The organism is Pseudomonas sp. SJZ074 (assembly GCF_007828215.1).
Classification (GTDB): Bacteria; Pseudomonadota; Gammaproteobacteria; order Pseudomonadales; family Pseudomonadaceae; genus Aquipseudomonas.
Genome location: NZ_VIUE01000027.1, coordinates 1 through 53,668, shown reverse-complemented (window position 1 = coordinate 53,668; position 53,668 = coordinate 1). Strand labels below are relative to the sequence as shown.

Sequence of the window (53,668 nt, the reverse complement as noted above, 5' to 3'; positions counted from 1 at the left end):
AAACCATTGGACGAAGCCCTGGTCCGCGAAATGGCCGCCGGCCATGAGCTGCTGGTGACCATCGAAGAAAACGCCATCATGGGCGGTGCCGGTGCGGCAGTCAGTGAGTTCCTGGCCCGGGAAAACATCCTCAAGCCGGTGCTTCACCTGGGACTGCCGGACATCTACGTCGAACACGCCAAGCCGGCGCAGATGCTGGCCGAGTGCGGCCTGGACGAGGCTGGGATCGAAGCCTCCGTGCGCCAGCGGTTGCAGCTGCTGGGTCTCTGACCTTCAAACACCACAGACTCCTTGTGGGAGCGGGCTTGCTCGCGAAGGCGGAGTGTTACTCGACATCAGCGTCGACTGACACTCCGCCTTCGCGAGCAAGCCCACTCCCACAGGGGCGTGCGTAACAGACATGGCGAGGGCATCGCTGACGGCCGGCAGCAGACGCGCCAGCCAACAGCCTATCAGCCGAGCTGACGCGGAAGGCGATACAGGTAGAACAACACCGCCGAGGACAAGGCCAGCAACATCAGCGGCACCGCTTCCAGGCCCACGAACACCGCCAGGGCACCAATCCAGGCCGGCAACCCGGCAGCCAGGAAGGCAGCACGTCGACGGGCCGCCAACGTGATCCAGGCCTGAGGCTCTTCGGGGGTATCGAGGGCATTCTGGGTGGCGATCAAGGCGTGCTTGTATGCGCCGAAGAATCGCAGGCTGACGAACATCGAGGCCACGCCGGCGATGAACAGCGGCATCGCCAGCACCGGCAGGATCGCTTCGCCCTGGCCGAAAACCAGATTGATCACGAACAGCGGCAGCAACGCCAACGCCAGGTACTTCCACCAACCGATGGACAGCCGTCGCCGGACCTGACCCCGCGTCACGCCCGGTCGACCTCGCCCTGGTGCTCGTTGCCCATCATGTGGTCGAGCTTGCTGGCCTTGGTCGCCAGGTAGAGCTTGTTGTGGGGATTATGGCCGGTGTGCAGCGGCACCCGCTCCGCCACCACGATGCCCATGTCGGTCAACGCCTTGACCTTGCGCGGGTTGTTGGTCATCAAACGCAGGGACTTGACGCCCAGGTGTTCGAGCATGGGCAGGCAGATGCTGTAGTCGCGCAGGTCGGCGGCAAAACCTAGGCGCTCGTTGGCCTCCACGGTATCGGCACCGCCATCCTGCAATTCATAGGCACGGATCTTGTTCAACAGACCGATGCCACGCCCTTCCTGGCGCAAGTACAGCAACACGCCTCGACCTTCGCGAGCAATGGCCTGCAAGGCGGCTTCGAGTTGCGAACCGCAGTCGCAGCGCTGGCTGAACAGGGCATCGCCCGTCAGGCATTCGGAGTGCAAGCGGCCCAGTACCGGAGCGCCATCGGCAATATCACCCAGGCTCAGCACAACGTGCTCGCGGCCAGTGGCCTCATCCAGAAAACCATGCATGGTGAATTGCGCAAAGGGCGTTGGCAGCTTGGAAGCGGCAACAAAAACGACAGGCACCGGTGTGCTCCTGATCTAGTACTGGAGATTCGCAGAGAAGGGCATTGTAACAGCAGGTCCCGGCAGACGCTTAAGCTGAATTGTCGACTATTACTATCGACAAGATTGATTACGCCTTCGGTGGCTTACCGTGCTCGTCGAAAGGATAAGGTTGCTTCCAGCGCTCGAAAATCGGTTTCAACTTGCCACTTTTCACCAATACCTCCATGCGCCGGTCGAACAGCGCACGCAGCGCCCGTCCATTTTCAGTGTTGGCGAAGCCCAGGTACAGCGGCAGGTTGATCAACGGCGAGAGCTTGTACTGCTGGGGATTGTCGGCCTTGGCGAGCACGCCCTGGATCTCCATCAGGGCATCGATGTAGAAATCGGCCCGATCATGCAGCAGCATCGGCAGGATCCCCACCGCCCGGTGGATTTCGTTGAAACGGCGGATGTTGGGCAGGTAGGCGTTGTATTCGTACCCGCGCATCCATACCAGTCGATAATTGCCGACTGTCTCCAGGGTAGGTGACGGCTTGGAGGCCAGTCCCAAGGCATAGATATGATCGACGTCGTAGTGCCATTGGGGATAAAGCAGCCCTTCGGTTTCATTGCGATAGGCACCGACCTGTGCATCGGCCTCGCCGCGCTGCACCAAGCCGATCGAACGGGTATAGGGGACGCTGCGGATCTCCAGCTTCACGCCTTCGGGTTCGAACACCTCGCGCAGGATGTCCCATGCCATGCCCCGGCCATCAGCGCCGGTATAGTCGCTCCACTCCTCGCTGGCCGCGCGGATCTTGCCGGGCAGCGGCGTCGGCTCGGCCGCCAGAACGCCGAAGCAAGCCCCTAGACACAGCAACAGCGCTCGGCTTACGCCCATGCCTGGATCCCTCAGGTAAAACACCACACCAGTCCTTGCATTGCCAGCCAGGCAAACACCCCGGCCAGGATATCGTCGAGCATGATGCCGACGCCTCCGTGGACATGCCGGTCGATCCAGCGGATCGGCCATGGCTTGAGAATATCGAAGAAGCGGAACACCAGGAAACCCGCCAAGAGCCAGTACCAGCCTTCCGGCACCAGCCACAGGGTAATCCACATCCCGACCATTTCATCCCAGACGATCCCCTCATGATCGTGCACACGCAGGTCGTCCGCCACCTTGCCACACAACCAGAAGCCAAACAGCATGGTGATGCCGAGCATCAGCCAGTAACCCCAGTCCGGCAACATCTGCCACAACGGTATGAAGGGTAGCGCAACCAGCGAACCCCAGGTACCTGGCGCCTTGGGTAAAGTGCCTGAACCGAAGCCAAATGCCAGGAAATGCCAGGGATTACGCCAGACCGAGGGAGGTACGAACTCGGCTGGAACCTGGTTGGGATGATCTGTCACGGTGTCTCCCGAAAATGTTGATAACCCCGGACTTGCGGGGTGATGTCGCCTCCGTCGGCGTCCACCAGCATGACGCCCTGACCTGTCATGACACTGCCGATCACGTGGATCGGCCAGCCTTCGGCCTGCAATGTCGATAATCGGACCGGTGGCAAGCTGAACAGCAGCACGTAATCGTCGCCCCCGCTCAGCGCGGCCTGCTCCGCGCCCGCTTGGCCGAGCAAGGCCCGCAAAGCGTTGGACAGCGGTAGCCGGTCCCGTTCAACCTGGATTGCCACGCCGGACGCCAACGCGATATGCCCGCAATCGGCCAGCAGGCCATCGGAGATATCCATGGCCGCACTGGCCCTGCCCCGCAGCGCCAGCCCCAAGTCGACCTGCGGACGCGGTGACCAATAATGCGCCAGCAACGGCTCGGCGACGGTGGGCTCAGTGTGACGCTGGCCGAGCACGAGGGGCAATGCACCGGCGGCATTGCCCAGCTCTCCACCGACGCAGAGCAGGTCGCCGGGTTGCGCGCCGCTTCGAGTCAACGCCTGGCCGGACGGAAGGCGACCGAACACAGTCATGGTCAGGCTCAGGGGGCCGCGAGTGGTATCCCCGCCTACCAGCGCTACACCGCAGGCCTGGGCCATCTGGTTCAAGCCATGGGCATAGGCCTGCAGCCAATCGGCTGTCACCGTCGGCAAGGTCAGGGCAAGGGTAAAGGCCAGGGGCCTGGCGCCCATGGCGGCGAGATCACTGACCGCCACGGCCAGCGAGCGCTGGCCGAGCAGGGACGGATCGCAAGGATCTGGAAAATGCACACCGGCCACAAGCGTGTCGGTGGACACCGCCAACTGCTCCCCGGAAGGAACCGCCAGCAAGGCACAATCGTCACCGATCCCCAGCGCAACGCCGTCGCCGCCCTGCGCACAAGGCGCGGCGGCGAAGTAGCTGCGGATCAGCTCGAATTCACCCATTCAGCGCTTGAACGCCTTCACTTCAGCTTCCCGCAGGCGCGGAGCGAGCTTGTCGAGCACACCGTTGACGAACTTGTGTCCGTCGGTGGAACCGAAGATTTTCGCCAGTTCGATCCCTTCGTTGATCACCACGCGATACGGTACATCGACACGCTGCATCAATTCCCAGGTGGACAGGCGCAACACCGCCAGCTCGACCGGATCCAGCTCTTCGATGGTCAGGTCCAGGCAAGGCGCCAGGGCCTTGTCGATTTCGGTCTTGTGCGCCGGAACCCCATGAAGGATCTCGCGGAAATACGCGCCATCGACATCGCTGAAATCGTTATCGACCCGGAACTGCGCTTCGATCTCGTTCAGCGACTGCTTGGCCATATGCCATTGATACAGCGCCTGGGTCGCAAGCTGGCGGGCTTCGCGACGCTTGACGCTTTTCGAAGGCTTGCCGGCATCGGCAGGCTTGGGATCGCGCGGGTTGAAACGATCGCTTTCGTCGCTAATCACTTGGCCTCCAACTGCGCCAGCAGACTGACCATTTCCAGGGCGGACAGGGCGGCTTCGGCGCCTTTGTTACCGGCCTTGGTGCCGGAACGTTCGATGGCTTGCTCGATGGAGTCAACAGTCAGTACGCCGAAAGCGACCGGCACGCCGAACTCCATGGACACCTGGGCCAGGCCCTTGGTGCACTCGCCAGCCACGTATTCGAAATGCGGAGTACCGCCACGAATGACCGCGCCCAAGGCGATGATCGCTGCATATTCGCCCTTTTGAGCGACTTTCTGCGCAACCAGCGGAATTTCGAAGGCGCCAGGGGCACGGATGATGGTGATGTCGCTCTCGCTCACGCCATGGCGAACCAGGGCATCGACCGCACCGCCAACCAGGCTCTCGACCACGAAGCTGTTGAAACGGCCCACTACCAGAGCGTAGCGGCCTTTGGGGGCGATGAAGGTACCTTCGATGGTCTTCAGGGTCATTCGTCAATTCTCTTAAAGAGCCGGAACGCGCTCTATGCGCGCTCCTCAATGTTGTTGGGGCTGGAAACCCCTGTGGGAGCGGGCTTGCTCGCGAAGGCGATGTGTCAGCCAACATCAATGCTGGATGTGCTATCGCCTTCGCGAGCAAGCCCGCTCCCACAAGGGGGACCTCCTTAACTGAACGAGGTCATTATTCAGAGGGCACGTATTCTACAACTTCCAGATCGAAACCGGATATCGCATTAAATTTCATCGGCGCACTCATCAGGCGCATTTTGCGTACGCCCAGGTCGCGCAGGATCTGCGAACCGGCGCCGACCGTGCTGTAAGTGGTGGTTTTCTTCGCTGGCAATTGCTCGCCGGTTTCGCGGATATGCGCCAGCAGCACGTCGCCATCAAGGGGATGCCCGAGCAGCAGCACCACACCGCTGCCGGCCTCCGCCACCGCAGCCATCGCGGCCCGCAGGCTCCAGCGGCCAGGCTGCTTGACCATCAGCAGGTCCCGCAACGGGTCCATGTTGTGCACGCGGACCAGGGTCGGCTCTTCGGCGCAGACGGTGCCCAGGGTCAGGGCCATGTGCACGTCGCCCTCCACGGAATCGCGGTAGGTCACCAGGTTGAAATGGCCCAGTTCGCTGTCCAGCGGCTGCTCGGCAATCCGCTGAACGGTACGTTCGTGGATCATCCGGTAATGGATGAGGTCGGCGATGGTGCCGATCTTGATGTCGTGTTCGGCGGCGAAGGCCTCCAGTTCCGCGCGACGGGACATGGTGCCGTCGTCGTTCATCACTTCGCAGATCACGCCGCTGGGTTCGAAACCAGCCATGCGCGCCAGGTCGCACGCCGCTTCAGTGTGGCCGGCACGGGCCAGGGTGCCGCCGGCCTGGGCCATCAGCGGGAAGATGTGGCCGGGGCTGACGATGTCTTCGGCCTTGGCGTCCTTCGCGGCGGCGGCTTGCACGGTGCGCGCGCGGTCGGCGGCGGAAATGCCGGTGGTCACGCCCTCGGCGGCTTCAATGGACACGGTGAACTTGGTACCGAAGCCGGAACCGTTGCGCGGAGCCATCAGCGGCAACTTCAGCAGCTCGCAACGCTCACGGCTCATCGGCATGCAGATCAGGCCGCGGGCGTGCTTGGCCATGAAGTTGATGTGTTCGGCTTTGCAGCATTCGGCGGCCATGATCAGGTCGCCTTCGTTCTCGCGGTCTTCGTCATCCATGAGGATGACCATCTTGCCTTGGCGGATATCTTCAACCAGCTCTTCGATGCTATTGAGCGCCACGCGGCACCCCCTTGGGTCAGGATTTGAGGTAGCCGTTGGCGGCCAGAAAGCTTTCGGTGATGTTGCTGCCGGACGTCGGTTCTGCAGCCTTGTCACCGAGCAGCAGGCGCTCCAGGTAACGAGCCAGCAAGTCGACTTCCAGGTTGACCCGGCGTCCAGGCCGGTACGAGGCCATGATGGTTTCGCTTAAAGTGTGCGGGATGATCGTCAACAGAAATTCGGCGCCATCCACCGCGTTCACCGTCAGACTGGTGCCGTCGACGGTAATCGAGCCCTTGTGGGCGATGTACTTGGCCAGCTCCTTCGGCGCACGGATACGAAATTCCACGGCCCGGGCATTATCGGTACGGGAAACCACTTCGCCGACGCCGTCGACATGGCCGCTGACCAGGTGCCCGCCCAACCGGGTCGTGGGCGTCAAGGCTTTTTCCAGGTTGACCGGGCTGCCGCTCTTGAGATCGTTCATGGCGGTGCAGTCGAGGGTTTCGCGGCTGACGTCCGCCAGGAAACCATTGCCAGGCAGTTCGACGGCGGTCAGGCAGACACCGTTCACGGCGATGCTGTCGCCCAGTTTGACGTCGCTCAGGTCGAGCTTGCCGGTTTCGACATGGACCCGCACATCGCCGCCCTTGGGGGTGAGTGCGCGGATGCTGCCGATGGATTCGATGATGCCGGTAAACATGAGTCCTCCTCGAGAACAGGCCGCCGCTTGAGCGAAGGCCGGGAATTATACGCTGGCCGGCGGGATGGGAACGGCGATGACTCGCCAGTCATCACCCACGGCACGAATTTCGGTGATTTTCAGCGCCGGAGCGTCCTTCATGTGCGCCAGCGGCCAGTCCAGCAGCGGTCGCGCCGAAGATCCCAGGAACTTGCCGGCGATAAAAATCTGGAATTCGTCCACCAGGCCTTGCCGGGCGAATGCCCCTGCCAGGCGCGGACCGGCCTCCACCAGCACCTCGTTGACGCCACGGGCCGCCAGCTCCACCAGCAGGCGACGCAGGTCGACCTGACCATCATCGCCTGCCACGATCATGCATTCGGGGCCGTTGGCGTATTGTTCTTCCACCGCCATGCACGTGGCGACCAGCGCCGGGCCGGCCTTGAAGAAGGGCGCATCGAGCGGCACCCGCAGGCGACCGTCCACCAGCACCCGCAGCGGCGGACGACTCATGACCAATGCCGTCTGGTCGGCGTCCAGCCCGAGTTCATCGGCGCGCACGGTCAACCGGGCATTGTCCGCCAGCACCGTGTCGGCGCCGGTCAGCACCACACTGGCCTGGGCCCGCAAGCGCTGGACCGCCGAACGTGCCGCCGGGCCGGTGATCCACTGGCTTTCGCCACTTTCCATGGCGGTGCGGCCATCGAGGCTCATGGCGAGCTTGACCCGCACGAACGGCAGGCCGTGCTCCATGCGCTTGAGGAAACCCTGGTTGAGCTGGCGGGCCTCGCCTTCGAGCACGCCGCTTTCGGTGGCGATACCGGCCTGGGCCAGGCGCTGCAAACCGCGACCGGCAACTTCCGGGTTCGGGTCCTGCATCGCCGCCACGACCCGAGCGACACCGGCGTTGACCAGCGCATCGGCACAAGGCGGCGTACGGCCGTGATGGCTGCAAGGCTCGAGGGTCACGTAGGCCGTGGCGCCCCGGGCCAGTTCACCGGCGGCGCGCAAGGCATGGACCTCGGCGTGGGGCTCACCGGCGCGGATGTGCCAACCTTCGCCGACAATCTGCCCATCACGCACCATGACGCAGCCCACCCGGGGATTGGGATGGGTGGTGTAGTGACCGCGCCGCGCCAGCTCCAGCGCGCGGGCCATGTAATGGGCGTCGAGGACGGCCTGTTGCGCCGAGGCAGTCATTCTTTCACCGGTTCGCGGGCCAGGCGGTCGATTTCCTCGCGGAATTCGTTCAAGTCCTGGAAGCGTCGGTACACCGAAGCGAAACGGATGTAGGCGACTTCATCGAGCTTCTGCAGCTCGGCCATCACCAGCTCGCCAACCACCAGGGATTTGACCTCGCGCTCGCCGGTCGCCCGCAGCTTGTGCTTGATGTGCACCAGCGCAGCTTCCAGGCGTTCGACGCTCACCGGGCGTTTTTCCAGCGCGCGCTGCATGCCGGCGCGCAGTTTTTCTTCGTCGAACGGCTGGCGGCTGCCGTCGGTTTTGATCAGGCGCGGCAACACCAGCTCAGCGGTCTCGAACGTCGTGAAACGTTCGCCGCAGGCCAGGCACTCGCGCCGGCGGCGGACCTGTTCGCCCTCGGCGACCAGTCGCGAGTCGATGACTTTGGTGTCGTTGGCACCGCAGAATGGACAGTGCATGGTGGCAGGCAACAAAAAAAGGGAGGGCCATGGTAGCGCATCCCACTGGCAAGACAAGCCATAGGGTTTACGGTATACAGACGGGCTTACCGTCAGATCCATGGAATTCACCTTGCTGGAGCCGCACATGCCGTTACGATCGCTCTTTTTGCTCAGTCTTTTCAGCCTGCTGATGGCGTGCAGCAGTGACGCTCCCAAACCCACTGCTCCGGCACCGGCACCGGCGCCGAAACAGGCCCAGGAAAAAGCCCGCCAAGCCGCCGAGGTGGGACCATTGCCCGCGTACCAGCGGGAACTGAGCGGCACCCTCGAGGGCGTACCGACCGGGGCCGAGGTCGAACTGGCGCTGCTGGTGATCGATGACAAGGGCCGTCCGCAGCAATTGCTCGCCAGCTCCAGCCTGATCGGCACCAACCGCGCCCTGCCCTTCCGCCTGCGTTTCAACCCGGATGCCTTCCCGGTCGGCGGTCGCGTGGAACTGCGTGGCCGTGCCAGCCAGTCGGGCCAATTGATCCTGCACCTGCCGGAACAGCGCATCGCGCAACCGACCACCCAGGCGTTGGGCGCGCTGCAATTCGTCAAAGCACCATGAATGCACCGCAGGACTTGCAAGACGCGCTGAGCGAGTTGCTGGGAGACGCGCACCTGGTGGCCTGCCCATTACCCGGCACTGACTTGAAGCTGTGGCTGATCGACGGCGACAACATGGACCGCGCCTTCAGCCCGGAAGAAACCCGGCGCATCCTCCACGAACCGCCCTACTGGAGCTTCTGCTGGGCCAGCGGCTTGGCGATGGCCCGCTACCTCGCCGAGCAGCCGCAGTGGGTCGAAGGCAAGCGGGTGCTGGATTTTGGTGCCGGTTCCGGCGTGGCAGGCATCGCGGCGGTCAAGGCCGGGGCGCTGGAAGTGGTGGCGTGCGACCTCGACCCACTGGCAATCGCGGCATGCCGGGCCAACGCCCTGCTCAATGGCGTGGAGCTGGCTTATTCCACGGACTTCTTCGCCGAGGCGGATCGCTTCGACCTGATCCTGGTCGCCGATGTGCTTTACGACCGGGCCAACCTGCCGTTGCTGGACCAGTTTCTCAGTCGCGGCCGCGAGGCCCTGGTGGCCGATTCCCGGGTACGGAATTTCGAGCATCCGCTGTACCGGCGCATCGAAATGCTCCAGGCCATGACCCTGCCGGACCTGGCCGAGCCGGAAGAGTTTCGCCATGTGAGCCTGTACCACGCGCGGCGCGCCTGAAAAGCTTCGCGAGCAGGCCCGCTCCCACAGGGGATCCAGAGTGAACGCGAATGTTGTCTCCACTGCAGATCAACTGTGGGAGCGGGCTTGCCCGCGAAGGCGTCCTGTCAGACACCACAGGGCGAAAGACCAACCCGCTTTCAGCCACCCACCACCACGCCGTATAGTTGCCCCATTCAAGCGTTCTACGAGATTCCCATGACCCAGGACACCTCCTACATCTTCGACGCCACCACTGCCGATTTCGACCAATCGGTGATCGCAAACTCTTTCCACAAACCGGTACTGGTGGATTTCTGGGCCGAGTGGTGTGCACCGTGCAAGGCGCTGATGCCCATGTTGCAGGGCATTGCCGAAAGCTATCAGGGCGAACTGCTGCTGGCCAAGGTCAACTGCGATATCGAGCAGGACATCGTCGCCCGCTTCGGCATCCGCAGCCTGCCGACGGTGGTGCTGTTCAAGGACGGCCAACCCGTCGACGGGTTCGCCGGGGCCCAGCCGGAATCGGCGGTACGGGCGATGCTCGAACCCCATGTGCAGATGCCGCCTCCCGTCGCGGCCGATCCGTTCGAGCAGGCCCAGGCGCTGTTCGATGACGGGCGTTTCGCCGATGCTGAGGCGCTGCTCGCCGGGCTGCTGGGCGAAGACAATACCAACGCCAAGGCGTTGATCCTGTTTGCCCGTTGCCTGACCGAACGCGGCGAGCTGGGCGAAGCGCAGACCGTGCTGGACTCGGTGAAAAGCGACGAGCACAAGGCTGCCCTGGCCGGGGCCAAGGCGCAGATCCAGTTCCTCGGCCTGGCCAAAAACCTGCCAGACGCCGCTGACCTCAAGGCCCGCCTGGCAAAAGACCCGCAGGACGATGAAGCGGCGTATCAACTGGCGATCCAGCAACTGGCGCGCCAGCAGTATGAGCCGGCGCTCGAGGCACTGCTCAAGCTGTTCAGCCGCAACCGCAGCTACAGCGAAGGCCTGCCACACAAGACCCTGCTGCAAGTGTTCGAACTGTTGGGCAACGACCACCCGCTGGTGACCACCTATCGCCGCAAGCTGTTTGCCGCGTTGTACTAGGCGTCAGCCCCGACCCAGCTATAGAGCGGCGTATCGCCGCCGCTCAAGACCTTGACCTCGGCGCTGTGGCGCAAGCGCACCAGCAGGCGCTTGCCCGCCGGCGCACTGCCCGTCAGGCCTTCCAGTTGCTCCAGCAGGTCCGGGCCGCTCAACTGCCCGGCCTTGCGCAGCAATTCCCTGGCGATCTGCCACAACGCATCGTCCTGACTCGCCGGTCTGGCCGCCGCCATCGCCGCGCCCTCCGGCTTGACCGCCTGCAACTGCGCGCCGAGCTGCGCCCAGTCGCCCGCGTCCATTTCGATCGACAAGTCCACCGGCCAATCGCCGACGGTTCCGCGTATGCGCAACATCACCTTGCTCCTGAAGATTTAATCTTCCCATGCTCCCATGGGCCTTGCGCGACGCCAAGCAGACGGTCAAACTCTGCGCACATTCGTTATAAGATTACATAACAAAACATTCACTTTACCTGGAGACTCGTCATGCGTCGTCTGCTTCTCGCTTTGCCTTTCGCCCTGTTGCCATTGGCTGTCGCTCACGCCGCGGTCGAGCACGACCATGACCACGATCATGAACATGGCAGCCTGGGTGCCCATGAACACGGCGTTGGCCGCCTCAATGCCTCATTGGACGGCGAGACCCTGGAATTGGAACTGGAGAGCCCGGCCATGAATTTGGTGGGCTTCGAACACGCCGCCACCAGCGATGCCGACAAGGCTAAGGTGGCCGCTGTCCGCAAGCAGTTGGAGAAGCCGGCGGCGTTGATCATTCTGGCCGATGCCAAATGCTCCCTGGAGCAGCAGGAACTGGAAAGCCCGCTGTTCGGCGACGAGCCGGATCACGAAGATCACGCCGAAGATGCCGATGACGATGGCGACGAGCACCACGAACACAGCGAAATCCACGCTCGCTACCAGTTCCGCTGTGTCGCGCCTGGTTCCCTGACGCAACTGAACCTGGCACCGCTTTTCAAGACCTTCCCGGCCACCCATAAAATTCTGGTGCAGATGATCGGCCCGAAGGGCCAGCAAGGCGGGGAATTGACGCCTGAAGCGCCGGCACTCAAATTCTGAGTATTGCGAATCATCCCTGTGGGAGCGGGCTGGCTCGCAAAGAGACCGGCACATCCAACACAGAGGGTGTCTGACACACCGCTTTCGCGAGCCAGCCCGCTCCCACAGGGGCTACTCCATTTACCCTGACTTCGGCCAACATGACCCAAGCACTCATCGAATTGTCCGACCTGGTCTTCAGCTGGCCCGGGCAACCACCACTGCTGGATATCCCGGCCTTTCGCCTCGAAGCCGGCGAAACCCTGTTCCTCAAGGGCCCCAGCGGCAGTGGCAAGACCACCTTGCTGGGGCTGCTGGGCGGCGTGCAGACGCCGGATCGCGGCAGCGTCCATCTGCTCGGCCAGTCGCTCACCGAACTGGGTGCGGGCAGCCGCGACCGCTTTCGCGTGGACCACACCGGCTACATCTTCCAGCAGTTCAACCTGCTGCCGTTTCTCTCGGTGCGCGAGAATGTCGAACTGCCCTGCCACTTCTCCAAACTGCGAGCGCAGCGGGCCATCCAGCGTCACGGCAGCATCGACCAGGCTGCCGCCACGCTGTTGACCCATCTGGGGCTGACCGATGCGAATCTGCTGGAGCGCCGCGCCGACTCGCTGTCTATCGGCCAACAGCAGCGGGTCGCCGCCGCCCGGGCGTTGATCGGCCAACCGGAACTGGTAATCGCCGACGAACCGACCTCAGCCCTGGACTATGACGCCCGGGAAAACTTCCTGCGGTTGCTGTTTGCCGAATGCCGCGAGGCCGGTTCAAGCCTGCTGTTCGTCAGCCATGATCAGAGCCTGGCATCGCTGTTCGACCGCCACCTCTCGCTGGCCGATCTCAATCGTGCCGCCAAGCCACTCGAGGTCTGAGATGTATTTGCTCCGTCTAGCCATGGCCAGCCTGGCGAACCGCCGTTTCACTGCGATCCTCACTGCCTTCGCCATCGCCCTGTCGGTCTGCCTGCTGCTGGCGGTGGAGCGGGTGCGCACCGAGGCAAAAGCCAGTTTTGCCAGCACCATCAGCGGCACCGACCTGATCGTCGGCGCTCGCTCCGGCTCGGTGAACCTGCTGCTGTACTCGGTGTTTCGCATCGGCAACGCCACCAATAACATCCGCTGGGACAGCTTCGAACATTTCGCCAGCAACCCGAAAGTGAAGTGGGCGATCCCCATGTCCCTCGGTGACTCCCATCGTGGCTATCGGGTAATGGGCACCACCGAGGCCTATTTCGAGCATTACCAGTACGGCCGCCAGCAGCACCTGGAACTGGCCGATGGTCGAGCTTTTGCCACCGATCCGTTCGAAGTGGTGCTCGGTGCCGAAGTGGCCGAGGCGTTGCATTACAAGCTCGGCGACAAACTGGTGCTGGCCCACGGCGTGGCGGCGATCAGCCTGGTCAAGCATGACGACAAGCCTTTCACCGTGGTCGGCATCCTCAAGCGCACCGGCACCCCAGTAGACCGCACGCTACACATCAGCCTCGGCGGCATGGAAGCGATTCACATCGATTGGAAGAATGGCGTGCCGGCCCAGGGCAGCGGTCGCATCAGCGCCGACCAGGCCCGCAACATGGACCTGACACCCCAAGCCATCACCGCGTTCATGCTCGGCCTCAACAGCAAGATTTCCACCTTTACCTTGCAGCGCGAAATCAATGAATTCCGCGGCGAGCCGTTGCTGGCAATCCTGCCTGGCGTGGCCCTGCAAGAGTTGTGGAGCCTGATGGGCACGGCGGAAAAAGCCTTGTTCGTGATTTCGCTATTCGTGGTCCTGACCGGGTTGATCGGCATGCTCACGGCGATTCTCACCAGCCTCAACGAGCGCCGCCGGGAGATGGCGATCTTGCGTTCGGTGGGTGCGCGGCCGTGGCACATCGCGAGCCTGCTGGTGCTGGAAGCGTTTGCCCTGGCGTTGACCGGGGTGGCCGCCGGGCTGGCCTTGCTGTATATCGGCATCGGCGCCGCCCAGGGTTACGTACAATCGGCCTATGGCCTGTACCTGCCGCTGAGCTGGCCAAGCGAATATGAATGGACGCTCATGGCTGGCATCCTGATCGCCGCCCTGCTGATGGGCAGCGTGCCAGCCTGGCGCGCCTATCGCCAATCGTTGGCCGACGGCTTGTCGATCCGTTTATGAGGACATTGAAGATGCCCCGCGCCCTGCTTGCGCTGTTGATGATGGTCGCCCTGCCGCTGTGGGCGGCCGAGCCAAGGGACCTGGCCTGGTCAGAAATGATCCCGCCCGACGCGCCGCCGGAAGTACCAAACATGACCCCGCTGCATGACCTGTCGCAGATGGGCAATGCACTGTCCGCCGAATCCGCCCCGGCCGCCAAACAGGACTTGCCCAACGCTCCGGTGGTCAAGGCGCTCGACGGCCAGCAGATTCGCTTGCCGGGCTACATCGTGCCGCTGGAAGTCAGCGAGGAGGGCCGTACCACAGACTTTTTGCTGGTGCCGTATTTCGGCGCCTGCATCCATGTGCCGCCACCGCCTTCGAATCAGATCGTGCATGTGAAAAGCGAAGTCGGGGTGAAGCTCGATGAGCTGTACCAGCCGTACTGGGTCGAAGGGCCGATGCAGGTCAAGCCGTCCACCAGCGAACTGGCCGATGCCGGGTACCAGATGGAAGCTGAGAAGATTTATGTGTATGAGCTGCCGGAGTGAATCCGATGGTTCGTTATTGCCGGTGAGATAGCTTTCGCGAGCAAGCCCGCTCCCACAATTTGACTGCATTCCTCCTGAAGGAACTCGTTAAACTGTGGGAGCGGGCTTGCTCGCGAAGGGGCCTTAGAGGTGCTCATCACACTTTCATTGAGCTGAGTCAAAAGACCGGTCCAGAGCGCTCCGTACCATGGGACATCCTTTTCAAATGTCCGCTGGAGCCCCCATGCACAAGTCCTTGCTCAGCACTTCCCTCGTCGCCCTCGCACTCGCGGCCCCAATCGCCCAGGCCCATACAACCGGCGATATCATCGTTCGCGCCGGCGCCATCACCGTCAATCCGCAAGCCGACAGTTCCAGCGTCAAGGTCGACCGCGGCCCGTTGGCCGGTGCCGACCTGGGCGGCAAGGCGACCATGAGCAGTGATACGCAACTGGGCTTGAACTTCGCCTACATGATGACCGACCACCTGGGCATCGAGCTGCTGGCAGCCTCGCCGTTCGAGCACGACGTGAAGATCAAGGGCACCGCCCTGGGCGCGGCCAACGGCAAGCTCGGCAGCCTCAAGCATCTGCCGCCGACCCTGAGTCTGGTCTACTACCCACTCGACGCCAAATCGGCATTCCAACCGTATGTCGGCGCCGGCATCAACTACACCTGGATCTATGACGAACACGTCGGCAGCGACGCCAGCGCCAACGGCTTCAGCAATTTCCGGGCGAGCAACAGCTGGGGCATGGCATGGCAAGTGGGCGCCGACTACATGCTGACCGACAACATCATGGTCAATGGCCAGATCCGTTACATCGACATCGATACCACGGCGTATGTCGACAACAACGCAGTGGCCGGTGGCACCCGGGCCAAGGTGAATGTCGATGTGGACCCATGGATCTACATGGTGGGGTTGGGTTACAAGTTCTGAGCCAATTCGATAGCGACACAATCACTGTGGGAGCGGGCTTGCTCGCGAATGCGTTCTGTCAATCACCTGTTAAGTGACTGACCCACCGCATTCGCGAGCAAGCCCGCTCCCACAGTGGGTTTTGTGGCGACTGGAAACTCAGCGTCCGAGCAACCGCGCCAGCCCCACACTCATCGGCGTTTGCTGCGGGAAGCTGAAGCGCTGCAACAGCCGATGGTTGTCGGCCCGGGAATGGCGGATATCTCCCGAACGTGCCGGGCCGTAGCTGACCGGAGGCAGGTCACCGATGACCGTGGCCAGGGCCTGGAGCAGTTGTGTGAGCGTCGTGGCCTGGTTCCAGCCGACGTTCACCGCCCCGATTTCCACCTCAGGCTTCTCGATGGCCTGCACCAGCAAGTCCACCAGGTCTTCGACATAGACAAAGTCGCGGGTCTGCTCGCCGTCGCCGAATACGGTAATCGGCAAGCCCTTCTGTGCCCGCTCGCTGAAGATGCTGATGACCCCGGAATACGGCGAGGACGGATCCTGGCGCGGACCGTAGATGTTGAAGAAGCGGAACACCACCGGCTCCAGCGCATGCTGGCGACGATAGAAGTCGAGGTAGAACTCGCTGGCCAGCTTGTCCGAGGCGTAGGGTGTAAGCGGCGCCTTGGTGGTTTCTTCGTCGATGGACTGGCCTTCGCCGTTGTTGCCGTAGACCGCGGCGCTGGAGGCGAACAACACCCGCTTCACGCCGGCCTGGCGCATGGCTTCGCAGACATTCAGGGTGCCGATGAAATTGCTTTGGTGAGTGCGCACCGGGTCGTCCACCGAGGCTTGTACCGACGCCACCGCGGCCAGGTGCGCCACGGCGCTGCAGCCGGCCATCGCCCGAGCCACCAGGGCGGCATCGGCGACGTCGCCTTCGATCAGTTCGACGGCGGGGTTGTCCAACGGCAGGTTGCTGCGCTTGCCGGTGGACAGGTCATCGAGGATGCGCACCGAGTGTCCCTTGGCGAGCAAGGCGTCGGTCAGGTGCGAACCAATGAAGCCCGCACCGCCGGTGATAAGAACAGGACCGTCAGCCATGGCGATAAAACCTATCCAGTAAGCCCGGGAGCGCGGCGCGCCAGGCGCGGGGTTTGATCCCGAAAGTGTGCAGAATTTTCTTGCAGGCCAGTACCGCGTGCTGCGGTTCTTCCGCGGCATCCGGCCGTGCGGCGTGAGCCTGGGGCGTCGGCTCTTCGATTGCCAGCGGATGCAGAGCACGGGCTTCGGTGAGGATCGCCTGGCCCAGCGCCAGCGGTGTGGTCGCCTCATGCCCGGCGTAATGATAGGTGCCCCACAGCGGCGCGGCGCAATCGAGTTGCTTGAGCACGGAGATGATCACCCGGGCCGCGTCGTCCACCGGTGTCGGGTTGCCCCGACGGTCATCGGCCAGCAGCAGCTCTTCGGGCTGCTCGGCCCGGGCGAGAAAACGTCCGAGGATGCCGTCGGCGCTGTCGTCCAACAGCCAGCCGAAGCGCAGCAGCACATGTTGCGGGCACGTGGCGCGCACACTTTGCTCGATCCGCCACAAGGCCTGGCCGCGCAGGCCCAGGGGCACGGGCTCGTCCTTTTCGCTGTAGGCGGTGGCGCGAGAGCCGTCGAACACGCGATAGCTCGACGGTTGCAACAAGATGATGTTGTGGTGTTGGCACAATTCGGCCAGGCGCTCGACCGCACGCTCCTGGCTGGCCAGGCGCTGCTCGCTGACGACCTCGGCCTGAAACCAGTCGAAGTAGTACGCCAGGTTGATCAAGGCGTCCGGGCGGGTGTCGTCGAGCAACTGCGTCAGGCTCGCGGCATCCCAGCCATCTTCTGGGGGGCGGGGGGCGAGAAAACCGATGTCTTCTTCCGCACCGAGGCGAATCAGCGCCTGCCCAAGGGCATTTCCGCCGCCCAGTAACATAAGGCGCATTCGCATAAAGTCAGCAGGCCCAGTCTGTTGGCACAAGAATTTGGTCGACAACGCCCGCGGGCGTCGCCGGAATCGTTGCATTTTGCGGGTTTAGTGCGCAACCGTCACCCGTAAAGTGCAGATCCAGAATGTGTGCTGCCTTTTAAGGCCCCTCGCGAGCAAGCCCGCTCCCACAACTTACCGAGTTTCGTCAGACAAAATGCGGTCGACTTGGGGAGCGGGCTTGCTCGCGAAGAGGCCCTCATGGACAACAGAGATATCAGCCGGCACTTGCATCCTCCTCCTCCCACCCGCATAACTGCCTCTATGAATCTGCCCCTTGCAGCCGACCACGCCATGGCAGGCTTCCACCCCGCTGTCCGCGCCTGGTTCAGCCAGACTTTCCCGGCGGTCACGGCCGCCCAGGCCCGGGCGTGGCCGTTGATCGGCCAGCGTCGTTCGACCCTGGTGGCCGCGCCCACCGGCTCGGGCAAGACCCTCACGGCGTTTCTCGCCGTGCTCGACGAGCTGGTGCATCGAGGCCTGGAACAGGGTGGCCTGCCGGACCAGACTCTGGTGGTCTATGTCTCGCCGCTCAAGGCCCTGAGCAACGACATCCGGATCAACCTGCAAACACCGCTGGCCGGCATTACCGAACAATTGCGCCAGATGGGCCTGCCGCCCCTGCAAATCACCACCGCCGTGCGCACCGGCGACACCCCGCAGAAAGAACGCACGGCGATGCGCAAGGCCGCGCCGCACATTCTGGTGATCACGCCCGAATCGCTCTACGTGCTGCTCGGCTCCGATTCCGGCCGGCAGATGCTCGCCAGCACCCGCACGGTGATCGTCGATGAAATCCACGCCATCGCCGCCAGCAAGCGCGGCAGCCACCTGGCCCTGAGCCTGGAACGCCTGCAAGCGCTGTGCAGCGAGCCGCTGGTGCGCATCGGCCTGTCCGCCACGCAAAAGCCCATCGAAGCGGTATCACGCTTTCTGGTGGGCGAAGGCCGCTCGTGCGAAATCGTCGACATCGGCCATGCCCGCCCCCGCGACCTGGACATCGAGGTACCACCAGTGCCGCTCTCGGCAGTGATGGCCAATGACGTGTGGGAATTGGTCTACAACCGCCTCGCCGAGCTCGCCCGGGCACACCGCACCACCCTGGTGTTCGTCAATACCCGGCGCTTGGCCGAACGCTTGAGCCGCCATCTGAGCGAGCGCCTGGGCAAGGATGCCGTGGCCGCCCACCATGGCAGCCTGGCGAAAGAGTTTCGCCTCGATGCCGAGCAACGGCTCAAGCGCGGCGAATTGCAGGTGCTGATCGCCACCGCTTCCCTGGAGCTGGGCATCGACATCGGCGATGTCGATCTGGTGTGCCAGATCGCCTCGCCCCGTTCGATTTCGGCGTTTCTGCAACGGGTCGGCCGCTCCGGTCATCAGGTCGGCGGCACGCCCAAGGGGCGTCTGTTCGCCACCACCCGCGACGATCTGATCGAGTGCGCCGCCCTGCTCGATTGCGTACGCCGGGGTGAACTGGACATCCTGCACATCCCCAAGGCACCGCTGGACGTGCTGGCCCAGCAGATCGTCGCCGAGGTCAGTTGCCAGGAATGGCAGGAACAGGCACTGCTGGACACCTTTCGCCGCGCCGCGCCCTATGCCGAACTGGATGAAGGACATTACCAGGCGCTGTTGCAGATGCTCGCCGAAGGCCTCAACAGTCGCCAGGGCGTGCGCAGTGCCTACCTGCATCGCGACGCGGTCACCCGCACCCTGCGCGGGCGGCGGGGCAGCAAACTGACCGCCGTGACCAGCGGCGGCACCATCCCGGATAACGCCGACTACAGCGTGCTGCTCGAACCCCAGGGCCTGAACATCGGCAGCGTCAACGAAGACTTCGCGGTGGAGAGCATTGCCGGCGACGTGTTCCAGCTCGGCAATACCTCCTACCGCATCATTCGCGTCGAGACCGGCCGCGTGCGGGTCGAGGACGCCCAGGGCCAGCCGCCGACCATTCCGTTCTGGCTCGGTGAGGCCCCGGGACGCAGCGCCGAACTGTCCCTGGCCGTGGCCCGCCTGCAAGCACAGCTTGATCAACTGCTCGGTGCCACCCCCGGCAATCTGCAACCGGCCCTCGACTGGCTGACCGGCACCCTGCAACTGAACCTGGCCAGCGCCGAGCAATTGCTGGACTACCTGGCCCCGGCCCGCCTGGCCTTCGGCGCCCTGCCGTCCCAGGACACGCTGGTGATGGAGCGGTTCTTCGACGAGTCCGGCGGCACGCAACTGATCATCCATACGCCATTCGGCAGCCGCATCAACCGCGCCTGGGGCCTGGCCCTGCGCAAGCGTTTCTGCCGCACGTTCAATTTCGAATTGCAGGCCGCCGCCAGCGAAGACGCCATCGTGCTGTCGCTGTCCACCAGTCACAGCTTCGAGCTGGATGAGGTCTGGCACTACCTCAACAGTCACAGCGCCGAACAAATCCTGGTGCAGGCGGTGCTGGATGCGCCGCTGTTCGGCGTGCGCTGGCGCTGGAATGCCGGGGTGGCGCTGGCTTTGCCGCGCTACACCGGCGGACGCAAGGTCGCCCCGCAGATCCAGCGGATGAAGAGCGAAGACCTGATCGCCAGCGTGTTCCCCGACCAGATCGCCTGCCTGGAGAACCTCGCCGGCGAGCGGGAAATCCCCGACCACCCGCTGATAGAGCAGACCCTCGACGACTGCCTGCACGAAGCCATGGACAGCGAAGGCTGGCTGGCGCTGCTGCGGCGCATGGAGGCGGGCGAGGTTCGCCTGATCAGTCGCGACCTGCCTGCCCCGTCGCCCCTGGCGGCCGAAATCCTCAGCGCCCGGCCCTACACCTTCCTCGACGACGCGCCGCTGGAAGAGCGCCGAACCCATGCAGTTATCAACCGGCGCTGGAGCGATCCACAATCCACCGACGACCTCGGCGCGCTGGACGCCGAGGCCATCCAGTCGGTCAGGGAAGAAGCCTGGCCGACCCCGGCCAACCTCGATGAAATGCATGAAGCACTGATGAGCCTGGCCTGCATCGCCGACAGCGAAGCCCACGCCCACGCATCGTGGCCGGGCTGGCTGCAGGCACTGGCCGACCGCGGGCGCGCCAGCCATATGCAGATCAGCGCCGAGCGCGGCCTGTGGGTGCCACTGGAGCGGCTGACCTGCCTGCAAGGAGTTTATCCACAAGCCCAATGGCAACCCGCGCTGACACCCCTGGCCGGGTTCGATGAGCCCTGGGACAGTGACGAAGCGGTGGTCGAAGTACTCCGCGCCCGGCTCAGCGCCTTTGGCCCGCTGCCGCTGAGCGCTATCGCCTATCCGTTGGGGTTATCGACAGCGCAAGTCACTCAGGCCCTGGCGCACCTTGAACACCAAGGCTATGTGCTGCGCGGCCGCTTCACACCGGGCACCGGCCAGGAAGAATGGTGCGAACGGCATCTGCTGGCCCGCATCCACCGCTACACCGTCAAGCGCCTGCGCCGGGAAATCGAACCGGTGATGCTGCAGGACTTCATGCGGTTCCTGTTCGACTGGCAACACCTGTCGCCGTCGACCCAGGGCCGGGGCAGCGCCGTGCTGCCGTCGATCATCAGCCAGTTCGAAGGCTACCCGGCCGCTGCCTCGGCCTGGGACAGCGACTTGTTGCCCGCGCGGATCAAGGACTATTCCGCCAATTGGCTCGATGAATTGTGTCGCAGCGGCAAGCTGATCTGGACTCGCCTCAGCGCCCGGCAGAAAGCCTCCGCCACGGCCCTGCGCAGTACGCCGGTGGTGTTGCTGCCGCGTAGCCAGGTCGCGCTATGGAGCAGCCTGACAGAGCAGACGCCACTGAGCGAGCTCTCCCTCAAGACGCAGAAAGTCCACCAGGCCCTCAGCGAGGAGGGGGCACTGTTTTTCGACGAGTTGCTGCACGAAGCCCATCTGCTGCGCGCCGAACTGGAGATCGCCTTACAAGAGCTGGTGGGCGCCGGCCTGGTGAATGCCGACAGCTTCGCCGGGCTGCGGGCGCTGATCACGCCCGCCAGCAAACGCCAGGCCCGCAGCAGCCGACGCGGGCGCGGGGCGTTTGTCGGCGGCATGGACGATGCCGGCCGCTGGGCCTTGTTGCGCCGCAGTCAGCCCGCGCCAACCGAAGGCAACCGACCCACGCCGACACCGTCCGAAACCTTGGAACACATCGCCATGACCCTGCTGCGGCGTTACGGCGTAGTGTTCTGGCGCTTGCTGGAGCAGGAAGCGGATTGGCTGCCGAGCTGGCGTGAGTTGCTGCGCACCTTCCATCGCCTGGAGGCACGCGGCGAAATCCGTGGCGGGCGTTTCGTCAGCGGCCTGGCCGGCGAGCAATTCGCCCTGCCCGAAGCCATCCCGCTATTGCGCGAAGTCCGTCGCCGCCCCGCCGACGGCAGCGTAGTTGCGGTGTGCGGCGTCGACCCGCTGAACCTGGCCGGTACATTGCTGCCAGGGGCGAAAGTGCCGGCGCTGGCGAGCAATCGGCTGGTGTATCGCGATGGGTTGCCGGCGGCGGCGTTGATCGCTGGCAAGCCGGTTTTCTGGATGGAATTGGATCAGCAGGGGATGGCTGAGGTACGCAGTAGGCTGATTCAGAAAGGTTGAGGAAGGCAGGTCTGGCCTCTTCGCGAGCAAGCCCGCTCCCACAAGGGACCGCGTTTCCTCAGTCGGAATGCGATCACCTGTGGGAGCGGGCTTGCTCGCGAAAGGGCCGTCAGCCTCGCCACCCAACTCGGCGATTACTGAGGTTGACCAGGCACCTCATCCCCAACCTTCGCCCCCCCCACCAACCGCCTCGGTAACATCACCTGCTGTGGATAAGTCTGCGCGAAATGCACTGTTGGGCTGTTATCCACAAGCTTTTTCAAGCGCTGGTTGAACGCCCGGCTCACCGCATATTGCCCGCCCGATACGGTGCGGAACTGCGCCGTGAGCACCACGCCGTTGAGATCCATCCGGTCCACGCCGAACACGTCCAGCGGCCCTTGCAGGTTGAACTTGAGAAACGGGTCTTCCGAAATCGAACGGCCGGCTTCGCGGATCAGTTCGATGGCCTGGTCCACGTCGGTGTCGTAGGTGAACTGCACCGAGAAAAAGGCGAAGGCGAACTGCCGGGACTGATTGGTCACCGCCTTGATCTGGCCGAACGGCACCGAATGCACGAAACCCTTGCCGTCGCGCAGGCGCAGGGTGCGGATCGTCAGGCCTTCCACGGTGCCGGCGTGGCCGGAGTCGAGTACCACCCAATCACCAATGGACAGGGTGTCTTCGATGATAATGAACAACCCGGTAATCACGTCCTGCACCAGTTGCTGCGAACCGAAGCCGATCGCCAGCCCCACCACCCCGGCGCCCGCCAGCAACGGCGCGACATTGATACCCAGGTTGGCCATGGTGGTGATGGCGCAAATCACCACCAGGATGATTTTCGCCGCGTTGCGCAACAGCGGCAGGATGGTTTTGATCCGCGTGCTGGGCTGGCGTGCGCCGCGCTTGTTCAGCGGCGGTTTCAGGGCTTCCTGGATGGCCGTGTCAAGCACCACCCACATCAGCCAGGTCACCAGGAAAATCAGGCCGATGCGGCTCAGGGAATCGCTGATCGCCCTGCCCACGGCATTGCGCGAGGCGAACTCGAACAGCGAAATCCCCCAGATCCGGCCGAGGATTTCAATGAACGCCACCGCCATGACAATCCGCAACAACGCGTGCAGCAGGCTCAGCAACCGGCCTTTGTAGGCGCTGTTGCGCTGGATGGTTTCGGCCTTGGGCGACTTGAACACATGCTGGAGCACGGTGCTGAGGAACACCGTGGCAATCAGCAGGATGGTGGTGAACAGCGCGCAGCGCAGGGCTTTCTGGTTGTCTTCGCCGACGCCGATCAGGCTCACCGCCGACACTAGCACCATCAGCAGGATCGGCCAGTACCAGAGGCCGGAAAAGATCCGTAGCGACTCTTGCAGGGCCGGTTGCTTCAAACGTTGGGCCAGCGGCCGGTTGCGGATCAGGTGGGCCACCGGCCGGCGCATGCGAATCACCAGCCAGCCAAAGATCACCGAGGCCAGCAGCCCGGTGAACACCGCCACGCTGCTGGTGATGTTGCCACCCAGTTGCCGGGCAATCTGGGGACTGGTGAGCGCATCGCTCAAAGCCGCGAGGAAACCGATCAGGAACAGCGGTCGCGGGCTGAAATGGCGAATGATCGCCACCGCCCGGCGCTTGTGGCCGGCATTGAACATCACGATTACGCACAGCAGCACTGAGGTCGAGAAAACGCCGCTGCTGGTGGCATAGGCGAAGCACAGCGCCAGGGCGCGACCGACCGACACCTGCAGGAAGTGGCTGACATACAGGGTCAGCGGCAGGCCGACCAGCGCCGGCACGGTGTAGGGCAGCAGGTAACCGAGCAGGTCCACTACCCGCTGACGGGTGCGCAACCAACGACGCCGCCCCAGATGGCGTACCAGGAGCCGTGCGCCGGCCCAGATCAGCCCGAAGGCGCCCAGCCAGACGCCGGAGAGCAGCAGGAAATCCCCCGCCACACGCCAGGACGAGCGAGAAGTCTGGTCCACCAACCGGTCCACCTCGTCCGCCGCCCGATCCGCGCGCAAGCGCCAGGCATCGATCAGGCTCTGGTTGAGGTCGAGTTTTTCCTGGACGTCATCGATGCTCGAACTGATCGCCCCGAGCAAACCGCCCTGGACCAGGGGTTCGGGTTCGGCGGGCGCTTCACTGGGCGCGGGCGTGCCGGGAACGGCGGCGGCGCCATAGGCGATACCGCCGGTCAGCGCCAGCAAGACCAGCAGCAATACACGGCTCAATCGAGACAAAACGTGAGGCTCCTTGATGGGGATCGGTAAGGAACTGATCCATATCAAGCAGGCAAGTTCGCTCAAGGCCCATACAAACCCCTCGCCACAAGAACCCCACCGCTTTCACCACCGGGCACTTCGTCGAAACTTTCTGCGCTGCCCGACAGTCATCAGCAAGACACCGGCAGTACGAGGTCATCTGGCACGGGAGGGACACATGACGGCAATCCACATCGGCATTTCCGGTTGGCGATACACGCCTTGGCGGGGGGATTTCTACCCCAAGGGGCTGACCCAGAAGCGTGAATTGCAGTTCGCCTCACGAGCGGTCAATAGTATTGAAATCAACGGCTCGTTCTACGCCCTCCAACGTCCCGAACGCTATGCCCAGTGGTATGCCGAGACGCCACCGGGCTTCGTGTTCAGTGTCAAGGCGCCGCGTTTCATCACCCATATCAAGCGCCTGCGGGATATCCACAAGCCGTTGGCCAATTTCTTCGCGTCCGGAGTGCTGGAGCTCAAGGAAAAGCTCGGCGCCATCCTCTGGCAGTTTCCCCCAAGCTTCAAATTCGACCCCGAGCTGTTCGAGGACTTTCTCAAGCAGTTGCCCCATGACACCGTCAGTGCCGCCGCCCTGGCCCGGGAGCACGAGCCGCGCCTGGACGGCCACGCCAGCATCGAAACCGATAAGAAGCGCCCGCTGCGCCACGCGGTCGAGATCCGCCATGAAAGTTTCATCGACCCACATTTCGTCGCCCTGCTCAAGCGCTACGACATTGCGCTGGTGATCGCCGACACCGCCGGCAAGTGGCCTTATCGCGAAGACGTCACCAGCGATTTCGTCTATCTGCGCCTGCACGGTGCCGAAGAACTCTATGCCAGCGGCTACACCGACGAGGCGCTACAACGCTGGGGCGACCGGATCGAGGCCTGGAGCCACGGCAAGCAACCCGAAGACGCCCATCTGATTGACCCGAACAAGAAACCCAGAGCGCGCAAGAGCCGGGAAGTGTTCTGCTATTTCGACAACGACATCAAAGTCCGCGCGCCCTATGACGCACGGCACTTGCTGGAGCGCTTCGACCTGGACAAGGACCTCGCCACCACACCCGGCGAGCGTCCGGCCGAGGGAGTATTGCCATGAGCACGCCAGGCCCTACCGAAGCGACCCGCGACGCAACCACCGACGCCCCGCAGAACCTGGCGCACGACCTCGACCGGATCAGCCGCTTCACGGTCCTGACGGTCAATACCCATAAGGGTTTCACCGCCCTGAACCGGCGTTTCATCCTGCCGGAACTGCGCGAAGCGGTGCGCAGCGTGTCTGCCGACGTAGTGTTCCTGCAGGAAGTACACGGTGCCCACGAACATCACCCCCAGCGCTTCTCCAATTGGCCGAGCATGCCGCAGTACGAATTCCTCGCCGACAGTCTCTGGCCGCAATTCGCCTACGGGCGCAACGCCGTGTATCCGGCGGGCGACCACGGTAACGCGCTGCTGTCGAAGTTCCAGATCATTCGCCATGAGAACCTGGACGTCTCCATCAGCGGTCATGAGAACCGCGGCATGCTCCACAGCGTGTTGCGCCTGCCGGGTGGCGACGGTCCGCAGGTCCATGCCATTTGCGTGCACCTGGGATTGCGTGAGGGGCATCGTGTCGAGCAGCTGAAATTATTGTGCAAACGCTTGAGCGAACTGCCGCCCGAAGCGCCGGTGATTGTCGCCGGGGACTTCAATGATTGGCGTGGCAAGGCCAACGATCTGCTCGAACCCTGCGGCTTGCGAGAAGTCTTCGCCGAGCAATGGGGCAAGCCGGCCCGCAGCTTTCCGGCGCGCCTGCCGATCCTGCGCCTGGACCGTATCTATGTGCGCAATCTCAAGGCCCATCAGCCCAAGGTATTGAGCGTACGCCCCTGGTCGCACCTGTCCGACCATGCGCCGCTGTCGGTGGAGATCGAACTATGAGCGCGACGATGAACAAGGCGACGGTGGAGCAGGTCGAAACGCCGCCCACCGAGCGCGATCCGGCACTGGTGGACGTCGAATATGGTTGGCATGGCAATAACCGCGTCACCCTGCTGGAAAATGGCGAGGAATATTTCCCCCGGGTGTTCGAGGCTATCCGTCGAGCCGAAAATGAAATCCTCATCGAGACCTTCATCCTGTTCGAGGACAAGGTCGGCAACGAATTGCGCGACGTACTGGTGGATGCCGCCCAACGGGGCGTACGAGTCACCCTGAGCCTGGATGGCTTCGGTTGCGGGGAACTGACGCCGAACTTCCTGGCCTCGTTGAGCGATGCCGGTGTTCGCCTGCAGATGTTCGACCCCGCTCCCCTGCACCTGGGCATCCGCACCAACTGGTTCCGTCGGCTGCACCGTAAGGTGGTGGTGATTGATGGCGTGATCGCCTTCATCGGCGGGATCAATTTCTCCGCCGACCATCTGGGGGATTTCGGCCCCGAGGCCAAGCAGGACTATTCGGTGGAGATCAAGGGCCCGGCGGTGGTCGATATCCATCACTTCGCGTTGATGCAAAGCGGTCGTCCGGCCCGGGCCAAATATTGGTGGCAGCGGCGCCGCGGCCGGCGCAGCGAGCTGGCCTTCAGCGACCACGACGGCCAGGTGCGGCTGGTCTATCGCGATAACCACGAGCACCAGACCGACATCGAAGAGGTCTACCTGCAAGTACTGCGCAGCGCCAAACGGCGCGTGGTCATTGCCAATGCCTATTTCTTCCCTGGCTATCGGTTGCTGCGGGAAATCCGCAATGCGGCGCGGCGTGGCGTGGAGGTGCGGCTGATCCTGCAGGGCCAGCCGGACATGATGATCGCCAAGCTGGCGGCGCGGATGCTGTATGACTACCTGCTCAAGGCCGGCGTGACGATCTACGAATATTGCGAGCGGCCCCTGCATGGCAAGGTCACACTGGTGGACGAAGACTGGAGTACCGTGGGTTCGAGCAACCTCGATCCCCTGAGTCTGTCACTGAACCTGGAAGCCAACGTGCTGATCCGCGATCGGGCCTTCAACCGCGAACTGTTCCAGCGCCTCGATCACCTGAGCCGCGAGCACTGCACCGTCATGCGCGCCAACCACGCTCCACGGGGCCTGCTCTGGCGCATGACCATCGGTTTCATGGTGTTCCACTTCCTGCGTCACTTCCCGGCCTGGGCCGGATGGTTGCCGGCCCATAAACCGCGCCTGAAACCTTTTTCGCCGCCGACGGCGGTTCGGAGCGAACCCCATGAACCACTCTGAGGCGCATACCGCGCCGAGCGACGCCCGCGTCCGGGACGAGAGCAAGCCCAAGTCACGCTGGAGCCGCTGGAAAAAACCGCTGACCCTGGCGTTCTTCCTGCTGCTGATCGTGCTGTTCACCACCCTGGCCCGGCGCATCGACTGGTCAGAGGTGTTCGATACACTGGCGGATTTCAAGGTACGGACCCTGATCATCGCCGCCACGCTGACCCTCGTCAGTTTCATCACTTATGCCTGCTTTGACCTGATCGGGCGCACCTACATCCGCCAGAAACTGGGTTGGCGGCAAATCTTGCCCGTAGGGGTAATCAGCTACGCCTTCAACCTCAACCTGAGCGCCTGGGTCGGTGGCATTGCCATGCGTTATCGGTTGTATTCCCGCCTGGGAGTGAGCAACGGCAATATCGCCAAGATCCTGGGCCTGAGCCTGGCCACCAACTGGTTCGGCTACATGACCCTGGCCGGGGCGGTATTCAGCAGCGGCCTGGTGACGATGCCGCCGGGCTGGAAACTGAGCAGCGATGCCTTGCAGGGCGTGGGCGCGCTGTTGCTGCTGGCGAGTGCCGGGTACCTGCTGGCTTGCCGGTTTTCCAAGCGTCGTGCCTGGACGATCCGCGGCATGGAAATCAACCTGCCCTCGCTGCGCATGGCGGTGCTGCAACTGCTCCTGGGCGCGCTGAACTGGTCGTTGATGGCGGCGGTGATCTTCACCCTGTTGCCCAGCAAACTGGAATATCCGGTGGTGCTCGGCGTATTGCTGATCAGCAGCATCGCCGGGGTCATCACCCATATTCCGGCGGGGCTCGGCGTACTGGAAGCGGTGTTCATCGCGCTGCTGCAACACGATGCGTCACGGGGCAGCCTGCTGGCGGGGTTGATTGCCTATCGAGCGATCTACTTCATCCTGCCGTTGCTGGTCACGGTGGTGATGTACCTGGTGATAGAGGCAAAGGCCAAGGCGTTGCGGATCAAGCCTGGGCTCAAGAAGCCCGAGCATTGATCATCGTCTGCCCCGGCGCCATCGCGAGCAGGCTCGCTCCCACAGGGGGAACGCGAGCCCATGTGGGAGCGAGCCTGCTCGCGATGGCGCCCGCATAGACAACAAAGTCTACCGCTCCTGAATGATGCTCAACCGCTCTCCCACCACCATTTCCGTGATCCAGTCCACCAGGATCGAGGTGTAGGCCTGCTGTGAGATGGGGTCGCTCAAGGCATGGTCGGCGCCATCGATGATTCGATGGGTCAACGAATGGGTCTGCTGGCACGCGGCACGGTAGCTCATGATGGTGGCATGGGGCACGTGATCGTCGGTTTCCGACTCCACCAACAGCACATCGCCGGTGAACTGCGAACAGGCGTGCAGTGCGCGGTTGGTGCTGGCGTGCACCAGCGTACTGCGATAATCCAGCAGGTCGCTCTTGTCCAAGTCACGCTTGGGCGTATGCCATTGCTCGTCGCGGTACAGCGCCGGCACCCGCAACGCCAGCCAACGTACCGGACGCAGCGAGGTCAGAATCGAGGCGAGGTAACCGCCGTAGCTGGTGCCGACCACTGCAATCGCCGACGTATCCAAGGCGGGATGAGCAAGCAGTCGGTCGTAGGCCGCCAGCAGATCCCGCAAGTTGTCTTCCCGCGTCACCCGGGACAGCGGAATACCCGCCCCACCGGTATGGCCGCGCAAGTCGAAGGTCAGACAGACGCAACCCAGGCCGGCAATGCCCTTGGCCCGTTCCAGGTCACGTTCCTGGCTGCCGCCCCAACCATGTACGAACAACACGCCAGGGACTTTCGACTTGGGGCTCAGGAACGTGCCGTTCATGTGCTCGTCGTCGATCTCTATCTGAATGGTTTCACTTCTAGCCGTCATGGGAATGAACCGTTACATATTTGAGTAGGAAATCACCGTTATGTGCCGGGCCGCGGTATACCTCCATGGCGCCGGGGGGCAACGGCTGGTCAATGTAGGTTTCCACCGAGGAAACGCGGATTACGCCGGTCGACGGTTCCTGGACGAATACTTGCAACGCCGCCAGTTCCGCACTGCTGGCTCCGCCCATGCGCCAGGATTGTTCCAGCACACCCCCACGGGGCTGGCCGCCAGCGTCGATGCCTTGGGCAATGTCGTAATTGCGCCGGGAAGCAAAGAATCCGGGATACGCCTGGTTGGCCGCATCGTCGAAGACTTGCGCGAGCCGCACCGCTTCGCGCATCTCATCGGGTAGCTCAAGCCTGAGTAACTCGATGTAGCCGCCCTGCACCACCAGCAGATCCGAACCGCCATACACTTCCAGCCCTTGGCTGTCCCGGGTCAGGTGCTGCACGCCGCAATAACTCAGGTTATTGCCATGGATAGAGCTCTGGCCGACGCTCTGGGTCCTGACCTCATCGAGGTTCTGCTCCAGTACCACACCGTCGCGGAACACGGCCTGGGCACCGGGATCAGCGGCGATCTCATCGAACTGCGCAAGGTTCTGGATCACCCGCTGGTCGCGCCCGGCACAGGCATGAATCGGCTTGAAGCGGATCGGCCCGGTATACAACAGATGCTCGGCAGCCTGACGTGCGTCCTTGAGTGAAAAAACACTCACGCCATCGAGCACCACGCTACGGGCGAGCTTGGCAAACAGCGGCGACCAGCCGATGGGTGCGACAGCATCCTTATTCGATAGACCGTGGGTAATGGCCTTGGTGCAGATGAAATCATGCTCGACGTAACCGCCCCACAGATCATCCGGCCCGGAGACACCCAGTTGCCGCGCAGCTTGCGGGCCGATCAGGGTTTGCGTGGGCAGCAGATACAGATCGCTTCCGGCATGCTGCTGGCTGTCATAGCTGCCGCCATATTCAATTCCCAGGATCTGCGCCAACCAACGGGCCAAGGCACGATTGGTTTCCACTTCATGGAGCGGCGCGTGAGGATTGACCGAATGGGCCACCACGGTTTTGTTGCGATTGACTGGCGTCATGCGTTGCCCTTTTACCTGCGCTCATGGCTGTGGATAAATGGGTGCAGAGATCAGGCCAACAGGTAATGCTGGGGCGAACGCTCAAGGAAACGGGCTGATTCCGGAAAGTGGATCAAATCGAGCCTGTTTCATTCTGCACGATCCGTGGCGGGCATCTCGCAAATTGCACGATGCCTTGAGTCTGCCATCACCTTGCGGCGAGCAACTACTGTTTCGAAACGCCTGGCGGACTCACCCCGAACTTCGTCCGGTAATCACTCGGCGCCAAACCGGTAATTTTCTTGAATGTCGCCCGGAAAGCGCCCGGGTCCTGGTAACCCACCTTCCAGGCAATGTGATCGATGGTGCCATTGGTGAATTCCAACATCTCCCGAGCCTTGCCGACCCGCAGGTGCTGGCAGTACTCGGTGGGCTTGAGCCCGGTGGCGCTGCGGAACCTGCGCAGGAAAGTGCGCTCTTCCAGGCCCGCCTGTTCGGCCATCGCGGCCAGGGAGACATCCACCGCGCCGCTGCCTTGCAACCAGTGTTGCACCTTGAGAATCGCTCCGTCGCCATGCGCGAGAATCGGCGCAAAATTGCTGCCGCACTCGCTGACGCTGTCACTGTGCTCGATGACCAGGAACCGCGCCGTGCGCGTCGCGATGCTGGGCCCCAGCAAGCGACTCACCAGCCGCAGCCCCAGCTCGGCCCAGGCCATCAGTCCAGCGGTGGTGATCAGGTCGCCGTCATCGACAATCGGTTTGTCGGCTTCGAGTTTGATCTTCGGATAACGTTCGGCGAAGTTCTTCGCCGACGTCCAGTGGGTGGTGGCGCTCCGCCCATCGAGCAGGCCGCTTTCAGCCAGCAGGATTGATCCCACGCACACTCCGCCCAACACGGTGCCGCCGGCATGCTGCGCCCGTAGCCAATTCATCAGTGCCTGGCAGACAAGCCCGTCGCTGAAACCGGCGATGGAAGGTGGGATCAACAACGCAACCAACCGACCCGCAGTGCCGGTTTCACTGTCGAACACCCGCTGCGGCACCTCGCCTTGCGCCGCCCGCCAATGGCTCACTCGCAGCCGCGGCAATTGTGCGCCGACCTGCTCGGCCGCGATCCGCTCCGCCACCGCAAACAGATCGGTCAAACCGTGCACCGCCGCCAGTTGTGCACCGGGGTAAATCAATATCCCCAGCTCGGCGACCGCCCTTTCCTGCGCCATTGTCAGTTTTCCCTCGCTTATTGTCGTTGCGGCCAATCCTCGAACCGGCGGCAAGAGCTGATACTGGCCCCACACACCTTATCGAGGAAGTCACCATGTCCAAGCAAGCGCTCATCGTAGTCGATATCCAGAATGACTACTTCCCCCAGGGGAAATGGCCACTGAGCGGTGTCGAAGCCGCCGCGGACAACGCCGCCCGGATGATCGCGGCCTTTCGCCAGGCCGGAAACCAGGTCGTGCACATCCGCCACGAGTTCACGTCCGCCGATGCACCCTTCTTCGCACCGGGCTCCGATGGCGCGAAGCTGCATCCCAAGGTGCTCAACCAGGCCGATGAACCGGTGGTGCTCAAGCACTTCGTCAATTCATTCCGCGAAACCGAACTGCAATCCTTGCTCGACCATCACGGCATCACCCAACTGGTCATCGTCGGCAGCATGAGCCACATGTGCATCGACGGTGTCGCCCGGGCAGCGGCGGACCTGGGCTACGAGGTCACGGTGATCCACGACGCCTGCGCGACCCTCGACCTGGAATTCAACGGCGTCATGGTTCCGGCAGCCCAGGTCCATGCCGCCTTCATGTCGGCACTGGGGTTTGCTTATGCGGAGGTAGTGAGTACGGAGCAGTTTCTGGAGCAGGCGCAGCGTTAAGCTGCAAGCTGCAAACAAAAAACCGCGCTGGAAATCCAAGCGCGGTTTTTGTTTACAGCTGGTGGCTTGAAGCCCGAGGCTCCAAGCTGTTTTAGAACGGAATATCGTCATCAAAGCTGTCGAAATCCGGAGCCGGTTGCGGCGCGGCCTGTTGTGGGGCCGGGCGCTCGCGTTGTGGCTGTGGTGCCGATTGCGGGCGCGGTGCCTGCTGACGCGGAGCCGACTGCTGGTAATTGTTGCCACCCTGCTGCTGGTCACCCTGTGGACGACCGCCCAGCAGTTGCATGGTGCCCTGCATGTCGACCACGATTTCAGTGGTGTAACGCTTGATGCCGTCTTTTTCCCATTCACGCGTCTGCAGCTTGCCTTCGATGTACACCTGCGAACCCTTGCGCAGGTATTCGCCGGCGATCTCCGCCACTTTGCCGAACATCGACACGCGGTGCCATTCGGTCTTCTCGACTTTCTGGCCGGTCTGCTTGTCGGTCCACTGCTCGCTGGTCGCCAGACTCAGGTTGGTCACGGCGTTGCCGTTAGGCAGGTAGCGAACCTCGGGATCCTGGCCGCACGTGCCGACCAATATGACTTTGTTAACCCCACGGGCCATAACGTTCTCCTAGGCTTCGCACGCAGTCGGGGCCGGGTTGTTCACCAGGCGCTCGAGGCTCGCACGATCCAATAATTCGGTGTCCAGTTTGATATAAACGGCCGCTTCGTCGGCGACCACCACTGCATCGGTTACGCCAACGACGGCCCTGAGGCGCTCGACCAGGCCTGCTTCGCGAATGGCTTCGGGCGATAACGGCAAGCGCAGGCTCGTCACATACGGTGGTTCTCGCATGGTAACAGCAAAGACCAGCCAAAGTGCAGCCAGCGCGGCGCATCCCAGGAAGACAACCGACAAACCGCCATGCTGGAACAGCCAGCCACCGAGAATCCCGCCCAACGCCGAACCGAGGAACTGGCTGGTGGAATAAACCCCCATTGCCGTGCCCTTGCCGCCCGCCGGTGAAACCTTGCTGATCAGCGACGGCAGCGACGCCTCCAACAGATTGAACGCGGTGAAGAACACCACCGTGCCGATCACCAGGGCGCGCAGGCTGTCGCCGAACTGCCAGAAGAATAGCTCAGTGAGCATCAGCGTCACGACGGCGCCGAGCAGAACTCGTTTCATTTTGCGTCGCTTCTCGCCATAGATGATGAACGGGATCATGGCGAAGAACGAAATCAGCAGCGCAGTCAGGTAGACCCACCAGTGCTGCTCCTTGGGCAACCCGGCCTTTTCCACCAGGGCCAATGGCAAGGCGACGAAACTGGACATCAGCATGGCGTGGAGCACGAAGATCCCCAGGTCCAGGCGCAGCAGGTCCGGGTGCTTGAGCGTCGGGATCAGCGCCTGGCGCGCCACGCCGGATTCACGGTGCTGCAGCGGCCCAGTGGAACGGGGCACCATGAACGCCACGATCAGGATACCCACCAGCGCCATGCCACCGGTGGCCAGGAACAGGCCCGACAAGCCGAAGGCACGGGTCAGCAAGGGGCCGACGACCATGGCGACGGCGAACGACAGGCCGATGGTCATGCCGATCATGGCCATGGCCTTGGTCCGATGCTGTTCGCGGGTCAGGTCCGAGAGCAAAGCCATGACGGCAGCGGAAATCGCCCCCGCGCCTTGCAGGATCCGTCCGGCAATCACGCCCCAGATCGAGTCGGCGTTGGCCGCCAGCACACTGCCGAGGGCAAAGACGATCAGCCCCAGGTAGATCACGGGACGTCGGCCAATGCGGTCGGAAATGATCCCGAACGGGATCTGGAAAATGGCCTGGGTCAGGCCATAAGCGCCAATCGCCAACCCGATCAGGGCCGGCGTCGCGCCCGCCAGGTCCATGCCATAGGTCGCCAGCACCGGCAACACCATGAACATGCCCAGCATACGGAAGGCGAACACCAGGGCCAGACCGCTTGCCGCCCGGGTCTCGCCGCCACTCATGCGCTCGCTGTGGGGATCGTGCATGGAAAAACCTCATCTGAACCGGCGGCGATTCTACCAGTCCCATCGATTGAGGGGGTATATCGCGACTGTTTGACGCGCAGTCTTCATGTATGGCTGCCATCGCACGCTCAATAGTGTTTATCCATCCAGTATTTGCCCGTATACTCCTACGTTTTCGACGCCCGCCGAGCGAGGCCATTTTGGACAAGATCCTGATTCGTGGGGCCCGCACCCACAACCTGAAGAACATCGACCTGACCCTGCCCCGGGACAAGCTGATCGTCATCACCGGCCTGTCCGGATCCGGCAAATCATCGCTGGCCTTCGATACCCTGTACGCCGAAGGCCAGCGACGCTATGTCGAATCGTTGTCGGCCTACGCCCGGCAGTTCCTGTCAATGATGGAAAAACCGGACGTCGACACCATCGAAGGCCTGTCGCCGGCGATCTCCATCGAACAGAAGTCCACCTCCCATAACCCCCGATCGACGGTCGGCACCATCACCGAGATCTACGACTACCTGCGCCTGCTGTATGCGCGGGTCGGCATTCCCCGCTGCCCCGACCACGACATTCCCCTGGAAGCCCAGACCGTCAGCCAGATGGTCGACCTGGTGCTGGCCCAGCCGGAAGGCAGCAAGTTAATGCTGCTCGCGCCGGTCATTCGCGAGCGCAAGGGCGAGCACCTGCTGGTGTTCGAAGAATTGCGGGCCCAGGGCTTCGTGCGGGCCCGGGTCAATGGCAAGCTCTGCGAACTCGACGAACTGCCGAAGCTGGACAAACAGAAGAAGCATTCGATCGATGTGGTGGTCGACCGCTTCAAGGTCCGGGCCGATCTGCAGCAGCGGCTGGCCGAATCCTTCGAGACCGCGCTGAAACTGGCTGACGGCATCGCTCTGGTGGCGCCGATGGACGACGAGCCCGGCGAGGAAATCATTTTCTCGGCACGTTTCGCCTGCCCGGTCTGCGGCCACGCCATCAGCGAGCTGGAACCCAAGCTGTTTTCCTTCAACAACCCGGCCGGTGCCTGCCCGACCTGCGATGGCCTGGGGGTCAAGCAGTTCTTCGACACCAAGCGCCTGGTCAACGGCGAACTGACCCTGGCCGAAGGCGCGATTCGCGGCTGGGACAGGCGCAATGTCTATTACTTCCAGATGCTCGGATCGTTGGCGGCCCATTACAAGTTTAGTCTGGACAAGCCCTTCAACGAACTGCCCGCCGACCAGCAGAAATACATCCTGCATGGCAGCGGTTCGCAGAACGTCGACTTCAAATACCTGAACGACCGAGGCGATATCGTCAAGCGCTCCCACCCGTTCGAAGGCATCGTGCCAAACCTCGAGCGGCGCTACCGCGAGACTGAATCGGCCAGCGTGCGCGAAGAACTGGCCAAGTTCCTCAGCACCCAGCCCTGCCCTGATTGCCGCGGTACCCGCCTGCGTCGCGAAGCACGGCATGTATGGGTCGGCGAGAAGACATTGCCGGCAGTGACCAACCTGCCGATCGGCGATGCCACCGATTACTTCGCCGGCTTGAAGCTCACCGGCCGCCGGGGCGAAATCGCCGACAAGATCCTCAAGGAAATCAGCGAGCGTCTGCAATTCCTGGTGAACGTCGGCCTGGATTACCTCACCCTCGACCGCAGCGCAGACACGTTGTCCGGCGGCGAAGCCCAGCGTATCCGCCTGGCGAGCCAGATCGGCGCCGGCCTGGTGGGAGTGATGTACATCCTCGACGAACCGTCCATTGGCCTGCACCAGCGGGACAACGACCGGCTGCTCGGCACCCTCAAGCACCTGCGGGACATCGGCAACACGGTGATCGTGGTCGAGCATGACGAAGACGCGATCCGCCTGGCTGATTACGTCGTGGACATCGGCCCGGGTGCCGGCGTGCATGGCGGGCATATCGTCGCCCAGGGCACCGCCGCCGAAGTCATGGCGCACCCCGACTCCCTGACCGGCAAATATCTGTCGGGGCGGGTGAAGATCAAGGTCCCGGCCAAACGAACGCCGCGCAACAAGAAGCTGTCGCTGACCCTCAAGGGCGCCCGCGGCAACAACTTGCGCAACGTCGATCTGGAAATCCCGATTGGTTTGCTGACCTGCGTCACCGGCGTGTCCGGCTCGGGCAAATCGACTCTGATCAACAATACTCTGTTCCCCCTCAGTGCCACGGCCCTGAACGGCGCGACGACCCTGGAAGCCGCCGCTCACGACAGCATCAAGGGCCTGGAACATCTGGACAAGGTCGTCGACATCGACCAGAGCCCGATCGGCCGTACACCGCGCTCCAACCCGGCGACCTACACCGGGTTGTTCACGCCGATCCGCGAGTTGTTCGCCGGCGTGCCGGAATCCCGCTCCCGGGGCTACGGTCCGGGACGGTTCTCGTTCAACGTCAAGGGTGGGCGCTGCGAAGCCTGCCAGGGCGACGGCCTGATCAAGGTGGAAATGCACTTCCTGCCGGACATCTACGTGCCTTGCGATGTGTGCAAGAGCAAGCGCTACAACCGCGAGACCCTTGAGATCAAATACAAGGGCAAGAACATCCATGAAACCCTCGAGATGACCATCGAGGAGGCCCGGGAGTTCTTCGACGCGGTGCCGGCCCTGGCGCGCAAGCTGCAGACGTTGATGGATGTCGGCCTGTCGTACATCAAGCTTGGCCAATCGGCGACGACGCTGTCCGGCGGCGAAGCCCAGCGGGTCAAGCTGTCCCGCGAGCTATCCAAGCGCGACACCGGCAAGACGCTGTACATCCTCGACGAGCCGACCACCGGCCTGCACTTTGCCGATATCCAGCAATTGCTCGACGTGCTGCATCGTCTCCGCGACCACGGCAACACCGTGGTGGTGATCGAACACAACCTGGACGTGATCAAGACCGCCGACTGGCTGGTAGACCTGGGACCGGAAGGCGGCTCCAAGGGCGGCCAGATCATCGCGGTGGGTACGCCTGAGCAAGTCGCCGGGATGAAGCAGTCCCACACAGGGCACTACCTGAAACCGTTGCTGGAGCGCGATCGGGACTGATCAATCCCAAGGCATGAAAAAGCCCCTGTCATCTCATCGATGGCAGGGGCTTTTGCTTTTCTGTGGGAGCGAGCCTGCTCGCGATAGCGGTGGGTCAGGTTGCGTTTATGTAACGGTTAATCGCTCTCGCGATCAGAACTGCGATTGCAGGTAATTCTCCAACCCGATCAACTTGATCAACCCCAACTGCTTCTCAAGCCAGTAGGTATGGTCTTCCTCAGTGTCATTGAGCTGAACACGCAGGATTTCGCGGGTGACATAGTCGTTGTGCTGTTCGCACAGCTCGATCCCCTTGCACAGCGCGGCCCGGACCTTGTATTCCAGGCGCAGGTCGGCAGCAAGCATGTCGGGTACGGTGGTGCCGATGTCCAGGTCGTCCGGGCGCATGCGCGGCGTACCTTCGAGCATCAGGATGCGACGCATCAACGCATCGGCATGCTGTGCTTCTTCTTCCATTTCATGGTTGATACGTTCGTAGAGCTCGGTAAACCCCCAATCCTCATACATCCGCGAATGGATGAAATATTGATCACGGGCTGCCAGTTCGCCTGTCAGCAGCGTGTTGAGGTAATCGATTACGTCCGGGTGACCTTGCATCGCCCTACATCTCCACAAGCCTTGAAAGACTCTAGTTTGAACCAAGCCGGCCGCCAGGTCACGGCACTATCGCAATAAATGCGAAGAAAATCCGAGAAAACCAGGTTAAATAACGCAAAAACCGCCCAAATGAGGGCGGTTCTGCTTCTCGTTTAGACTTAGTTAAGCTGTACGCCCAACGCTTTTGCGATACCTTCTCCATAAGCGGCGTCCGCCTTGAAGAAATGCTGCAATTGACGGTCGACGACATCCGCCGATACCCCACCCATCGCACCAGCTATGTTGCTGATCAGCAGGGCCTGCTGCTCGCTGTTCATCAGGCGGAACAGCGCACCGGCATGGCTGTAGTAGTCAGTGTCTTCCCGATGATCGTAACGATCCGCCGCCCCAGTGAGGGCCAGGGCAGGTTCCGCGTAATGCGGGGCTTGCTTCGGCGACTCGACGTAGCTATTGGGCTCGTAGTTCGGTGCTGCCCCGCCATTGCTGCCAAACGCCATGGCTCCGTCGCGCTGGTAGGTATTGACCGGACTGCGCGGTGCATTCACCGGCAATTGCTGGTGATTGGTGCCGATACGGTAGCGGTGCGCATCGGCGTAGGCGAACACACGACCTTGCAGCATGCGGTCCGGCGACAGGCCTACGCCTGGCACCATGTTGCTCGGCCCGAACGCCGCCTGTTCCACTTCGGCAAAGTAGTTCAGCGGGTTGCGGTTGAGTTCGAGCTCCCCGACTTCAATCAACGGAAATTCTTTCTGCGACCAGGTCTTGGTCACGTCGAACGGATTCTCGTAATGAGCAGCAGCCTGGGCTTCAGTCATGATCTGGATGCAAACGCTCCATTTCGGGAAATCACCTCGCTCAATGGCATTGAACAAGTCACGCTGGGCATAGTCCGGGTCGGTGCCCGCCAAGCGCGCGGCTTCAGCCGGCGCCAGGTTCTTGATGCCTTGCTTGGTCTTGTAGTGCCACTTTACCCAGTGCCGCTCGCCTTGGGCGTTGATCAGACTATAGGTGTGACTGCCGAAGCCGTGCATGTGACGGTAGCCGTCAGGAATGCCGCGGTCGGAAAACAGGATGGTGATCTGGTGCAAGGCTTCTGGGGAATGAGACCAGAAATCCCACATCGCTTGGGCGCTTTTCAGATTGCTTTGGGGCAGACGCTTCTGGGTATGGATAAAGTCCGGAAATTTCAGCGGATCACGAATGAAGAAGACTGGTGTGTTATTGCCGACAATGTCCCAGTTGCCTTCTTCGGTATAGAACTTCAGGGCGAAACCACGGGGATCGCGTTCGGTGTCGGCAGATCCACGCTCGCCACCCACGGTGGAAAAGCGCAGGAACGTTGGCGTCTGCTTGCCGACCGAATCGAACAACTTGGCGCTGGTGTACTGGGTGATGTCACGGGTGACCGTGAACGTACCGTAGGCGCCTGAACCCTTGGCGTGTACACGGCGCTCAGGGATGTTCTCGCGGTTGAAGTGAGCAAGTTTTTCGATGAGATGGAAATCGTCGAGTAACAGCGGGCCCCGTGGGCCAGCGGAGCGAGAATTCTGGTTATCGGCGACAGGAGCGCCGCTTGCGGTCGTAAGCGTTTTGATCTGGCTCATGCTCAATCTTCCTCGGTCGGTCTTCGAACTGCCGGCTAATCGGCTGGAAAGGAGTATTGAACATGTTAGTGACAGTATCCAAATTTATTAAATCATGGGCATCGATAGTCATTATCTAACGCGACCCTATTGCCAATAGCGAAGCCGACCACAACGGCTCTTTCATTTTCATCAGGCACAAAAAACCGGGCACTAGGCCCGGTTCTTTGTATATTGCCGTCTTACTCAGCGGATACAGCTTCACCGCCGGTAGCACGATCAACCAACTCGACGTACGCCATAGGCGCGTTGTCGCCAGCGCGGAAACCGCACTTGAGGATGCGCAGGTAGCCACCCTCACGGGTAGCGTAACGCTTGCCCAGGTCGTTGAAGAGCTTACCAACGATAGCTTTCGAACGAGTACGGTCGAAAGCCAGGCGGCGGTTAGCCAGGCTATCTGTCTTGGCCAGAGTGATCAGCGGCTCAGCAACGCGACGCAGTTCTTTGGCTTTCGGCAGTGTAGTTTTGATCAGCTCGTGCTCGAACAGCGACACCGCCATGTTTTGGAACATGGCCTTGCGGTGCGAGCTGGTGCGGCTCAGGTGACGACCACTTTTACGATGACGCATGGTTCATTCCTTACCAAACACAACGTTCGGTGATTACGACGATCAGGCAGTCGCCTTGTCGTCCTTCTTAAGACTTGCAGGCGGCCAGTTGTCGAGGCGCATGCCGAGGGACAGACCGCGGGAGGCCAGAACGTCCTTGATTTCAGTCAAGGATTTCTTGCCAAGGTTCGGAGTCTTCAACAGCTCTACTTCGGTACGCTGAATCAGGTCGCCGATGTAGTAGATGTTTTCCGCCTTAAGGCAGTTAGCCGAACGTACAGTCAGTTCCAGATCGTCAACCGGGCGAAGCAGGATCGGATCGATCTCGTCTTCCTGCTCGACAACCACTGGCTCACTGTCACCCTTGAGGTCGACGAACGCAGCCAACTGCTGTTGCAGGATGGTTGCAGCGCGGCGGATAGCCTCTTCAGGATCCAGGGTACCGTTGGTTTCCAGATCAATAACCAGCTTGTCCAGGTTGGTACGCTGCTCGACACGGGCGTTTTCCACCACGTATGCGATGCGGCGAACCGGGCTGAACGAAGAGTCGAGCTGCAAGCGACCGATGCTGCGGCTTTCGTCTTCATCGCTCTGACGCGAGTCTGCCGGTTCATAACCACGACCACGAGCTACGGTGAGCTTCATGTTCAGGGCGCCGTTAGACGCCAGGTTAGCGATTACGTGATCGGGGTTAACGATCTCGACATCATGATCCAGCTGAATATCGGCAGCGGTAACCACCCCCGAACCCTTCTTCGACAAGGTCAGCGTAACTTCGTCACGACCGTGCAGCTTGATAGCCAGACCTTTAAGGTTCAACAGGATTTCAATGACATCTTCCTGTACGCCTTCGATGGCGCTGTACTCGTGGAGTACACCGTCAATCTCGGCCTCGACTACTGCACAGCCGGGCATTGAGGACAACAGGATGCGGCGCAGCGCGTTGCCCAGGGTGTGGCCGAAACCACGCTCGAGAGGCTCGAGAGTGATCTTGGCGCGGGTTGGACTGACAACCTGCACATCAATATGGCGGGGTGTCAGGAACTCATTTACCGAAATCTGCATGGATGCACCTATTTTCTAGCCCTTACTTGGAGTAGAGCTCGACAATCAGGCTTTCGTTGATGTCGGCGGACAGATCACTGCGAGCTGGAACGTTCTTGAAAACGCCCGACTTCTTCTCAGTGTCTACTTCTACCCATTCTACGCGGCCACGTTGGGCACACAGATCGAGAGCTTGGACAATGCGAAGTTGGTTCTTTGCTTTCTCGCGAACAGCAACCACGTCACCAGCACGAACCTGGTAGGACGGAACGTTTACGGTCTGACCGTTAACGCTGATCGACTTGTGCGATACCAGCTGACGGGATTCGGCACGAGTAGAACCGAAACCCATACGGTATACAACGTTGTCCAGACGGCATTCGAGCAGCTGCAACAGGTTTTCGCCGGTTGCGCCTTTCTTGCCAGCAGCTTCTTTGTAGTAGCCGCTGAATTGACGCTCGAGAACGCCGTAGATACGACGGACCTTCTGCTTTTCACGCAGTTGGGTGCCGTAGTCGGACTGGCGACCGCGGCGCTGGCCGTGGATACCAGGTGCTGCTTCGATGTTGCACTTCGATTCGATCGCGCGCACGCCGCTCTTCAGGAAGAGATCGGTGCCTTCGCGACGAGCGAGTTTGCATTTTGGACCAATGTAACGAGCCATTCTTTACAATCTCCTGGATTACACGCGGCGCTTCTTCGGCGGACGGCACCCGTTGTGCGGGATTGGCGTCACGTCGGTGATGCTGGCGATCTTGTAGCCACAGCCGTTCAAAGCACGAACTGCGGATTCACGACCTGGACCTGGACCCTTGACGTTGACGTCGAGGTTTTTCAGGCCGTATTCCAGCGCAGCTTGACCAGCACGCTCAGCAGCTACTTGAGCAGCGAACGGGGTGGACTTGCGGGAACCGCGGAAACCCGAACCACCGGAGGTAGCCCAGGAAAGAGCGTTACCTTGACGGTCGGTAATGGTCACGATGGTATTGTTAAAAGAAGCATGGATGTGGGCGATGCCATCAACCACTGTCTTTTTAACTTTTTTACGAGGACGAGCAGCAGGTTTTGCCATGATTAAATTCCTGTCGATTCGCTGGGGCGATTACTTGCGGATCGGCTTACGCGGACCTTTACGGGTACGCGCGTTGGTCTTGGTACGCTGACCGCGTACTGGCAGACCACGACGATGACGCAGACCGCGATAGCAACCGAGGTCCATCAAGCGCTTGATTTTCATGTTGACTTCGCGACGCAGGTCACCTTCAGTGGTGAACTTCGCCACTTCGCCACGCAGCTGTTCAATCTGCTCGTCGCTCAGATCTTTGATCTTTGCCGCTGGGTTGACCCCAGCCACTGCACAAATTTTCTGTGCAGTAGTGCGACCAACACCATAGATGTAGGTCAGCGAGATAACAGTATGCTTGTTATCTGGAATGTTGACGCCTGCAATACGGGCCATTCAGTGGGACTCCAATTGACAGCTACCTACGCCCCGGAAGCCAAGAAATAGGGCGCGAGATAATATCGCTGTAATAACAAATAATCAACCCGGCAGCGCACTAGCTGCCGGGCTTAAAGCACAATCACACTCAGCCTTGGCGCTGTTTGTGACGCGGTTCCGCGCTGCAAATTACTCGAACAACACCTTCGCGGCGAATAATCTTGCAGTTACGGCACAGCTTTTTCACCGATGCACGAACTTTCATCACCAACTCCTCGAACCTTATGGACGCTACTCAGCGCAGCATGCCGCTGCCGTAGCCCTTCAGGTTGGCTTTCTTCATCAGGGATTCGTACTGGTGCGAAACGAGGTGCGATTGTACTTGGGACATGAAGTCCATCACAACCACGACCACGATCAGCAACGAGGTCCCGCCAAGGTAGAACGGTACGTTTGCTGCAACCACCAGGAACTGGGGCAACAGGCAGACGGCCGTCATGTAAAGAGCACCGAACATGGTCAAGCGAGTCAGAACGCCATCAATGTAGCGCGCAGACTGCTCACCTGGACGGATGCCCGGAATAAAGGCACCGGACTTCTTCAGGTTTTCCGCTACGTCTTTCGGATTGAACATCAACGCCGTATAGAAGAAGCAGAAGAAAATAATCCCTGCACTAAACAGCAGAATATTCAACGGCTGACCAGGAGCGATCGACTGCGAGAGGTCCTGCAACCAGCCCATACCTTCAGACTGGCCGAACCAGGCACCCAACGAAGCCGGGAACAGCAAGATGCTGCTCGCGAAAATAGCCGGGATAACGCCGGCCATGTTCACCTTCAACGGCAAGTGGCTGGTCTGCGCAGCAAATACCTTGCGGCCTTGCTGACGCTTGGCGTAGTGAACAGCAATACGACGCTGACCACGCTCAATGAACACCACGAAACCGATAATCGCTACTGCCAGCAAACCGATGGCAACCAGGGCGAAAATGTTGATATCACCCTGACGCGCAGACTCGAAAGACTGCCCGATCGCTCTCGGAAGACCGGCGACGATACCTGCGAAGATCAACATCGAGATACCGTTGCCAACACCACGCTCAGTAATCTGCTCACCCAACCACATCATGAACATCGCACCCGCCACAAACGTGGTAACCGCGACGAAATAGAAGCTGAGGTCAGCATTGAACGAAACGCCCTGCCCTGCCAGGCCAATGGACATGCCAATGGCCTGGACGAGAGCGAGTACGACAGTGCCGTAGCGGGTGTACTGGCTGATCTTGCGACGGCCAGCTTCACCTTCCTTCTTCAACTGCTCCAACTGCGGGCTGACGGCAGTCATCAGTTGCATGATGATCGATGCCGAGATGTACGGCATGATCCCCAATGCAAAGATGCTCATCCGCTCCAGCGCGCCGCCGGAAAACATGTTGAACAAGCTAAGAATGGTCCCCTCATTCTGTCGAAACAGGTCTGCGAGTCGGTCCGGGTTGATACCTGGAACCGGGATGTGTGCGCCTATTCGGTAGACGATAATCGCCAGGAACAGAAAACGCAGACGAGCCCAGAGTTCAGACATACCGCCTTTGCCGAGCGCAGAGAGAGCACCTTGCTTAGCCATTTATTCCTCGAACTTGCCGCCAGCTGCTTCGATAGCCGCACGCGCACCTTTGGTGGCGCCGATTCCCTTTCCGATGGTGACAGCGCGAGCAACTTCGCCCGACAGCATGATTTTCACACGCTGTACGTTCTGGTTGATCACGTTGGCATCCTTCAGGGACTGCACGGTGACGATGTCGCCGTCCACTTTAGCCAGCTCGGACAGACGCACTTCTGCGCGGTCCATGGCCTTCAGGGAAACGAAACCGAACTTCGGCAGGCGACGATGCAGCGGCTGTTGACCGCCTTCAAAGCCTGGAGCAATGGTGCCACCGGAGCGGGAGGTCTGACCTTTGTGACCACGGCCACCGGTCTTGCCCAAACCACTACCGATACCACGGCCCGGACGATGCTTTTCGCGACGGGAACCCGGCGCTGGACTCAGATCATTGAGTTTCATCGATTAACCCTCGACACGCAGCATGTAGTAAGCCTTGTTGATCATCCCGCGATTCTCGGGAGTATCCTGGACTTCTACAGTGTGACCGATGCGACGCAGACCCAGACCCTTAACGCACAGTTTGTGGTTAGGGATGCGGCCGGTCATGCTTTTGATCAGCGTAACTTTTACGGTAGCCATGATCAGAAGATCTCCTTGACGCTTTTGCCACGCTTGGCGGCAATGGATTCAGGAGACTGCATCGCCTTCAAACCCTTGAAAGTGGCGTGGACCACGTTTACAGGGTTAGTCGAGCCGTAGCACTTGGCCAGAACGTTCTGAACGCCAGCAACTTCGAGGACAGCACGCATAGCGCCGCCTGCGATGATACCGGTACCTTCAGAAGCAGGCTGCATGTACACCTTCGAAGCGCCATGGGCGGACTTCATTGCGTACTGCAGGGTGGTGCCGTTCAGATCAACCTGGATCATGTTGCGGCGAGCAGCTTCCATTGCCTTCTGGATCGCAGCAGGCACTTCACGCGACTTGCCACGGCCGAAGCCAACACGGCCCTTACCATCACCAACCACGGTCAGCGCGGTGAAAGTGAAGATACGGCCGCCTTTAACGGTTTTGGCTACGCGGTTAACTTGAACCAGCTTCTCGATGTAGCCTTCGTCGCGCTTTTGGTCGTTATTTGACATAACTTAGAACTCCAGCCCAGCTTCACGAGCAGCATCAGCCAGCGCCTTGACGCGGCCGTGGTACTTGAAGCCAGAGCGGTCGAAAGCCACCTGCGAGACGCCAGCGGCTTTAGCACGCGTAGCGACCAGCTGGCCAACCTTAGTGGCCGCGTCGATGTTGCCGGTGGCACCATCACGCAGTTCTTTATCCAAAGTCGAGGCACTTGCCAGGACCTTGTTGCCGTCGGCCGAAATGACCTGGGCGTAGATGTGCTGCGAAGAGCGGAACACGCAGAGACGCACGACTTCGAGTTCGTGCATTTTCAGGCGTGCTTTGCGAGCGCGACGCAGTCGAGTAACTTTTTTGTCGGTCATTTGCTATGCCCTACTTCTTCTTGGCTTCTTTACGACGGACGACTTCGTCCGCGTAGCGCACACCCTTGCCTTTGTACGGCTCTGGTGGACGGAAGTCGCGGATCTCGGCGGCCACTTGACCTACCAGCTGCTTGTCGATGCCCTTGATCAGGATATCGGTCTGGCTAGGAGTCTCAGCGGTGATGCCTTCCGGCAGTTCGTAATCCACTGGGTGCGAGAAGCCAAGAGCCAGGTTCAGAACCGAGCCTTTTGCTTGCGCTTTGTAACCAACACCGACCAGCTGGAGCTTGCGCTCGAAGCCTTGGCTTACGCCTTGGACCATGTTGTTTACCAACGCACGAGTGGTACCAGCCATTGCGCGAGTCTGTTGATCGCCATTGCGAGCAGCGAAACGCAGCTCACCGGCTTCTTCAACGATCTCAACGGACGAATGGATGTTCAGTTCAAGAGTGCCCTTGGCACCCTTCACCGAAAGCTGTTGGCCTGCGAATTTGACTTCGACACCGGCTGGCAGCTTAACGGGGTTCTTAGCGACGCGAGACATGCTTATCCCCCCTTAGAACACAGTGCAAAGAACTTCGCCGCCGACACCGGCAGCGCGCGCAGCACGATCAGTCATCACACCTTTGTTGGTGGAGACGATAGACACGCCCAGACCGCCGCGAACTTTCGGCAGATCCTCGACGGACTTGTACTGACGCAGGCCTGGACGGCTAACGCGCTTCACTTCCTCGATGACCGGACGGCCTTCGAAGTATTTCAGCTCGATGGACAGCAGAGGCTTGATTTCGCTGCTGATCTGATAACCCGCGATGTAACCTTCGTCCTTCAGGACTTTTGCTACAGCCACCTTCAACGTGGAAGACGGCATGCTTACGACGGACTTTTCAGCCATCTGGGCATTACGGATTCGAGTTAGCATGTCCGCTAACGGGTCCTGCATACTCATGGGCTAGACGCTCCTAATGCAAAAAAATTAGCCTTGCGGCTACTACGTGTCACCGAGAAACTCCGGGCAAGAAAAACACGGGCTCAGGCGAGCCGGTCATTCTAGACACACCCCGGAAATGAATCAAGCCCCAAAAGGGGCTTGATTCTGCTTCAAGGTCACCGGCGGTCAGGATCCTGGGATCCCGAACACCGAGACGTTGACAGTGCTTACCAGCTGGCTTTAACCAGACCTGGAACGTCACCACGCATTGCAGCTTGGCGCAGCATGTTACGGCCGAGGCCGAACTTGCGGTATACGCCGTGCGGACGACCAGTCAGGCGGCAGCGGTTACGCATGCGCGAGGCGCTTGCGTCACGTGGCTGCTTCTGCAGGGCTACGGTCGCTTCCCAACGCGCTTCTGGACTTGCGTTCAGATCGACGATGATAGCTTTCAGCGCTGCACGCTTGGTGGCGTACTTGGCAACGGTGAGCTGACGCTTCAGCTCACGGTTCTTCATGCTCTTCTTGGCCATTTTCCTACTCCAATCAGTTGCGGAACGGGAATTTGAAAGCACGCAGCAGAGCGCGACCTTCGTCATCCGATTTGGCAGTGGTGGTCAGGGTAATGTCCAGACCGCGCAGAGCATCGATCTTGTCGTAATCGATTTCCGGGAAAATGATCTGCTCTTTCACGCCCATGCTGTAGTTGCCACGACCATCGAAGGACTTGGCATTCAGGCCGCGGAAGTCGCGAACCCGAGGCAGGGAGATCGACAGCAGACGATCCAGGAACTCGTACATACGATCGCGACGCAGGGTCACTTTGACACCGATCGGCCAACCTTCGCGGACTTTGAAGCCTGCGATGGATTTGCGAGCGTGAGTCACAACGACTTTCTGGCCGGTGATCTTCTCCAGGTCAGCTACCGCGTGCTCGATGACTTTCTTGTCACCGATCGCTTCGCCCAGACCCATGTTCAGGGTGATCTTGGTAATGCGCGGAACTTCCATCACGTTCGCCAGCTTAAGTTCTTCCTTAAGCTTCGGTGCGATTTCCTTCCGGTAAATCTCTTTCAGTCGTGCCATGGTCTTCTACCTAGCAGTGTTCAAGCATCAACCGCTTTTTGGGTCGACTTGAAGACACGAATTTTTTTGCCGTCTTCTACTTTGAAACCAACGCGGTCAGCCTTGTTGGTTTCGCCGTTGAAAATGGCGACGTTGGAAGCGTGCAGTGGCGCTTCTTTCTCGACGATACCGCCCTGTACGCCCGACATCGGGTTAGGCTTGGTATGGCGCTTGACCAGGTTCAGACCACCAACAACCAGACGGTTGTCAGCGAGAACCTTGAGCACCTTACCGCGCTTGCCCTTGTCTTTGCCGGCGATCACGATGATCTCGTCGTCACGACGAATCTTTTGCATGTCGGATCTCCTTACAGCACTTCTGGGGCGAGCGAGACGATCTTCATGAACTTCTCAGTACGAAGTTCACGGGTCACTGGCCCAAAGATACGGGTGCCGATTGGCTCTTGCTTGTTGTTCAGCAGAACAGCAGCGTTGCCATCAAAGCGGATGATGGAGCCGTCAGCGCGACGAACACCATGGCGAGTGCGGACTACAACAGCAGTCATCACTTGACCTTTCTTCACCTTACCGCGAGGAATTGCTTCCTTGACGGTAACTTTGATGATGTCGCCAATAGCAGCGTAACGACGATGGGAGCCACCCAGCACCTTGATGCACATAACGCGGCGAGCGCCGCTGTTATCGGCCACATCAAGCATGGATTGAGTCTGAATCATATAATTTCTCCGACCCCTAGCCCTTAGACTTCCACAGCGCGTTCGAGAACATCAACCAGCGCCCAAGATTTGGTCTTGGCCATCGGACGGGTTTCACGAATAGTGACCTTGTCGCCGATGTGGCATTGATTGGTTTCGTCGTGCGCGTGCAGCTTAGTCGAACGCTTAACGTATTTACCGTAGATCGGGTGCTTGACGCGACGCTCGATCAGAACGGTGATGGTTTTGTCCATCTTGTCGCTGACAACACGGCCAGTCAGCGTACGGACAGTTTTTTCGGCTTCAGCCATGATTACTTACCTGCCTGCTGGTTGAGCACAGTTTTCACGCGAGCGATGTCACGCTTAACTTGCGAGAGCAGATGAGACTGCCCCAACTGGCCAGTTGCTTTCTGCATACGCAGATTGAACTGGTCGCGCAGCAGGCCGAGCAGTTGCTCGTTCAGCTGCTGTGCTGATTTTTCACGAAGTTCATTCGCTTTCATCACATCACCGTCCGTTTAACAAAGGAGGTGGCGAGCGGCAGCTTTGCAGCAGCCAGGGCGAAAGCCTCACGCGCCAGCTCTTCAGAAACACCCTCGATTTCATACAGGACTTTGCCTGGCTGAATCTGGGCAACCCAGTACTCCACGTTGCCCTTACCTTTACCCATCCGAACTTCGAGTGGCTTCTTGGTGACAGGCTTGTCCGGGAATACACGGATCCAGATCTTGCCGCCACGTTTTACGTGACGGGTCAGAGCACGACGCGCTGACTCGATCTGACGAGCGGTGAGACGACCACGAGCAACAGACTTCAGCGCGAACTCGCCGAAGCTGACTTTGCTACCGCGCAATGCCAGGCCACGGTTGTGACCGGTCATCTGCTTGCGGAACTTCGTACGCTTTGGTTGCAACATTTGGCGTACCCCTTACTTAGCAGCTTTTTTACGAGGCGCTGGTGCTTGTGGTTTCAGCTCTTCTTGGCGACCACCAATTACTTCGCCTTTGAAGATCCAAACCTTTACACCGATCACACCGTAGGTGGTGTGAGCTTCGTAGTTGGCATAGTCGATGTCGGCACGCAGGGTGTGCAGTGGCACACGACCTTCGCGATACCATTCAGTACGTGCGATTTCAGCACCGCCGAGACGACCGCTCACTTGGATTTTGATGCCTTTGGCACCAATGCGAATGGCGTTCTGTACTGCACGCTTCATAGCGCGACGGAACATTACGCGACGCTCCAGCTGCTGAGCTACGCTCTGCGCAACCAGCATACCGTCGAGCTCCGGCTTGCGGATCTCTTCGATATTGATGTGCACAGGCACACCCATTTGCTTGGTCAGGTCCTGACGCAGTTTCTCAACATCTTCACCTTTCTTCCCGATAACGATACCTGGACGAGCGGTGTGGATGGTGATACGTGCAGTCTGAGCCGGACGATGGATATCGATACGGCTTACGGACGCGCTTTTTAGTTTGTCTTGGAGATACTCACGCACCTTCAGATCAGCGAACAAGTAGTCCGCATAAGTCCGACCGTCTGCGTACCAGACGGAGGTGTGCTCCTTGACGATTCCCAGGCGAATGCCAATGGGATGTACTTTCTGACCCATCTCTTCGACTCCGTTACTTGTCAGCAACCTTGACAGTGATATGGCAAGACCGCTTGACGATGCGATCAGCACGGCCTTTGGCACGTGGCATGATGCGCTTCAGCGAACGCCCTTCGTTGACGAAAACGGTGCTGACCTTCAGGTCATCAACGTCTGCGCCTTCGTTATGCTCGGCGTTGGCTACGGCCGACTCCAGCACTTTTTTCATGATCTCGGCGGCTTTCTTACTGCTGAAAGCCAACAGGTTGAGCGCCTCGCCCACCTTCTTCCCGCGGATCTGGTCGGCGACCAAGCGGGCTTTCTGGGCGGAGATTCGAGCGCCCGACAACTTAGCGGCTACTTCCATTTCCTTACCCCTTAACGCTTGGCTTTCTTGTCAGCCACGTGCCCACGGTATGTGCGGGTACCGGCGAACTCGCCCAGTTTGTGGCCGACCATGTCTTCGTTCACGAGAACTGGGACGTGCTGGCGACCGTTGTGTACTGCGATGGTCAGACCGACCATTTGTGGCAGGATCATCGAACGACGCGACCAGGTCTTAACTGGTTTGCGATCGTTCTTTTCCGCCGCCACTTCGATCTTCTTCAGTAGGTGAAGATCAATAAAAGGACCTTTTTTCAGAGAACGTGGCACTGTCGTATCCCTCTATTTACTTGCGACGACGGACGATCATTTTGTCGGTACGCTTATTACCACGAGTCTTCGCGCCCTTAGTCGGGAAGCCCCATGGCGATACCGGATGACGACCACCAGAGGTACGACCTTCACCACCACCATGTGGGTGGTCAACCGGGTTCATGGCAACACCACGAACGGTTGGGCGAACGCCACGCCAGCGCTTGGCACCAGCTTTACCCAACGAACGCAGGCTGTGCTCGGAGTTCGAGACCTCGCCCAGGGTCGCACGGCATTCAGCCAGTACTTTACGCATCTCACCAGAACGCAGACGCAGGGTCACGTAGACACCTTCACGAGCGATCAGCTGAGCCGAAGCACCAGCGGAACGAGCGATCTGTGCGCCTTTACCTGGCTTCAATTCGATGCCGTGTACGGTGCTACCAACTGGAATGTTACGCAGTTGCAGAGCGTTGCCCGGCTTGATCGGTGCCAGGGCACCTGCGATCAGCTGGTCGCCAGCACTCACGCCTTTAGGGGCGATGATGTAGCGACGCTCGCCATCTGCGTACAGCAGCAGAGCGATGTGAGCAGTACGGTTTGGATCGTATTCGATACGCTCGACGGTGGCAGCGATGCCATCCTTGTCGTTGCGACGGAAGTCGACCAGACGATAATGCTGCTTATGACCACCACCCACGTGACGTGTAGTGATACGGCCATTGTTGTTACGACCACCAGACTTCGATTTTTTCTCGAGCAGCGGTGCGTGAGGAGCGCCTTTATGCAGCTCCTGGTTGACCACCTTGACCACAAAACGGCGGCCAGGGGAAGTCGGTTTGCATTTAACGATTGCCATGATGCACCCCTTCCTTACTCAGCACTGCTGCTGAAATCGAGATCTTGGCCTGGCTGAAGGGAGATAACTGCCTTCTTCCAGTCATTACGCTTGCCCAGACCGCGAGCAGTGCGCTTGCTTTTACCCAGAACGGTCAGGGTAGTCACGCGCTCTACTTTCACGCTGAACAGGCTTTCGACGGCCTTCTTGATTTCCAGCTTGGTTGCGTCGGTAGCAACCTTGAAAACGAACTGGCCTTTCTTGTCTGCCAGAACCGTAGCCTTCTCGGAAACGTGCGGGCCAAGCAGAACTTTAAATACGCGTTCCTGGTTCATCCCAGCAGCTCCTCGAATTTCTTCACGGCCGACACGGTGATCAACACCTTGTCGTATGCGATCAGACTGACCGGATCGGAACCCTGTACGTCACGAACATCGACGTGCGGCAGGTTGCGAGCAGCCAGGTACAGGTTCTGATCAACAGCGTCAGACACGATCAGGACGTCAGTCAGGCCCATGCCGTTCAGCTTGTTCAGCAGATCTTTGGTTTTCGGTGCTTCAACAGCGAAGTCCTGAACCACGACCAGACGATCAGTACGCACCAGCTCAGCAAGGATGGAACGCATTGCTGCGCGATACATCTTCTTGTTCAGCTTCTGGGAGTGATCCTGAGGACGAGCTGCGAAAGTGGTACCGCCGCCGCGCCAGATTGGGCTACGGATAGTACCGGCACGAGCACGGCCAGTACCTTTCTGACGCCATGGGCGCTTACCGCCACCAGAAACGTCGGAACGGGTCTTTTGCTGCTTGCTACCTTGACGGCCGCCAGCCATGTAGGCCACGACTGCTTGGTGAACCAGCGTCTCGTTGAATTCGCCGCCAAATGTCAGTTCGGAAACTTCGATCGCTTGAGCGTCATTTACATTTAATTGCATGTCAGCTTCCCCTTAACCGCGAGCCTTGGCTGCTGGACGTACAACCACGTTGCCGCCAGTAGCGCCAGGAACAGCGCCCTTGACCAACAACAGATTGCGTTCAGCGTCCACGCGCACTACTTCGAGGGACTGCACGGTCACGCGCTCGGCGCCCATATGACCGGACATTTTCTTGCCCTTGAATACACGACCAGGAGTCTGGCACTGGCCGATAGAGCCTGGAACGCGGTGGGATACGGAGTTACCGTGGGTGTTATCTTGCCCGCGGAAGTTCCAACGCTTGATCGTACCCTGGAAGCCTTTACCTTTGGACTGACCGGTTACATCAACCAGTTGACCAGCAGCGAAGATTTCAGCTTTGATCAGATCGCCGGCCTGGTACTCGCCTTCTTCAAGGCGGAATTCCAGTACGGTACGACCAGCGGCAACGTTCGCCTTGGCGAAGTGGCCAGCCTGAGCAGCTGTTACACGCGAAGCGCGACGCTCGCCGACAGTGACTTGCACTGCACGATAGCCATCGGTCTCTTCAGTTTTGAACTGGGTGACGCGATTCGGCTCGATCTCAATGACCGTGACCGGAATGGAGACACCTTCTTCGGTGAAAATACGGGTCATACCGCATTTACGACCGACTACACCAATAGTCATGTTGTAAACCTCATGAGTGTACGGGGCTTTCACCCGCTATGGCCGCCCATTTCAGAGCGTTACACGACTAAGACCGAGTCTTAGCCGAGGCTGATCTGCACTTCCACACCGGCCGCAAGATCGAGCTTCATAAGTGCATCAACGGTTTTATCCGTTGGCTGGACGATGTCCAGAACGCGCTTATGAGTACGGATCTCGTACTGGTCACGCGCGTCTTTGTTGACGTGCGGGGAGACCAGAACAGTGAACCGCTCTTTACGGGTAGGCAGTGGAATTGGACCACGCACTTGAGCACCAGTACGTTTCGCGGTTTCCACGATTTCCTGGGTGGATTGGTCGATCAGGCGATGGTCAAAAGCCTTCAACCTGATACGGATTTGCTGATTTTGCATTGGATTTCAGACTCCGGCTGCTATTCCCACCGGGCGCAATACGCCCGTTAAAAGGAGGCGCAATTCTATAGACGCCCCTGATAGGTGTCAACCCAATAAAAAAGCCCCCGCTAAGCGGAGGCTTTTTCACTCATTGAGCTGACTCTGAAAGAGTCTTACTCGATGACTTTGGCTACGACGCCGGCGCCGACGGTACGACCGCCTTCACGGATAGCGAAACGCAGACCATCTTCCATCGCGATCGGCTTGATCAGGGTGACAGTCATCTGGATGTTGTCACCTGGCATTACCATTTCAACGCCTTC

General features: G+C 60.7%; 66 protein-coding genes and 1 pseudogene (1 of these 67 cut by a window edge). 16 read left to right on the top strand and 51 right to left on the bottom strand.

Going from position 1 to position 53,668, the window contains the following annotated elements:
* Positions 1-270, top strand: partial view of a 1-deoxy-D-xylulose-5-phosphate synthase gene (gene dxs / locus FBX99_RS23215; RefSeq protein ID WP_144930552.1) — the end only. 1,629 nt of this gene lie to the left of the window's left edge; 270 of the gene's 1,899 nt are visible here — the last part of the coding sequence; the start codon falls outside the window, past its left edge; its stop codon occupies positions 268-270.
* Between the two features lie 182 nt (positions 271-452).
* Here dxs and FBX99_RS23205 read toward each other — a convergent pair whose 3' ends face one another.
* From FBX99_RS23205 to nrdR, 11 genes are all read right to left on the bottom strand, one after another.
* Positions 453-872 (bottom strand): MFS transporter, encoded by a 420-nt coding sequence (locus tag FBX99_RS23205; RefSeq protein WP_145133052.1) that lies wholly within the window; start codon positions 870-872, stop codon positions 453-455.
* Complete coding sequence (gene ribA / locus FBX99_RS23200) at positions 869-1,486, bottom strand: GTP cyclohydrolase II (protein WP_144930549.1); 618 nt, start codon at positions 1,484-1,486, stop codon at positions 869-871. The genes FBX99_RS23205 and ribA overlap by 4 nt, the downstream gene beginning before the upstream one ends.
* Positions 1,487-1,595: 109 nt before the next feature.
* A complete protein-coding gene (locus tag FBX99_RS23195; RefSeq protein WP_145133050.1) occupies positions 1,596-2,348 on the bottom strand; it encodes an ABC transporter substrate-binding protein in 753 nt (250 codons plus the stop codon).
* 11 nt (positions 2,349-2,359) lie between these two features.
* The gene (locus FBX99_RS23190; RefSeq protein WP_144930547.1) at positions 2,360-2,863 is read right to left on the bottom strand and encodes a phosphatidylglycerophosphatase A; all 504 of its coding nucleotides are present in this window, start codon (positions 2,861-2,863) and stop codon (positions 2,360-2,362) included.
* Positions 2,860-3,825, bottom strand: coding sequence for a thiamine-phosphate kinase (thiL, locus tag FBX99_RS23185; protein ID WP_145133048.1), 966 nt, complete (start codon positions 3,823-3,825; stop codon positions 2,860-2,862). The genes FBX99_RS23190 and thiL overlap by 4 nt, the downstream gene beginning before the upstream one ends.
* Positions 3,826-4,326: a transcription antitermination factor NusB gene (gene nusB, locus FBX99_RS23180; RefSeq protein ID WP_144930545.1), complete on the bottom strand. Its 501-nt coding sequence runs from the start codon at positions 4,324-4,326 to the stop codon at positions 3,826-3,828. It abuts the gene before it with no gap.
* On the bottom strand, positions 4,323-4,799 hold the full coding sequence (ribE, locus tag FBX99_RS23175) for a 6,7-dimethyl-8-ribityllumazine synthase (RefSeq protein WP_003206025.1): 477 nt from the start codon (positions 4,797-4,799) through the stop codon (positions 4,323-4,325). Before ribE ends, nusB begins: the two co-directional genes overlap by 4 nt.
* Before the next feature lie 190 nt (positions 4,800-4,989).
* A complete protein-coding gene (gene ribBA / locus FBX99_RS23170; RefSeq protein ID WP_047702752.1) occupies positions 4,990-6,081 on the bottom strand; it encodes a bifunctional 3,4-dihydroxy-2-butanone-4-phosphate synthase/GTP cyclohydrolase II in 1,092 nt (363 codons plus the stop codon).
* Positions 6,082-6,097: 16 nt separating this feature from the next.
* Positions 6,098-6,763, bottom strand: a complete 666-nt coding sequence (locus tag FBX99_RS23165) for a riboflavin synthase (RefSeq protein ID WP_139650196.1) — start codon at positions 6,761-6,763, stop codon at positions 6,098-6,100.
* Between the two features lie 45 nt (positions 6,764-6,808).
* Positions 6,809-7,942, bottom strand: a complete 1,134-nt coding sequence (ribD, locus tag FBX99_RS23160) for a bifunctional diaminohydroxyphosphoribosylaminopyrimidine deaminase/5-amino-6-(5-phosphoribosylamino)uracil reductase RibD (RefSeq protein WP_144930544.1) — start codon at positions 7,940-7,942, stop codon at positions 6,809-6,811.
* Positions 7,939-8,403, bottom strand: coding sequence for a transcriptional regulator NrdR (gene nrdR, locus FBX99_RS23155; protein ID WP_013694316.1), 465 nt, complete (start codon positions 8,401-8,403; stop codon positions 7,939-7,941). The genes ribD and nrdR overlap by 4 nt, the downstream gene beginning before the upstream one ends.
* 127 nt (positions 8,404-8,530) lie before the next feature.
* Here nrdR and FBX99_RS23150 point away from each other — a divergent pair, with 127 nt between their 5' ends.
* The 3 genes from FBX99_RS23150 to trxA all read left to right on the top strand — a co-directional run bounded on the left by FBX99_RS23150 (position 8,531) and on the right by trxA (position 10,719).
* On the top strand, positions 8,531-8,995 hold the full coding sequence (locus tag FBX99_RS23150; RefSeq protein WP_144930543.1) for a hypothetical protein: 465 nt from the start codon (positions 8,531-8,533) through the stop codon (positions 8,993-8,995).
* Positions 8,992-9,648: a methyltransferase gene (locus tag FBX99_RS23145; RefSeq protein ID WP_144930542.1), complete on the top strand. Its 657-nt coding sequence runs from the start codon at positions 8,992-8,994 to the stop codon at positions 9,646-9,648. The genes FBX99_RS23150 and FBX99_RS23145 overlap by 4 nt, the downstream gene beginning before the upstream one ends.
* 198 nt (positions 9,649-9,846) lie before the next feature.
* A complete protein-coding gene (trxA, locus tag FBX99_RS23140) occupies positions 9,847-10,719 on the top strand; it encodes a thioredoxin (protein WP_144930541.1) in 873 nt (290 codons plus the stop codon).
* Here trxA and FBX99_RS23135 read toward each other — a convergent pair.
* Positions 10,716-11,069, bottom strand: a complete 354-nt coding sequence (locus tag FBX99_RS23135; RefSeq protein WP_144930540.1) for a hypothetical protein — start codon at positions 11,067-11,069, stop codon at positions 10,716-10,718. The two genes, trxA and FBX99_RS23135, sit on opposite strands and share 4 nt — an antisense overlap.
* A 132-nt stretch (positions 11,070-11,201) precedes the next feature.
* Between FBX99_RS23135 and FBX99_RS23130 the strand changes: the two genes are divergently transcribed.
* The 5 genes from FBX99_RS23130 (at position 11,202) to FBX99_RS23110 (ending at position 15,362) form a co-directional block, all read left to right on the top strand.
* Positions 11,202-11,792 (top strand): DUF2796 domain-containing protein, encoded by a 591-nt coding sequence (locus FBX99_RS23130; RefSeq protein ID WP_144930539.1) that lies wholly within the window; start codon positions 11,202-11,204, stop codon positions 11,790-11,792.
* A 140-nt stretch (positions 11,793-11,932) separates the two neighbouring features.
* Positions 11,933-12,643, top strand: a complete 711-nt coding sequence (locus FBX99_RS23125) for an ABC transporter ATP-binding protein (RefSeq protein WP_144930538.1) — start codon at positions 11,933-11,935, stop codon at positions 12,641-12,643.
* A 1-nt stretch (position 12,644) separates the two neighbouring features.
* On the top strand, positions 12,645-13,910 hold the full coding sequence (locus FBX99_RS23120) for an ABC transporter permease (protein WP_144930537.1): 1,266 nt from the start codon (positions 12,645-12,647) through the stop codon (positions 13,908-13,910).
* A gap of 11 nt (positions 13,911-13,921) precedes the next feature.
* Positions 13,922-14,440, top strand: coding sequence for a DUF3299 domain-containing protein (locus FBX99_RS23115; RefSeq protein WP_144930536.1), 519 nt, complete (start codon positions 13,922-13,924; stop codon positions 14,438-14,440).
* Positions 14,441-14,663: 223 nt separating this feature from the next.
* On the top strand, positions 14,664-15,362 hold the full coding sequence (locus FBX99_RS23110; protein ID WP_144930535.1) for an OmpW family protein: 699 nt from the start codon (positions 14,664-14,666) through the stop codon (positions 15,360-15,362).
* Positions 15,363-15,500: 138 nt separating this feature from the next.
* Here FBX99_RS23110 and FBX99_RS23105 read toward each other — a convergent pair whose 3' ends face one another.
* Positions 15,501-16,430 (bottom strand): NAD-dependent epimerase/dehydratase family protein, encoded by a 930-nt coding sequence (locus FBX99_RS23105; RefSeq protein WP_144930534.1) that lies wholly within the window; start codon positions 16,428-16,430, stop codon positions 15,501-15,503.
* A complete protein-coding gene (locus FBX99_RS23100) occupies positions 16,423-17,307 on the bottom strand; it encodes a sugar nucleotide-binding protein (RefSeq protein ID WP_144930533.1) in 885 nt (294 codons plus the stop codon). Before FBX99_RS23100 ends, FBX99_RS23105 begins: the two co-directional genes overlap by 8 nt.
* Before the next feature lie 300 nt (positions 17,308-17,607).
* Here FBX99_RS23100 and FBX99_RS23095 point away from each other — a divergent pair, with 300 nt between their 5' ends.
* The gene (locus FBX99_RS23095) at positions 17,608-21,921 is read left to right on the top strand and encodes a DEAD/DEAH box helicase (protein WP_145133045.1); all 4,314 of its coding nucleotides are present in this window, start codon (positions 17,608-17,610) and stop codon (positions 21,919-21,921) included.
* Between the two features lie 134 nt (positions 21,922-22,055).
* Here the strand turns inward: FBX99_RS23095 and FBX99_RS23090 are convergent, their stop codons facing one another.
* On the bottom strand, positions 22,056-24,143 hold the full coding sequence (locus FBX99_RS23090) for a mechanosensitive ion channel family protein (RefSeq protein ID WP_144930531.1): 2,088 nt from the start codon (positions 24,141-24,143) through the stop codon (positions 22,056-22,058).
* 199 nt (positions 24,144-24,342) lie between these two features.
* Here FBX99_RS23090 and FBX99_RS23085 point away from each other — a divergent pair, with 199 nt between their 5' ends.
* The 4 genes from FBX99_RS23085 to FBX99_RS23070 are packed head-to-tail and all read left to right on the top strand — an operon-like array spanning position 24,343 to position 28,385.
* Positions 24,343-25,269, top strand: a complete 927-nt coding sequence (locus FBX99_RS23085; protein WP_144930530.1) for a DUF72 domain-containing protein — start codon at positions 24,343-24,345, stop codon at positions 25,267-25,269.
* Positions 25,266-26,090: an endonuclease/exonuclease/phosphatase family protein gene (locus tag FBX99_RS23080; RefSeq protein ID WP_256662555.1), complete on the top strand. Its 825-nt coding sequence runs from the start codon at positions 25,266-25,268 to the stop codon at positions 26,088-26,090. The genes FBX99_RS23085 and FBX99_RS23080 overlap by 4 nt, the downstream gene beginning before the upstream one ends.
* On the top strand, positions 26,087-27,385 hold the full coding sequence (clsB, locus tag FBX99_RS23075) for a cardiolipin synthase ClsB (RefSeq protein ID WP_145133044.1): 1,299 nt from the start codon (positions 26,087-26,089) through the stop codon (positions 27,383-27,385). The genes FBX99_RS23080 and clsB overlap by 4 nt, the downstream gene beginning before the upstream one ends.
* Positions 27,372-28,385, top strand: a complete 1,014-nt coding sequence (locus FBX99_RS23070) for a lysylphosphatidylglycerol synthase domain-containing protein (RefSeq protein WP_144930528.1) — start codon at positions 27,372-27,374, stop codon at positions 28,383-28,385. The genes clsB and FBX99_RS23070 overlap by 14 nt, the downstream gene beginning before the upstream one ends.
* Before the next feature lie 108 nt (positions 28,386-28,493).
* Here the strand turns inward: FBX99_RS23070 and FBX99_RS23065 are convergent, their stop codons facing one another.
* The 3 genes from FBX99_RS23065 to FBX99_RS23055 all read right to left on the bottom strand — a co-directional run bounded on the left by FBX99_RS23065 (position 28,494) and on the right by FBX99_RS23055 (position 31,552).
* Positions 28,494-29,252 (bottom strand): S9 family peptidase, encoded by a 759-nt coding sequence (locus FBX99_RS23065; RefSeq protein WP_144930527.1) that lies wholly within the window; start codon positions 29,250-29,252, stop codon positions 28,494-28,496.
* Positions 29,242-30,351 (bottom strand): DUF3182 family protein, encoded by a 1,110-nt coding sequence (locus tag FBX99_RS23060; RefSeq protein WP_144930526.1) that lies wholly within the window; start codon positions 30,349-30,351, stop codon positions 29,242-29,244. Before FBX99_RS23060 ends, FBX99_RS23065 begins: the two co-directional genes overlap by 11 nt.
* 205 nt (positions 30,352-30,556) lie before the next feature.
* Positions 30,557-31,552, bottom strand: a complete 996-nt coding sequence (locus FBX99_RS23055) for a GlxA family transcriptional regulator (RefSeq protein ID WP_145133042.1) — start codon at positions 31,550-31,552, stop codon at positions 30,557-30,559.
* 95 nt (positions 31,553-31,647) lie between these two features.
* Between FBX99_RS23055 and FBX99_RS23050 the strand changes: the two genes are divergently transcribed.
* Positions 31,648-32,205, top strand: coding sequence for a cysteine hydrolase family protein (locus tag FBX99_RS23050; RefSeq protein WP_145133040.1), 558 nt, complete (start codon positions 31,648-31,650; stop codon positions 32,203-32,205).
* 91 nt (positions 32,206-32,296) lie between these two features.
* Here FBX99_RS23050 and FBX99_RS23045 read toward each other — a convergent pair whose 3' ends face one another.
* A complete protein-coding gene (locus tag FBX99_RS23045; protein WP_024778338.1) occupies positions 32,297-32,812 on the bottom strand; it encodes a single-stranded DNA-binding protein in 516 nt (171 codons plus the stop codon).
* A 9-nt stretch (positions 32,813-32,821) separates the two neighbouring features.
* Positions 32,822-34,219 (bottom strand): MFS transporter, encoded by a 1,398-nt coding sequence (locus FBX99_RS23040; protein WP_145133038.1) that lies wholly within the window; start codon positions 34,217-34,219, stop codon positions 32,822-32,824.
* 179 nt (positions 34,220-34,398) lie between these two features.
* Here FBX99_RS23040 and uvrA point away from each other — a divergent pair, with 179 nt between their 5' ends.
* A complete protein-coding gene (gene uvrA / locus FBX99_RS23035; protein ID WP_144930522.1) occupies positions 34,399-37,233 on the top strand; it encodes an excinuclease ABC subunit UvrA in 2,835 nt (944 codons plus the stop codon).
* 132 nt (positions 37,234-37,365) lie between these two features.
* Here uvrA and bfr read toward each other — a convergent pair whose 3' ends face one another.
* The 31 genes and pseudogenes from bfr to FBX99_RS22880 all read right to left on the bottom strand — a co-directional run.
* The gene (gene bfr / locus FBX99_RS23030) at positions 37,366-37,830 is read right to left on the bottom strand and encodes a bacterioferritin (RefSeq protein ID WP_024778335.1); all 465 of its coding nucleotides are present in this window, start codon (positions 37,828-37,830) and stop codon (positions 37,366-37,368) included.
* 158 nt (positions 37,831-37,988) lie between these two features.
* Positions 37,989-39,437, bottom strand: coding sequence for a catalase (locus tag FBX99_RS23025; RefSeq protein ID WP_145133036.1), 1,449 nt, complete (start codon positions 39,435-39,437; stop codon positions 37,989-37,991).
* Positions 39,438-39,658: 221 nt separating this feature from the next.
* Positions 39,659-40,045: a 50S ribosomal protein L17 gene (rplQ, locus tag FBX99_RS23020; protein WP_024778333.1), complete on the bottom strand. Its 387-nt coding sequence runs from the start codon at positions 40,043-40,045 to the stop codon at positions 39,659-39,661.
* Positions 40,046-40,087: 42 nt separating this feature from the next.
* A complete protein-coding gene (gene rpoA, locus FBX99_RS23015; RefSeq protein ID WP_003186012.1) occupies positions 40,088-41,089 on the bottom strand; it encodes a DNA-directed RNA polymerase subunit alpha in 1,002 nt (333 codons plus the stop codon).
* A 22-nt stretch (positions 41,090-41,111) separates the two neighbouring features.
* A complete protein-coding gene (gene rpsD / locus FBX99_RS23010; RefSeq protein ID WP_003176404.1) occupies positions 41,112-41,732 on the bottom strand; it encodes a 30S ribosomal protein S4 in 621 nt (206 codons plus the stop codon).
* An 18-nt stretch (positions 41,733-41,750) separates the two neighbouring features.
* Positions 41,751-42,140, bottom strand: coding sequence for a 30S ribosomal protein S11 (gene rpsK, locus FBX99_RS23005; RefSeq protein ID WP_002555466.1), 390 nt, complete (start codon positions 42,138-42,140; stop codon positions 41,751-41,753).
* A gap of 30 nt (positions 42,141-42,170) precedes the next feature.
* Positions 42,171-42,527, bottom strand: coding sequence for a 30S ribosomal protein S13 (rpsM, locus tag FBX99_RS23000; protein ID WP_024778332.1), 357 nt, complete (start codon positions 42,525-42,527; stop codon positions 42,171-42,173).
* 130 nt (positions 42,528-42,657) lie between these two features.
* On the bottom strand, positions 42,658-42,774 hold the full coding sequence (rpmJ, locus tag FBX99_RS22995) for a 50S ribosomal protein L36 (RefSeq protein ID WP_002555468.1): 117 nt from the start codon (positions 42,772-42,774) through the stop codon (positions 42,658-42,660).
* Positions 42,775-42,804: 30 nt separating this feature from the next.
* On the bottom strand, positions 42,805-44,133 hold the full coding sequence (gene secY, locus FBX99_RS22990; protein ID WP_047702779.1) for a preprotein translocase subunit SecY: 1,329 nt from the start codon (positions 44,131-44,133) through the stop codon (positions 42,805-42,807).
* Positions 44,134-44,571, bottom strand: a complete 438-nt coding sequence (rplO, locus tag FBX99_RS22985) for a 50S ribosomal protein L15 (protein WP_003186032.1) — start codon at positions 44,569-44,571, stop codon at positions 44,134-44,136.
* A gap of 3 nt (positions 44,572-44,574) precedes the next feature.
* Positions 44,575-44,751, bottom strand: coding sequence for a 50S ribosomal protein L30 (gene rpmD, locus FBX99_RS22980; RefSeq protein ID WP_003176408.1), 177 nt, complete (start codon positions 44,749-44,751; stop codon positions 44,575-44,577).
* Between the two features lie 2 nt (positions 44,752-44,753).
* Positions 44,754-45,254, bottom strand: coding sequence for a 30S ribosomal protein S5 (rpsE, locus tag FBX99_RS22975; protein WP_003186035.1), 501 nt, complete (start codon positions 45,252-45,254; stop codon positions 44,754-44,756).
* A gap of 3 nt (positions 45,255-45,257) precedes the next feature.
* Positions 45,258-45,608, bottom strand: coding sequence for a 50S ribosomal protein L18 (rplR, locus tag FBX99_RS22970; RefSeq protein WP_003186037.1), 351 nt, complete (start codon positions 45,606-45,608; stop codon positions 45,258-45,260).
* A 10-nt stretch (positions 45,609-45,618) separates the two neighbouring features.
* Positions 45,619-46,152 (bottom strand): 50S ribosomal protein L6, encoded by a 534-nt coding sequence (gene rplF / locus FBX99_RS22965; RefSeq protein WP_024077677.1) that lies wholly within the window; start codon positions 46,150-46,152, stop codon positions 45,619-45,621.
* Between the two features lie 12 nt (positions 46,153-46,164).
* Positions 46,165-46,557: a 30S ribosomal protein S8 gene (gene rpsH, locus FBX99_RS22960; RefSeq protein WP_017848802.1), complete on the bottom strand. Its 393-nt coding sequence runs from the start codon at positions 46,555-46,557 to the stop codon at positions 46,165-46,167.
* A gap of 209 nt (positions 46,558-46,766) precedes the next feature.
* Positions 46,767-47,072 carry a 30S ribosomal protein S14 gene (rpsN, locus tag FBX99_RS22955; protein ID WP_003186042.1) on the bottom strand — a complete coding sequence of 102 codons (306 nt, stop codon included), beginning with the start codon at positions 47,070-47,072 and terminating at the stop codon, positions 46,767-46,769.
* Between the two features lie 13 nt (positions 47,073-47,085).
* Positions 47,086-47,625, bottom strand: a complete 540-nt coding sequence (rplE, locus tag FBX99_RS22950; RefSeq protein ID WP_024778330.1) for a 50S ribosomal protein L5 — start codon at positions 47,623-47,625, stop codon at positions 47,086-47,088.
* A 20-nt stretch (positions 47,626-47,645) separates the two neighbouring features.
* Complete coding sequence (gene rplX / locus FBX99_RS22945; protein WP_003186046.1) at positions 47,646-47,960, bottom strand: 50S ribosomal protein L24; 315 nt, start codon at positions 47,958-47,960, stop codon at positions 47,646-47,648.
* A gap of 11 nt (positions 47,961-47,971) precedes the next feature.
* Positions 47,972-48,340, bottom strand: a complete 369-nt coding sequence (gene rplN / locus FBX99_RS22940; protein ID WP_024778329.1) for a 50S ribosomal protein L14 — start codon at positions 48,338-48,340, stop codon at positions 47,972-47,974.
* 23 nt (positions 48,341-48,363) lie between these two features.
* Positions 48,364-48,630: a 30S ribosomal protein S17 gene (rpsQ, locus tag FBX99_RS22935; RefSeq protein WP_003194644.1), complete on the bottom strand. Its 267-nt coding sequence runs from the start codon at positions 48,628-48,630 to the stop codon at positions 48,364-48,366.
* Between the two features lie 2 nt (positions 48,631-48,632).
* Positions 48,633-48,824: a 50S ribosomal protein L29 gene (gene rpmC, locus FBX99_RS22930; RefSeq protein WP_002555481.1), complete on the bottom strand. Its 192-nt coding sequence runs from the start codon at positions 48,822-48,824 to the stop codon at positions 48,633-48,635.
* The gene (gene rplP / locus FBX99_RS22925; protein WP_003186052.1) at positions 48,824-49,237 is read right to left on the bottom strand and encodes a 50S ribosomal protein L16; all 414 of its coding nucleotides are present in this window, start codon (positions 49,235-49,237) and stop codon (positions 48,824-48,826) included. The genes rpmC and rplP overlap by 1 nt, the downstream gene beginning before the upstream one ends.
* Positions 49,238-49,249: 12 nt before the next feature.
* On the bottom strand, positions 49,250-49,936 hold the full coding sequence (gene rpsC, locus FBX99_RS22920) for a 30S ribosomal protein S3 (protein ID WP_024778328.1): 687 nt from the start codon (positions 49,934-49,936) through the stop codon (positions 49,250-49,252).
* A gap of 13 nt (positions 49,937-49,949) precedes the next feature.
* Entirely contained in the window at positions 49,950-50,282 is a 333-nt protein-coding gene (gene rplV, locus FBX99_RS22915) for a 50S ribosomal protein L22 (protein WP_003103908.1), read from the bottom strand.
* A gap of 11 nt (positions 50,283-50,293) precedes the next feature.
* Positions 50,294-50,569, bottom strand: a complete 276-nt coding sequence (gene rpsS / locus FBX99_RS22910) for a 30S ribosomal protein S19 (protein ID WP_002555486.1) — start codon at positions 50,567-50,569, stop codon at positions 50,294-50,296.
* A gap of 16 nt (positions 50,570-50,585) precedes the next feature.
* On the bottom strand, positions 50,586-51,410 hold the full coding sequence (rplB, locus tag FBX99_RS22905; protein WP_007924198.1) for a 50S ribosomal protein L2: 825 nt from the start codon (positions 51,408-51,410) through the stop codon (positions 50,586-50,588).
* 14 nt (positions 51,411-51,424) lie between these two features.
* Positions 51,425-51,724 carry a 50S ribosomal protein L23 gene (gene rplW / locus FBX99_RS22900; protein ID WP_145133034.1) on the bottom strand — a complete coding sequence of 100 codons (300 nt, stop codon included), beginning with the start codon at positions 51,722-51,724 and terminating at the stop codon, positions 51,425-51,427.
* Positions 51,721-52,323, bottom strand: coding sequence for a 50S ribosomal protein L4 (gene rplD / locus FBX99_RS22895; RefSeq protein ID WP_003186057.1), 603 nt, complete (start codon positions 52,321-52,323; stop codon positions 51,721-51,723). The genes rplW and rplD overlap by 4 nt, the downstream gene beginning before the upstream one ends.
* Before the next feature lie 12 nt (positions 52,324-52,335).
* Positions 52,336-52,971 (bottom strand): 50S ribosomal protein L3, encoded by a 636-nt coding sequence (gene rplC / locus FBX99_RS22890; protein WP_024778327.1) that lies wholly within the window; start codon positions 52,969-52,971, stop codon positions 52,336-52,338.
* 80 nt (positions 52,972-53,051) lie between these two features.
* Positions 53,052-53,363, bottom strand: a complete 312-nt coding sequence (rpsJ, locus tag FBX99_RS22885) for a 30S ribosomal protein S10 (RefSeq protein ID WP_003186070.1) — start codon at positions 53,361-53,363, stop codon at positions 53,052-53,054.
* A gap of 155 nt (positions 53,364-53,518) precedes the next feature.
* A pseudogene (locus FBX99_RS22880) lies at positions 53,519-53,668 on the bottom strand (elongation factor Tu); the annotation flags it as partial.

Excerpts from the sequence above, each read along its gene's own strand:
- FBX99_RS23080 (WP_256662555.1), top strand. The coding sequence starts at position 25,266 with ATGAGCACGCCAGGCCCTACCGAAGCGACCCGCGACGCAACCACCGAC.
- trxA (WP_144930541.1), top strand. The coding sequence starts at position 9,847 with ATGACCCAGGACACCTCCTACATCTTCGACGCCACCACTGCCGATTTC.
- FBX99_RS23065 (WP_144930527.1), bottom strand. The coding sequence starts at position 29,252 with ATGACGGCTAGAAGTGAAACCATTCAGATAGAGATCGACGACGAGCAC.
- FBX99_RS23060 (WP_144930526.1), bottom strand. The coding sequence starts at position 30,351 with ATGACGCCAGTCAATCGCAACAAAACCGTGGTGGCCCATTCGGTCAAT.
- FBX99_RS23025 (WP_145133036.1), bottom strand. The coding sequence starts at position 39,437 with ATGAGCCAGATCAAAACGCTTACGACCGCAAGCGGCGCTCCTGTCGCC.
- FBX99_RS23085 (WP_144930530.1), top strand. The coding sequence starts at position 24,343 with ATGACGGCAATCCACATCGGCATTTCCGGTTGGCGATACACGCCTTGG.
- FBX99_RS23110 (WP_144930535.1), top strand. The coding sequence starts at position 14,664 with ATGCACAAGTCCTTGCTCAGCACTTCCCTCGTCGCCCTCGCACTCGCG.
- nrdR (WP_013694316.1), bottom strand. The coding sequence starts at position 8,403 with ATGCACTGTCCATTCTGCGGTGCCAACGACACCAAAGTCATCGACTCG.
- FBX99_RS23165 (WP_139650196.1), bottom strand. The coding sequence starts at position 6,763 with ATGTTTACCGGCATCATCGAATCCATCGGCAGCATCCGCGCACTCACC.
- FBX99_RS23130 (WP_144930539.1), top strand. The coding sequence starts at position 11,202 with ATGCGTCGTCTGCTTCTCGCTTTGCCTTTCGCCCTGTTGCCATTGGCT.
- FBX99_RS23055 (WP_145133042.1), bottom strand. The coding sequence starts at position 31,552 with ATGGCGCAGGAAAGGGCGGTCGCCGAGCTGGGGATATTGATTTACCCC.
- rpsD (WP_003176404.1), bottom strand. The coding sequence starts at position 41,732 with ATGGCTCGTTACATTGGTCCAAAATGCAAACTCGCTCGTCGCGAAGGC.
- rplR (WP_003186037.1), bottom strand. The coding sequence starts at position 45,608 with ATGACCGACAAAAAAGTTACTCGACTGCGTCGCGCTCGCAAAGCACGC.
- rpoA (WP_003186012.1), bottom strand. The coding sequence starts at position 41,089 with ATGCAGATTTCGGTAAATGAGTTCCTGACACCCCGCCATATTGATGTG.
- rplO (WP_003186032.1), bottom strand. The coding sequence starts at position 44,571 with ATGAAACTCAATGATCTGAGTCCAGCGCCGGGTTCCCGTCGCGAAAAG.
- rplF (WP_024077677.1), bottom strand. The coding sequence starts at position 46,152 with ATGTCTCGCGTCGCTAAGAACCCCGTTAAGCTGCCAGCCGGTGTCGAA.
- rpsE (WP_003186035.1), bottom strand. The coding sequence starts at position 45,254 with ATGTCAAATAACGACCAAAAGCGCGACGAAGGCTACATCGAGAAGCTG.
- FBX99_RS23050 (WP_145133040.1), top strand. The coding sequence starts at position 31,648 with ATGTCCAAGCAAGCGCTCATCGTAGTCGATATCCAGAATGACTACTTC.
- rplW (WP_145133034.1), bottom strand. The coding sequence starts at position 51,724 with ATGAACCAGGAACGCGTATTTAAAGTTCTGCTTGGCCCGCACGTTTCC.
- FBX99_RS23195 (WP_145133050.1), bottom strand. The coding sequence starts at position 2,348 with ATGGGCGTAAGCCGAGCGCTGTTGCTGTGTCTAGGGGCTTGCTTCGGC.
- rplQ (WP_024778333.1), bottom strand. The coding sequence starts at position 40,045 with ATGCGTCATCGTAAAAGTGGTCGTCACCTGAGCCGCACCAGCTCGCAC.
- FBX99_RS23045 (WP_024778338.1), bottom strand. The coding sequence starts at position 32,812 with ATGGCCCGTGGGGTTAACAAAGTCATATTGGTCGGCACGTGCGGCCAG.
- rpsJ (WP_003186070.1), bottom strand. The coding sequence starts at position 53,363 with ATGCAAAATCAGCAAATCCGTATCAGGTTGAAGGCTTTTGACCATCGC.
- rpsQ (WP_003194644.1), bottom strand. The coding sequence starts at position 48,630 with ATGGCTGAAGCCGAAAAAACTGTCCGTACGCTGACTGGCCGTGTTGTC.
- rpsC (WP_024778328.1), bottom strand. The coding sequence starts at position 49,936 with ATGGGTCAGAAAGTACATCCCATTGGCATTCGCCTGGGAATCGTCAAG.
- thiL (WP_145133048.1), bottom strand. The coding sequence starts at position 3,825 with ATGGGTGAATTCGAGCTGATCCGCAGCTACTTCGCCGCCGCGCCTTGT.
- FBX99_RS23095 (WP_145133045.1), top strand. The coding sequence starts at position 17,608 with ATGAATCTGCCCCTTGCAGCCGACCACGCCATGGCAGGCTTCCACCCC.
- FBX99_RS23100 (WP_144930533.1), bottom strand. The coding sequence starts at position 17,307 with ATGCGAATGCGCCTTATGTTACTGGGCGGCGGAAATGCCCTTGGGCAG.
- rpsM (WP_024778332.1), bottom strand. The coding sequence starts at position 42,527 with ATGGCCCGTATTGCAGGCGTCAACATTCCAGATAACAAGCATACTGTT.
- rplP (WP_003186052.1), bottom strand. The coding sequence starts at position 49,237 with ATGTTGCAACCAAAGCGTACGAAGTTCCGCAAGCAGATGACCGGTCAC.
- FBX99_RS23105 (WP_144930534.1), bottom strand. The coding sequence starts at position 16,430 with ATGGCTGACGGTCCTGTTCTTATCACCGGCGGTGCGGGCTTCATTGGT.
- rplD (WP_003186057.1), bottom strand. The coding sequence starts at position 52,323 with ATGCAATTAAATGTAAATGACGCTCAAGCGATCGAAGTTTCCGAACTG.
- rplX (WP_003186046.1), bottom strand. The coding sequence starts at position 47,960 with ATGCAAAAGATTCGTCGTGACGACGAGATCATCGTGATCGCCGGCAAA.
- ribD (WP_144930544.1), bottom strand. The coding sequence starts at position 7,942 with ATGACTGCCTCGGCGCAACAGGCCGTCCTCGACGCCCATTACATGGCC.
- rpmC (WP_002555481.1), bottom strand. The coding sequence starts at position 48,824 with ATGAAAGCGAATGAACTTCGTGAAAAATCAGCACAGCAGCTGAACGAG.
- rpmD (WP_003176408.1), bottom strand. The coding sequence starts at position 44,751 with ATGGCTACCGTAAAAGTTACGCTGATCAAAAGCATGACCGGCCGCATC.
- FBX99_RS23145 (WP_144930542.1), top strand. The coding sequence starts at position 8,992 with ATGAATGCACCGCAGGACTTGCAAGACGCGCTGAGCGAGTTGCTGGGA.
- rpsK (WP_002555466.1), bottom strand. The coding sequence starts at position 42,140 with ATGGCAAAACCTGCTGCTCGTCCTCGTAAAAAAGTTAAAAAGACAGTG.
- rpsH (WP_017848802.1), bottom strand. The coding sequence starts at position 46,557 with ATGAGTATGCAGGACCCGTTAGCGGACATGCTAACTCGAATCCGTAAT.
- FBX99_RS23040 (WP_145133038.1), bottom strand. The coding sequence starts at position 34,219 with ATGCACGATCCCCACAGCGAGCGCATGAGTGGCGGCGAGACCCGGGCG.
- FBX99_RS23070 (WP_144930528.1), top strand. The coding sequence starts at position 27,372 with ATGAACCACTCTGAGGCGCATACCGCGCCGAGCGACGCCCGCGTCCGG.
- rplB (WP_007924198.1), bottom strand. The coding sequence starts at position 51,410 with ATGGCAATCGTTAAATGCAAACCGACTTCCCCTGGCCGCCGTTTTGTG.
- rplE (WP_024778330.1), bottom strand. The coding sequence starts at position 47,625 with ATGGCACGACTGAAAGAGATTTACCGGAAGGAAATCGCACCGAAGCTT.
- FBX99_RS23120 (WP_144930537.1), top strand. The coding sequence starts at position 12,645 with ATGTATTTGCTCCGTCTAGCCATGGCCAGCCTGGCGAACCGCCGTTTC.
- secY (WP_047702779.1), bottom strand. The coding sequence starts at position 44,133 with ATGGCTAAGCAAGGTGCTCTCTCTGCGCTCGGCAAAGGCGGTATGTCT.
- FBX99_RS23115 (WP_144930536.1), top strand. The coding sequence starts at position 13,922 with ATGCCCCGCGCCCTGCTTGCGCTGTTGATGATGGTCGCCCTGCCGCTG.
- bfr (WP_024778335.1), bottom strand. The coding sequence starts at position 37,830 with ATGCAAGGTCACCCGGACGTAATCGATTACCTCAACACGCTGCTGACA.
- FBX99_RS23125 (WP_144930538.1), top strand. The coding sequence starts at position 11,933 with ATGACCCAAGCACTCATCGAATTGTCCGACCTGGTCTTCAGCTGGCCC.
- clsB (WP_145133044.1), top strand. The coding sequence starts at position 26,087 with ATGAGCGCGACGATGAACAAGGCGACGGTGGAGCAGGTCGAAACGCCG.
- rplN (WP_024778329.1), bottom strand. The coding sequence starts at position 48,340 with ATGATTCAGACTCAATCCATGCTTGATGTGGCCGATAACAGCGGCGCT.
- FBX99_RS23150 (WP_144930543.1), top strand. The coding sequence starts at position 8,531 with ATGCCGTTACGATCGCTCTTTTTGCTCAGTCTTTTCAGCCTGCTGATG.
- rplC (WP_024778327.1), bottom strand. The coding sequence starts at position 52,971 with ATGACTATTGGTGTAGTCGGTCGTAAATGCGGTATGACCCGTATTTTC.
- rpsN (WP_003186042.1), bottom strand. The coding sequence starts at position 47,072 with ATGGCCAAGAAGAGCATGAAGAACCGTGAGCTGAAGCGTCAGCTCACC.
- ribE (WP_003206025.1), bottom strand. The coding sequence starts at position 4,799 with ATGACCCTGAAGACCATCGAAGGTACCTTCATCGCCCCCAAAGGCCGC.
- FBX99_RS23135 (WP_144930540.1), bottom strand. The coding sequence starts at position 11,069 with ATGTTGCGCATACGCGGAACCGTCGGCGATTGGCCGGTGGACTTGTCG.
- rplV (WP_003103908.1), bottom strand. The coding sequence starts at position 50,282 with ATGGAAGTAGCCGCTAAGTTGTCGGGCGCTCGAATCTCCGCCCAGAAA.
- rpmJ (WP_002555468.1), bottom strand. The coding sequence starts at position 42,774 with ATGAAAGTTCGTGCATCGGTGAAAAAGCTGTGCCGTAACTGCAAGATT.